62 protein-coding genes and 1 tRNA gene (1 of these 63 running past the window's edge) are annotated in these 42,699 nt (G+C 36.4%); 48 read left to right on the forward strand and 15 right to left on the reverse strand.

The window, feature by feature from the left end; all coding sequences use genetic code 11:
* From AB1467_06730 to AB1467_06825, 20 genes are all read left to right on the forward strand, one after another.
* A protein-coding gene (locus AB1467_06730; protein MEW6295947.1) for a hypothetical protein crosses the window boundary here: on the forward strand, positions 1-801 show its 3' portion. Its footprint begins 1,491 nt before the window's first position; only the last 801 of its 2,292 coding nucleotides appear in the window; the start codon falls outside the window, past its left edge; its stop codon occupies positions 799-801.
* A gap of 2 nt (positions 802-803) precedes the next feature.
* Positions 804-1,097: a hypothetical protein gene (locus AB1467_06735; protein MEW6295948.1), complete on the forward strand. Its 294-nt coding sequence runs from the start codon at positions 804-806 to the stop codon at positions 1,095-1,097.
* Between the two features lie 5 nt (positions 1,098-1,102).
* Positions 1,103-2,650 carry a hypothetical protein gene (locus AB1467_06740; protein ID MEW6295949.1) on the forward strand — a complete coding sequence of 516 codons (1,548 nt, stop codon included), beginning with the start codon at positions 1,103-1,105 and terminating at the stop codon, positions 2,648-2,650.
* The gene (locus AB1467_06745) at positions 2,647-2,877 is read left to right on the forward strand and encodes a hypothetical protein (protein ID MEW6295950.1); all 231 of its coding nucleotides are present in this window, start codon (positions 2,647-2,649) and stop codon (positions 2,875-2,877) included. Before AB1467_06740 ends, AB1467_06745 begins: the two co-directional genes overlap by 4 nt.
* Before the next feature lie 13 nt (positions 2,878-2,890).
* Positions 2,891-3,286: a hypothetical protein gene (locus tag AB1467_06750; GenBank protein ID MEW6295951.1), complete on the forward strand. Its 396-nt coding sequence runs from the start codon at positions 2,891-2,893 to the stop codon at positions 3,284-3,286.
* 5 nt (positions 3,287-3,291) lie between these two features.
* Positions 3,292-4,557 (forward strand): hypothetical protein, encoded by a 1,266-nt coding sequence (locus tag AB1467_06755; protein ID MEW6295952.1) that lies wholly within the window; start codon positions 3,292-3,294, stop codon positions 4,555-4,557.
* A gap of 115 nt (positions 4,558-4,672) precedes the next feature.
* Positions 4,673-5,038, forward strand: a complete 366-nt coding sequence (locus tag AB1467_06760; GenBank protein ID MEW6295953.1) for a hypothetical protein — start codon at positions 4,673-4,675, stop codon at positions 5,036-5,038.
* A 169-nt stretch (positions 5,039-5,207) separates the two neighbouring features.
* Positions 5,208-5,618, forward strand: coding sequence for a hypothetical protein (locus AB1467_06765; protein ID MEW6295954.1), 411 nt, complete (start codon positions 5,208-5,210; stop codon positions 5,616-5,618).
* Positions 5,611-6,918 (forward strand): HK97 family phage prohead protease, encoded by a 1,308-nt coding sequence (locus AB1467_06770; protein ID MEW6295955.1) that lies wholly within the window; start codon positions 5,611-5,613, stop codon positions 6,916-6,918. The genes AB1467_06765 and AB1467_06770 overlap by 8 nt, the downstream gene beginning before the upstream one ends.
* Positions 6,918-8,054 carry a hypothetical protein gene (locus tag AB1467_06775; protein MEW6295956.1) on the forward strand — a complete coding sequence of 379 codons (1,137 nt, stop codon included), beginning with the start codon at positions 6,918-6,920 and terminating at the stop codon, positions 8,052-8,054. The genes AB1467_06770 and AB1467_06775 overlap by 1 nt, the downstream gene beginning before the upstream one ends.
* 44 nt (positions 8,055-8,098) lie before the next feature.
* Positions 8,099-8,335 (forward strand): hypothetical protein, encoded by a 237-nt coding sequence (locus AB1467_06780; GenBank protein MEW6295957.1) that lies wholly within the window; start codon positions 8,099-8,101, stop codon positions 8,333-8,335.
* On the forward strand, positions 8,335-8,601 hold the full coding sequence (locus tag AB1467_06785; protein MEW6295958.1) for a hypothetical protein: 267 nt from the start codon (positions 8,335-8,337) through the stop codon (positions 8,599-8,601). The genes AB1467_06780 and AB1467_06785 overlap by 1 nt, the downstream gene beginning before the upstream one ends.
* Before the next feature lie 7 nt (positions 8,602-8,608).
* The gene (locus AB1467_06790) at positions 8,609-8,929 is read left to right on the forward strand and encodes a hypothetical protein (GenBank protein MEW6295959.1); all 321 of its coding nucleotides are present in this window, start codon (positions 8,609-8,611) and stop codon (positions 8,927-8,929) included.
* Between the two features lie 23 nt (positions 8,930-8,952).
* Positions 8,953-9,798 (forward strand): hypothetical protein, encoded by an 846-nt coding sequence (locus AB1467_06795; protein MEW6295960.1) that lies wholly within the window; start codon positions 8,953-8,955, stop codon positions 9,796-9,798.
* A 43-nt stretch (positions 9,799-9,841) separates the two neighbouring features.
* Positions 9,842-10,270: a hypothetical protein gene (locus AB1467_06800; GenBank protein MEW6295961.1), complete on the forward strand. Its 429-nt coding sequence runs from the start codon at positions 9,842-9,844 to the stop codon at positions 10,268-10,270.
* Positions 10,271-10,291: 21 nt separating this feature from the next.
* Positions 10,292-10,453, forward strand: a complete 162-nt coding sequence (locus AB1467_06805; protein MEW6295962.1) for a hypothetical protein — start codon at positions 10,292-10,294, stop codon at positions 10,451-10,453.
* On the forward strand, positions 10,454-11,401 hold the full coding sequence (locus tag AB1467_06810; GenBank protein MEW6295963.1) for a phage tail tube protein: 948 nt from the start codon (positions 10,454-10,456) through the stop codon (positions 11,399-11,401). It abuts the gene before it with no gap.
* A gap of 24 nt (positions 11,402-11,425) precedes the next feature.
* Positions 11,426-11,788: a hypothetical protein gene (locus AB1467_06815; protein ID MEW6295964.1), complete on the forward strand. Its 363-nt coding sequence runs from the start codon at positions 11,426-11,428 to the stop codon at positions 11,786-11,788.
* 8 nt (positions 11,789-11,796) lie between these two features.
* On the forward strand, positions 11,797-11,946 hold the full coding sequence (locus AB1467_06820; protein ID MEW6295965.1) for a hypothetical protein: 150 nt from the start codon (positions 11,797-11,799) through the stop codon (positions 11,944-11,946).
* On the forward strand, positions 11,946-13,394 hold the full coding sequence (locus tag AB1467_06825; protein ID MEW6295966.1) for a hypothetical protein: 1,449 nt from the start codon (positions 11,946-11,948) through the stop codon (positions 13,392-13,394). The genes AB1467_06820 and AB1467_06825 overlap by 1 nt, the downstream gene beginning before the upstream one ends.
* 2 nt (positions 13,395-13,396) lie before the next feature.
* Here AB1467_06825 and AB1467_06830 read toward each other — a convergent pair whose 3' ends face one another.
* Entirely contained in the window at positions 13,397-13,813 is a 417-nt protein-coding gene (locus tag AB1467_06830; protein ID MEW6295967.1) for a hypothetical protein, read from the reverse strand.
* An 81-nt stretch (positions 13,814-13,894) separates the two neighbouring features.
* On the opposite strand from AB1467_06830, the gene AB1467_06835 reads away from it, so the two are divergent.
* The 9 genes from AB1467_06835 (at position 13,895) to AB1467_06875 (ending at position 18,421) form a co-directional block, all read left to right on the forward strand.
* Positions 13,895-14,332, forward strand: coding sequence for a hypothetical protein (locus AB1467_06835; GenBank protein ID MEW6295968.1), 438 nt, complete (start codon positions 13,895-13,897; stop codon positions 14,330-14,332).
* Positions 14,333-14,380: 48 nt separating this feature from the next.
* A complete protein-coding gene (locus AB1467_06840; GenBank protein MEW6295969.1) occupies positions 14,381-15,775 on the forward strand; it encodes a hypothetical protein in 1,395 nt (464 codons plus the stop codon).
* Complete coding sequence (locus tag AB1467_06845; protein ID MEW6295970.1) at positions 15,741-16,232, forward strand: hypothetical protein; 492 nt, start codon at positions 15,741-15,743, stop codon at positions 16,230-16,232. The genes AB1467_06840 and AB1467_06845 overlap by 35 nt, the downstream gene beginning before the upstream one ends.
* A gap of 27 nt (positions 16,233-16,259) precedes the next feature.
* Positions 16,260-16,535 (forward strand): hypothetical protein, encoded by a 276-nt coding sequence (locus tag AB1467_06850; protein ID MEW6295971.1) that lies wholly within the window; start codon positions 16,260-16,262, stop codon positions 16,533-16,535.
* A 50-nt stretch (positions 16,536-16,585) separates the two neighbouring features.
* Positions 16,586-17,437, forward strand: a complete 852-nt coding sequence (locus tag AB1467_06855; protein MEW6295972.1) for a hypothetical protein — start codon at positions 16,586-16,588, stop codon at positions 17,435-17,437.
* Positions 17,438-17,451: 14 nt separating this feature from the next.
* The gene (locus AB1467_06860; protein ID MEW6295973.1) at positions 17,452-17,589 is read left to right on the forward strand and encodes a hypothetical protein; all 138 of its coding nucleotides are present in this window, start codon (positions 17,452-17,454) and stop codon (positions 17,587-17,589) included.
* Between the two features lie 94 nt (positions 17,590-17,683).
* Positions 17,684-17,905: a hypothetical protein gene (locus AB1467_06865; protein ID MEW6295974.1), complete on the forward strand. Its 222-nt coding sequence runs from the start codon at positions 17,684-17,686 to the stop codon at positions 17,903-17,905.
* 18 nt (positions 17,906-17,923) lie between these two features.
* Complete coding sequence (locus AB1467_06870; GenBank protein MEW6295975.1) at positions 17,924-18,091, forward strand: hypothetical protein; 168 nt, start codon at positions 17,924-17,926, stop codon at positions 18,089-18,091.
* A 141-nt stretch (positions 18,092-18,232) separates the two neighbouring features.
* Complete coding sequence (locus AB1467_06875) at positions 18,233-18,421, forward strand: hypothetical protein (protein ID MEW6295976.1); 189 nt, start codon at positions 18,233-18,235, stop codon at positions 18,419-18,421.
* Between the two features lie 34 nt (positions 18,422-18,455).
* Here AB1467_06875 and AB1467_06880 read toward each other — a convergent pair whose 3' ends face one another.
* On the reverse strand, positions 18,456-19,289 hold the full coding sequence (locus AB1467_06880; protein MEW6295977.1) for a site-specific integrase: 834 nt from the start codon (positions 19,287-19,289) through the stop codon (positions 18,456-18,458).
* 357 nt (positions 19,290-19,646) lie between these two features.
* On the opposite strand from AB1467_06880, the gene AB1467_06885 reads away from it, so the two are divergent.
* The gene (locus AB1467_06885; GenBank protein ID MEW6295978.1) at positions 19,647-19,823 is read left to right on the forward strand and encodes a hypothetical protein; all 177 of its coding nucleotides are present in this window, start codon (positions 19,647-19,649) and stop codon (positions 19,821-19,823) included.
* Positions 19,824-19,923: 100 nt separating this feature from the next.
* Here AB1467_06885 and AB1467_06890 read toward each other — a convergent pair.
* A tRNA-Arg gene (locus AB1467_06890) sits at positions 19,924-20,214 on the reverse strand.
* Between the two features lie 240 nt (positions 20,215-20,454).
* On the opposite strand from AB1467_06890, the gene AB1467_06895 reads away from it, so the two are divergent.
* Positions 20,455-20,679, forward strand: coding sequence for a hypothetical protein (locus AB1467_06895; protein ID MEW6295979.1), 225 nt, complete (start codon positions 20,455-20,457; stop codon positions 20,677-20,679).
* A gap of 23 nt (positions 20,680-20,702) precedes the next feature.
* Here AB1467_06895 and AB1467_06900 read toward each other — a convergent pair whose 3' ends face one another.
* A complete protein-coding gene (locus AB1467_06900) occupies positions 20,703-21,239 on the reverse strand; it encodes a hypothetical protein (protein ID MEW6295980.1) in 537 nt (178 codons plus the stop codon).
* A gap of 109 nt (positions 21,240-21,348) precedes the next feature.
* Between AB1467_06900 and AB1467_06905 the strand changes: the two genes are divergently transcribed.
* Positions 21,349-22,338 carry a hypothetical protein gene (locus tag AB1467_06905; GenBank protein MEW6295981.1) on the forward strand — a complete coding sequence of 330 codons (990 nt, stop codon included), beginning with the start codon at positions 21,349-21,351 and terminating at the stop codon, positions 22,336-22,338.
* A 45-nt stretch (positions 22,339-22,383) separates the two neighbouring features.
* Entirely contained in the window at positions 22,384-22,686 is a 303-nt protein-coding gene (locus AB1467_06910) for a hypothetical protein (protein ID MEW6295982.1), read from the forward strand.
* Positions 22,687-22,825: 139 nt separating this feature from the next.
* Here AB1467_06910 and AB1467_06915 read toward each other — a convergent pair whose 3' ends face one another.
* Positions 22,826-23,113: an NYN domain-containing protein gene (locus AB1467_06915; GenBank protein ID MEW6295983.1), complete on the reverse strand. Its 288-nt coding sequence runs from the start codon at positions 23,111-23,113 to the stop codon at positions 22,826-22,828.
* Between the two features lie 244 nt (positions 23,114-23,357).
* A complete protein-coding gene (locus tag AB1467_06920; protein MEW6295984.1) occupies positions 23,358-23,615 on the reverse strand; it encodes a 50S ribosomal protein L35ae in 258 nt (85 codons plus the stop codon).
* Positions 23,616-23,692: 77 nt separating this feature from the next.
* Between AB1467_06920 and rnhB the strand changes: the two genes are divergently transcribed.
* The gene (gene rnhB / locus AB1467_06925; protein MEW6295985.1) at positions 23,693-24,397 is read left to right on the forward strand and encodes a ribonuclease HII; all 705 of its coding nucleotides are present in this window, start codon (positions 23,693-23,695) and stop codon (positions 24,395-24,397) included.
* Entirely contained in the window at positions 24,394-24,852 is a 459-nt protein-coding gene (locus tag AB1467_06930) for an Hsp20/alpha crystallin family protein (GenBank protein MEW6295986.1), read from the forward strand. Before rnhB ends, AB1467_06930 begins: the two co-directional genes overlap by 4 nt.
* Here the strand turns inward: AB1467_06930 and AB1467_06935 are convergent.
* The 4 genes from AB1467_06935 to AB1467_06950 all read right to left on the reverse strand — a co-directional run bounded on the left by AB1467_06935 (position 24,847) and on the right by AB1467_06950 (position 27,676).
* Positions 24,847-25,389: an arginine decarboxylase, pyruvoyl-dependent gene (locus AB1467_06935; protein ID MEW6295987.1), complete on the reverse strand. Its 543-nt coding sequence runs from the start codon at positions 25,387-25,389 to the stop codon at positions 24,847-24,849. The two genes, AB1467_06930 and AB1467_06935, sit on opposite strands and share 6 nt — an antisense overlap.
* 93 nt (positions 25,390-25,482) lie before the next feature.
* A complete protein-coding gene (scpB, locus tag AB1467_06940; protein MEW6295988.1) occupies positions 25,483-26,112 on the reverse strand; it encodes an SMC-Scp complex subunit ScpB in 630 nt (209 codons plus the stop codon).
* 10 nt (positions 26,113-26,122) lie between these two features.
* Positions 26,123-26,851, reverse strand: a complete 729-nt coding sequence (locus AB1467_06945) for an FAD-binding oxidoreductase (GenBank protein MEW6295989.1) — start codon at positions 26,849-26,851, stop codon at positions 26,123-26,125.
* 69 nt (positions 26,852-26,920) lie between these two features.
* Positions 26,921-27,676 (reverse strand): FAD-binding oxidoreductase, encoded by a 756-nt coding sequence (locus AB1467_06950; protein MEW6295990.1) that lies wholly within the window; start codon positions 27,674-27,676, stop codon positions 26,921-26,923.
* Positions 27,677-27,853: 177 nt separating this feature from the next.
* Between AB1467_06950 and AB1467_06955 the strand changes: the two genes are divergently transcribed.
* From AB1467_06955 to AB1467_06995, 9 genes are all read left to right on the forward strand, one after another.
* The gene (locus AB1467_06955) at positions 27,854-28,387 is read left to right on the forward strand and encodes a pyruvate ferredoxin oxidoreductase subunit gamma (protein ID MEW6295991.1); all 534 of its coding nucleotides are present in this window, start codon (positions 27,854-27,856) and stop codon (positions 28,385-28,387) included.
* 111 nt (positions 28,388-28,498) lie between these two features.
* Positions 28,499-28,813: a hypothetical protein gene (locus tag AB1467_06960; protein ID MEW6295992.1), complete on the forward strand. Its 315-nt coding sequence runs from the start codon at positions 28,499-28,501 to the stop codon at positions 28,811-28,813.
* Positions 28,814-28,875: 62 nt separating this feature from the next.
* Positions 28,876-29,220, forward strand: coding sequence for a hypothetical protein (locus tag AB1467_06965; GenBank protein ID MEW6295993.1), 345 nt, complete (start codon positions 28,876-28,878; stop codon positions 29,218-29,220).
* A gap of 10 nt (positions 29,221-29,230) precedes the next feature.
* Complete coding sequence (locus tag AB1467_06970; protein ID MEW6295994.1) at positions 29,231-29,479, forward strand: 4Fe-4S binding protein; 249 nt, start codon at positions 29,231-29,233, stop codon at positions 29,477-29,479.
* Entirely contained in the window at positions 29,476-30,600 is a 1,125-nt protein-coding gene (locus AB1467_06975; GenBank protein ID MEW6295995.1) for a transketolase C-terminal domain-containing protein, read from the forward strand. The genes AB1467_06970 and AB1467_06975 overlap by 4 nt, the downstream gene beginning before the upstream one ends.
* Positions 30,597-31,481 (forward strand): thiamine pyrophosphate-dependent enzyme, encoded by an 885-nt coding sequence (locus AB1467_06980; protein ID MEW6295996.1) that lies wholly within the window; start codon positions 30,597-30,599, stop codon positions 31,479-31,481. The genes AB1467_06975 and AB1467_06980 overlap by 4 nt, the downstream gene beginning before the upstream one ends.
* 71 nt (positions 31,482-31,552) lie before the next feature.
* Entirely contained in the window at positions 31,553-34,045 is a 2,493-nt protein-coding gene (locus AB1467_06985) for a DNA methyltransferase (GenBank protein MEW6295997.1), read from the forward strand.
* 4 nt (positions 34,046-34,049) lie between these two features.
* A complete protein-coding gene (locus tag AB1467_06990) occupies positions 34,050-34,244 on the forward strand; it encodes a hypothetical protein (GenBank protein MEW6295998.1) in 195 nt (64 codons plus the stop codon).
* 56 nt (positions 34,245-34,300) lie between these two features.
* Positions 34,301-35,761: a radical SAM protein gene (locus AB1467_06995; protein ID MEW6295999.1), complete on the forward strand. Its 1,461-nt coding sequence runs from the start codon at positions 34,301-34,303 to the stop codon at positions 35,759-35,761.
* A 2-nt stretch (positions 35,762-35,763) separates the two neighbouring features.
* Here AB1467_06995 and AB1467_07000 read toward each other — a convergent pair whose 3' ends face one another.
* The 3 genes from AB1467_07000 to AB1467_07010 all read right to left on the reverse strand — a co-directional run bounded on the left by AB1467_07000 (position 35,764) and on the right by AB1467_07010 (position 38,472).
* A complete protein-coding gene (locus AB1467_07000; protein ID MEW6296000.1) occupies positions 35,764-36,114 on the reverse strand; it encodes a hypothetical protein in 351 nt (116 codons plus the stop codon).
* A 47-nt stretch (positions 36,115-36,161) separates the two neighbouring features.
* The gene (locus tag AB1467_07005; protein ID MEW6296001.1) at positions 36,162-37,667 is read right to left on the reverse strand and encodes a leucyl aminopeptidase; all 1,506 of its coding nucleotides are present in this window, start codon (positions 37,665-37,667) and stop codon (positions 36,162-36,164) included.
* 73 nt (positions 37,668-37,740) lie between these two features.
* Positions 37,741-38,472 (reverse strand): segregation/condensation protein A, encoded by a 732-nt coding sequence (locus AB1467_07010; GenBank protein MEW6296002.1) that lies wholly within the window; start codon positions 38,470-38,472, stop codon positions 37,741-37,743.
* Between the two features lie 56 nt (positions 38,473-38,528).
* Here AB1467_07010 and AB1467_07015 point away from each other — a divergent pair, with 56 nt between their 5' ends.
* On the forward strand, positions 38,529-39,059 hold the full coding sequence (locus AB1467_07015) for a hypothetical protein (GenBank protein ID MEW6296003.1): 531 nt from the start codon (positions 38,529-38,531) through the stop codon (positions 39,057-39,059).
* Between the two features lie 88 nt (positions 39,060-39,147).
* Positions 39,148-39,861, forward strand: a complete 714-nt coding sequence (locus AB1467_07020) for an ATPase domain-containing protein (GenBank protein ID MEW6296004.1) — start codon at positions 39,148-39,150, stop codon at positions 39,859-39,861.
* 9 nt (positions 39,862-39,870) lie between these two features.
* On the opposite strand, the gene AB1467_07025 is transcribed toward AB1467_07020, so the two are convergent.
* Positions 39,871-40,107, reverse strand: a complete 237-nt coding sequence (locus AB1467_07025; protein ID MEW6296005.1) for a hypothetical protein — start codon at positions 40,105-40,107, stop codon at positions 39,871-39,873.
* A 72-nt stretch (positions 40,108-40,179) separates the two neighbouring features.
* On the opposite strand from AB1467_07025, the gene AB1467_07030 reads away from it, so the two are divergent.
* Together AB1467_07030 and AB1467_07035 are read left to right on the forward strand one after the other, a co-directional pair.
* Positions 40,180-41,109, forward strand: a complete 930-nt coding sequence (locus AB1467_07030; GenBank protein ID MEW6296006.1) for an NAD-dependent epimerase/dehydratase family protein — start codon at positions 40,180-40,182, stop codon at positions 41,107-41,109.
* Positions 41,110-41,194: 85 nt separating this feature from the next.
* Positions 41,195-42,502 carry an ATP-binding protein gene (locus AB1467_07035; protein ID MEW6296007.1) on the forward strand — a complete coding sequence of 436 codons (1,308 nt, stop codon included), beginning with the start codon at positions 41,195-41,197 and terminating at the stop codon, positions 42,500-42,502.
* A gap of 98 nt (positions 42,503-42,600) precedes the next feature.
* On the opposite strand, the gene AB1467_07040 is transcribed toward AB1467_07035, so the two are convergent.
* A complete protein-coding gene (locus tag AB1467_07040) occupies positions 42,601-42,699 on the reverse strand; it encodes a DUF2080 family transposase-associated protein (protein MEW6296008.1) in 99 nt (32 codons plus the stop codon).

Genomic DNA, 42,699 nt, shown 5'->3' on the forward strand with positions numbered 1-42,699 from the left:
TCGGAATCAACTCAAAGATTTCAAGGAGAACCAAGCAGTATAAGAATGGCATTAGAAGAAATAGAAAAGTTTACAGGAGAAAAAAAAATTCAAGGAAGAGAAAAAGAATTAGAAGAAAAACTATTAAGAGAATTAGAAGAATTCACTGTAGAATTAGATTACAAGAAAAAACCATCAAAAGAACAACTAAAGAAAACAATAAAAAAGTTAAGTGAAAGATTATCAAAAAAATTAGTGAATGCAAGCGAAAGAGAACTGAAAAAAATTTACGAGGAAAGCATTAAAGACATAGAAAAACAATTAGGAACAACAATTGGTTTCAGTGAAGTAGACGAAAACGCTTTAAACGTAATAAAAAAACAGGAAGTCTTCACTGAAGCATACTCTAACATGAATTCAAGCATATCAAAAAAATTAAACGAAATAATAAGTGAAGCTTACGCTAAACCAGAAGAATTCACTATAAAAAAAATTATGGACAAAATGAAGGAAACAATAAGCGAAGAAGACTACAAATTAGAAAGAATAGCAAGAACAGAAACAAACCACGTAAGCAATATTGCCAGAATGAATTCTTACATGAAAGCAGACCCAAAAGGAGAATTCAAATACAAATGGATTGGACCAGATGATTACAGAACAACAGAATTATGCAAAGAATTAAAACAAAAAACAAGTAATGGAGTAACACTAAAAGAATTAAAAGAATTAATTAAAAGCACTTCAAACAAGTACGGTTTCGAGGCAAGAGATTTTACTCCGCATGTCAATTGTAGACATAGCTATATTCGCAAGGTATGAGAATGATTGAAAGAAGAGACATTATTAGGCTTTACACTAATTACAAGAGTTACGAAGAAAACATTAGCATTACAACAACTAAAAACATTGAAATAGATTTAGGAAGAAAAGGAAGAGGAATAATATTAAGAACAGACGCAACAATAACAGTAAAATTCAATGGAACAGGCAATGACGCAATAACAGTAACAACAACAGATTCCCCGTACATAATGAATGCAAGCGATTACTTTGGAATTCAATCAATTATTTTGACTCCATCAACTTCAGCAAACATAAAGTTATTGGTATGGTGAAATAAATGGCTTCAATGGGAATAGGAAGAGAAAAATTCAATCATACTGAACTAAAAGACATGCCTGATTCTACTGGAATAAACACAGACCACGATCAAAGATATGGTGGAACTGGATGGGATACAACAACAAAACTAAAAAACGCTCAAGACCACATAGCCAATACTTCAAACCCGCACACAACTACTTTTAATAAATGTTATGATGCAGAGCCAGGCGCTACAAGAACAATAACTGTTGATGATGGAAACATTCATTACGATTTAAATGCGTCATACGGAAGCTCTATTGTATTTGGATTAGATTTAAATCCATCAATAGGAGAACCAAGTTACACGCATTCAATTTTCAGGATTAGAGACGAAACAGACAATAATATTTTTGTGGTTCAGCGGTCAAGATTAACAGCAATTCCGCCAATCGAACACTCAAAAGTCATGACGGTAAATTGGTATCCAGGAGCAGATAATACTTATGACTTAGGAGGAACTGATCCAGTTTCAAAAATTACTTATAGATGGAAAGACTTGTATTTAGCAGGAACAATTAAAGGAACTGCCTCACCAATTGAAAATATTTCAATAAATGCAGCAAGCGGAGACATAAAATTATTGGGTTTGCTTAAAGATGCTGATTCAGGTGGAAATGAACTAACAGTGGCAAACGCTAAAGCAGCTTATAATCATTCTCAAACAATAACAGGAAACCCTCATAACTTAGATACTGATGACGTTCCAGAAGGAATAACAAACTTGTATCTTACAAATGAAAGAATTGATGACAGAACAGCAGCATTAATTCAAAACGGAACAGGATTAACTTGGACTTATGATGACATATTAAATACTTTAACTGGAAATGTTTCCTTGACTCCATTTAACACAAATAATTTAAGTGAAGGAACAACTAATTTTTATTATACTGAAACAAGATTTAATTCAAGTTTTTCAGAAAAAACAACTGATAACTTAACACAAGGAACTACAAACAAATATTATTCAACTACTTTGTTTAATACAGATTTTGCTTCAAAAACATTGGATGATTTAGCAAACGGAATAACTTATATTAGAATAAAAAAAGCACAAAAAGAAGTATTGCATCCAGAATTCGCAGGAGCAGTTTTAACAGGAACAAGTACTACTGGTTCAATGACTTCTGATGCAGACATAACAAACAACCATAATTATTATCAGTGGAGTGGTGGAGCAGCAGACGATACTTATTCTATTGAAGTAATGTTTACTTTGCCTCAAGACTTTAATGGATGGCAAGCAAACGCAATAATAATTAATTTTAAGACTCAAACAATAACTGTAACAGATAATAGCTTGGATTTCTATATCTACAAGAATGGAACACTGATTACTTCTTCAACTGGAAAAGTTTCTTCTGTAGCTGATACTTGGACTACAACAACAATTACTTCTACTTCAATGGGAGCATGGACGGCAGGAGATGATTTAAGAATTAAATGCACTCTTAAAAGTGATTCAAGTGCAACAAAAGCATATTTAGGAGAAATTGAATTACAATTCAATGCAGGAGCGTGATTAAATTGCCTATAACTGAAGAACAATTAAATGAAGCATTAGAAAGAATAAAAGTAGTAAGCGATAAAGCAAAAAGAATAGAAAAATTAATTAATATAACAAGAACAAAATTCTACGAAAGCTTTACTACTTTAATTGAATTAACTACAATACAAAAACAAGCATTACTAACAGAATACAATTCATTAAAAACAGAACTATTAGATGCAGTAAATAATTTATTGTAGGAGGAAGAAAAAAATGGTTGAATACATTTATCCAATATTAGATGCAAATTGGGACATTCATTGGCTGAGGCCGAGAATATACTATGAGTGCGGTTTCTTTCCTGACTGGATTACCTTGGCTTATCCTAACACAGCAATCGGGTTCAATTCTGCTTTGACTGCAAACCAGAAGCTGTCACTTGACAACGCAATGAAAAAAACAGATATTGGATTAGAACCAATAAACATTAAACACAAACTTTCTGCTACAATTAATCCAGAAAAACTAACTCAATTAATTCAAACAATAATAGGAAAAAAAATATTATATCATTGTATTGACGGAAAAGTGGACTTAATTTTTTTAGAGAATGTTACTGCCAAAAACCTTAGTGACATTGAAATAGCGTTAGGCAAAATTTGGAAGTAATGATAATGTCTGCCATCAAACAATGCGGTGCTGACGCCCTAAATTATGGGCTAAGTGTAGCTGGAATTCTCACTTACACTCCAACGCAAGGCTCAACAGGAATAGTGAGATTTAATCTCGCAGACTATGATGGCACTGTGGCAGTATACTTGGAAATTAATGAAGATATTACTTACAATGCACCGCTTGATAGTGGTCCTGACGGTTACGCTCGATTATATGATAAAACAAATTCTGTAGCTGTTACTGGCTCAGAAATACATTTTTTCAGTAATGGCAGGAAAAGAAGCGGAGACATTTCTTCTTATTTTTCAGGTAAGGGGGATGTTGATGTTTACTTACAAATCAAGTGCGGAAATAGTGATACGACAATTGTTGGTTGGGGCTGGAGATTAATTGTTACTCAATCGGGAATTATTTCAAAAACTGTAATTTACATTCCAATTTCAGGGAACCTTGCAATCACTGGAACAACTTATGCTGAAGACAGCAGACCTAAAAGGTGGGCGCATAACGCAACAAATTACGATGGAACTATTGCGGTTTATTTTGCCGCAACTTTAACAAAATATACAGCTAACACAATGTACGCAAAACTTTACGATAATACGGCAGCAGCAGACATCACTGGAGGAGAACTAACTTCAACTTCTGCAACAGAAGAATTCAAGGTAAGCGGAAACATAGCAAGCAACTTGACTAACGGAAACGAATTGACTGTTTATGAAAAAGTAGATTCTGGCACTGGAATTATCAGGAACGCGTTCCTGATAATAAAACAGACAGGAATCAATAATGGCACTGGAAAATTTCAGACAGTAATGCAGATAACAAACAATTACAGGACAAATACAATTACAAGTTATGACACTGGACCAGTAAATAATCAATATAATCCTTCTGACTGGAATAATGCAACAATTAACTTTAAAGGAGAGTATGTAATTAAGAGAACAAGTTATTCTGGCACTCCATCAGGGCAAGCTCACCTTACAGATGATGGCACAGAAATTTCAGGTTCTGAACTTACTACTACTTCGTCTACTTATGAAAGAAAAACAACAGGCAGTTTAACAACCCCCGCTTCTGCATCTAAAATTAATGATGGAATTAAATTAACTGGCAGTGGCACGCTAATGACAGTCTACATTACTTCTTCAAGAGTAATTTTAACAATAACAAATTTAGGAGCAATAGCAGGCCCGACATTAAATCAATTAATGCGTCACGGAAAATACTTTGATGGTGGAGAAAAACCAATGACATTTTAAAAGAAGGAAAAAAAATGAATGGAGAAGAATTAATTTTAGTATTCATTTTATTTATTATTATTTGGTATTTAGGCTTTATAACTGGAAGAAATTGCCAAAAAGAGTGTGATAAAAAATGATTGAAAGACATGAAACTGGAAGAATTCAGTGCAATGCATTAGGAGAAGCAACAATAATTTTAGAAGAAATCACAGGAAAAATAATTAAAATAAAAATCGAGTACGGGACAACAGAACCAGAAACAAGCATTACAATCACTACATCAGAAGAAGAAAAAATTGAATACTATCAAAACAACGAAGACTTCATTGACTATCCAAGAAATCCAATTAATGCAGGAAAATTCTTTAAGTTAAGATTCGGAGAAGAAACCAGCATGCAAACAGAACACTATTACAATAACGGTGATTTAACAATAAAAATAGAGAATGCAGGAGAAAACAAGACACTAAACAACATTACAATCATAACAGAACAATAAAATTTATATTTCGCTCACGCTCTAAATTAAATTAATTTGATCTTTATCATTAGAGTAAAATCTAATGATAAGCTTTAAAAAAAGGAAAGCGGGTGGGAATAACAGGTTCAGCCTACCCGCTTATCCTGTTAGTCCTACCCAATTTTTTCTTTCAAAAAAGGAACCTTAAATGCCAGACACAGAACAACAATTAAACCTAATTATAGACGAATGGATGAACGAATTAGCAGACTATATTTTTTCTAAATCACAAGAAAACATAATAAAAAACGGTTCAATTGACACTGGATTCATGTTACAGCAAGCAAACATTCAAAGAGAACTATTAGAAAAGAAAATTGTTTATTCAGCGCCTTACGCTGTCTTCATTGAATTCGGAACAAGCCCTCATCCAATGTATTCTAAATGGTTAGAGAAATGGGTTGAAAGAAAATTAAGCAAAACAGAAAAAGAAATAGCAAGTACTGCGTTTGCAATAGCAAAAAAAATAGAAAAAGAAGGAATGAAAGAAAAACCTTTTTTGAGGCCAGCAATAGACGAAGCAATCACTCACTTTAAAAGTCAAGATTCATATGACTGAACAATATCCATTAACAGAAATATTAAACGAAGACGAAAGAATTTTCACTGCATACGGTTCAGTAGACATAACAGACAATCAAGGAGAAAGAATTCCAATACAAGAATTCAAGCCAATAATGCCAATCATATTCAAGAGAGGAGCAGACATAATGAACTCGCATTCAAACAAAAAAGTAGGAAAATGGGTAAACTACGAATTCACAGAAAAAAACGACAAGCCAGCAATTCTTTTAACAGGAATAATTGGAAAAGACTACAAATTAGAAGACGAAACATGGGAAAAAATCAAAACAGGAAAATATCAAGGAGTATCATTCGGAGGAGCAAGCCTAAAACAAGACTTAGGCTTCTATAAAGGAAAACCAGAACTGATCCTAAGAGACTTGGAAGGCTATGAATTCAGCGTAGTAGAAAAGCCAGCTAACCCAGAAGCAGTATTTGAATCAATTAATTATATAGCAAAAAGCGATTTAGAAATAAAAAAGCCTTTTGCAGGATACACTGACTTTGATGACTGTGTATCAAAAAACAAGAATAAAGGCAATCCTAAAGCCTATTGTGCAACAATAATGAGGCAAGTAGAAGGTGAAAAAATGAACAAATTTGATGACGCTTATTATTCTTTTGATAAGAATGATAGACCACCAAAAAACTGGTGGGATAAATGCATTGAAAGAGCTGAATCATGGGCATCAGACCCAGCCAAAGTATGCGGAGCATTATGGCATGATCCAGGGAGATGGGCTCACGGTTCAGGTCCAGCAATGCAAGAATCATACGGAAAATCAATGGAGGTAAAAAATATGGAAGAAAAAAAACAGGAAGAAAAACCTGAAGTTTACCAGCAAATTCTTTCTTTGTTACAGGAAATTCTCGCCAAGGTTTCAGCTAAACCAGAAGAAGAAGTGAAAGCACAAGAAGAAAAAGAACCTGAAGAAGAAAAAGAAGAGAAAGAAACAGCAAAACAAGCACCAGAAAAAGTAACTTTACCCAAGACAGTAGACGAAGAAATTACATCAAAAAAAGTGCCAGAAGAAAAAGACGAAGTAAAAATAACAGAAAAACAATTAAAAGAAATCAAGAAATCTTTAATGGAAGAAATCAAGAAAGAATTAGGGACAGCGACAACGCCAAGACCTGACGCAGGATTACCTGAAAAAGAAGAATCAAACGACTTAATGCAAATATTTAAGTCAGAAAAAGTTCCTTCTTGGGCGCAATTAAACACAAAAGTAAGAGAGCAAAGAAGGAAAGTCTTTGAACAAGGAATAGCAAATGCAATGGGAGGTGCATTTTAATGGGATACAGAGACTACATTAAAACAATCGAAGACCTTGAACGCTTATACTATTCTCCAATGGGAGCAAAATACATTCAAAAAGTAGATGCCCCAGTAATAACAAGCACTACAGGAGTATATAATGCAGTTTACGGTAAAATGGTGTGGACGCAAGTAAACCAAGAAGCAAACGCATTTGGTGTCCTATCCAAGTTCGTGTGGGATAAAGACGGATGGAGAGCAGTAACAGCAAGAGCAGCTTCTACAGGAGGAGGCGTAGCAGAAAACGCTGCATTACCAGACACAATCAAGCCAACCTTTGCAGAATTAAGCACTAAACCGAAAACAATAGCCCACAACTTTGATGTAAGCGAAGTACAAGAATTCGAGGCAGCAATTTCAGATAATGATGCCTTTGGTGCAATGGACGAAATGAGAGCATTAATGGGAGTACACCACAAAGAAATGATGAACGTAATGCTTTTCACAGATAATGACACTCTGGCAGGCAATAACCTTGAATCATTGGATAGAATAATGGGAAGTTATTCAGAGATTGCAGGATGTCTTCAGACAGCAGGAGACTTAGACATTTACGGGCAAGACAGGGATGCAGCAGCTTCATGGACTGACGCTTACGTGAACCATAACAGTAACACGGACAGAGACTTAACGGACACAATTTTGAGGACGGCATTCCAGAACATTAGAACTAATGGAGGCAATACAACAGTAATTTTAACTAAAGAAGACACTTATGCTTCAATTCAAGGACTATACGAAACACAAGTAAGATATAATCCAATAGGAGAAGCAACAGCTAAAATAGGAGTGAATGGAATTCAAACAAAAGAAGGAATTGGAATAGGAATTGACGTAGCAACACTTTATGGTGTTCCTTTGATTGTCTCGAAAGATTGTACAGCAGACACTATAGGAAGAATTTTCTTTTTGGATACCAGTGACCCAGAAGGATACGGTAAACCAAGATTAGGACTAAAAATAGCAAAGCCAACTCAGTATTTTGAAGCAGGAATGAATGCAGGAGACCCATTCGGGATCAACAGGTTAGGCACTGAAGGAATGTACAGGACAATGGGCGAACTACTCTGTCACAGGTTTGCAGGCCAAGGAAAAATTAGAGACCTCAAGTAAATTGGTCTCTAATTCAATTAACTTTTCAAAGGAGGTAATAAGAAATGGTTAAAATCACAAGATTAGCCGATAAAGGGGGTCCTTTAGGCAATACTTATCAGTGTCCTTCAGGAAACAGTTATACATTTCATTTAGGGGAAACACTAAACATTTTACCAGAAGAAGATGTGGAATTCTTCAGGAAAAGAGAGGACTTCGAGGTTGAATCAATAGGAAAAAAAATAGAGAAAACAGCAAAAAAATTAAAGGAAGCAATAACTGAAGAGGAAGGTGAGAAGTAATGGCTTTTGCTTATACAGTTTCAGGAAGAAGCGTTTACGGCAACAAAAGAATTGCTTGGGGAACATTCACTAACGGATTAGCAGACACAGGAGGAGACATTGTTACAGGACTAAAAATAGTGGAATTCATTTCATTACAATTAAAAGGAATAGCAGTTGACGCAAACGCTCCAGTAGTCAATGAAACCCTGCCATTGTCAGGCGGAAACGTTACAATAGTAACAACAGCAGATGCAGATGGCTATTGGTGGGCTTTCGGAGTGTGAAATCTCAATGGCCAGACCAATTAATAAAAAAGTATTAGACGCAGTTATAACAACAGGAGCAAGCGTCTCAATTGAATCAATGGGGCACCCTTACGTGAACATGGCGATAATTGCTTCTTCTGTTACAACTGGAGCAACAATTAAATTTCAAGGTTCAAGTGATGGAACAAACTGGTACGATATTCTTTCAGCTTCAATTACAGCTAACGGTACAACAGAAAACCAAGACGTAGGAGCACACAAATACCTGCGAGCAAATGTTACAGCAAGAACGGACGGAACCTACACGGTTTACATTGTAGCAACAGGATTTGCAGGCGTTCAATAAATTTTAAGAGTAAGTGAGTGATAATGGCAATAACAACTCATTACACGACACCATTAAAAGTACAAAACTTGCTTCAATTAAAGGACGCTTTCAGTGCATCCACTAATCCAACACAAAGCCAAGTAATTAATTTGATTCACCAAAAAGAAAACGAAATCGATTACGTTCTACATCACTCTTACAAGCTAACACAAGAAACAGAAGAATTGAGAGACATCAAGTTTTCTTATGACAGCTATTTAGGCACTTACATTGGATTAGACCACAGAAACATTCAACAATTAACTGCAAGCGAAGGAGATTCACTTCAATTATGGACTGGAACAGCATGGGAGGAATGGCTTGGAGTAAAAACAGAAGGAAGAAACAACGATTACTGGTTGGACTACAATAAAGGAATACTGTACTTGAAAGCTCATTATTCTTTGAAGCCATTAGGAGTAAAAATAACTTATCGTTATAATGGAGGCTTTGAAACACAATTAAATGGAGCACTGACAGCAGTAGCAACAACAATTACAGTAGATTCAACTAAAGGTTTTCCTATAAGAGGATGGATTAGAATAAACGACGAAGAAATTCTTTACACAAGAAAAACTTCAACTACTTTCACTGGATGTACAAGAGGAGCATACAATACGACAGCATCAACGCATTCAGACAATGATTACGTTTATTCTTGCTCGCAAGACATAGAAGAAGCATGCACGAAAATGGTGGCAGCAGAATTACTTGCAGCAGAAGACAGGGGAGTTCTAACTCCAGCAGGAACAACCAACCTGCCTTTAAGCAATAAAATAGAGCAATGGAAGAAAGACGCAGAAGAAATTTTGAGTAGAAGAGCGGAATTTTTTATTCCAGCAAGATAAAATTTTAATTAAAAAATAAAAAAAGTGAGTGGGTGAAAAAGAAATGGCAACAGATTATTTAGAGACAGTTTTATCAGTTCTTGAAACTAACTGGAATAATTCAAATACTGATTCAATTACACCTGATTTTTTTAGGAGCGATGAAAGAAAAACAATTGGAGGACTAACCTCCAATAAAACTCAAGTTAGCGTATACGATCCATCAAACGAAACAGAAAACCCCATAAGTTTAGGATACAATTACGTTGACAGAATTCAGCCCGTTTCAATTGATTTAAGAACAACTCATTCAAGAAGCCATGCAGTCAATGCAGTAGAAGAAATAAAAAGAATAATTCACTTGAAAAGAAAAACTGCAACGGGGTGGGATATAATGAAATGGAATGGAGGCAGATTCGTTGAAAACTATCCTGGTTACTGGCATTACGTTGTAGAAATACAATTAATCAAGTACGGAGAATTATTAACGTAAAAAAAAGAGGTGAACAAAAAAATGGTTTTAATTAAACACGTAAAAGGTGGAGTAAGCCTTCCAAAATATGATATTCATTTTCCTAAAGGAGAAGCAGTTGAAATAACTGACTCCAAGTTAGCTGAAAGAATTCTTAGAAATAAAGACTTTCAGGAAATAAAAACTAAAAAGGAGGCGAAATAAATGGTAAACTATGGAGGACTAAAAAACGCTTATGTTTTAATAGGAAAAGAAACAACTTACGGGACGCCAGTAGCTTGCACTAAAGACATAGGAATAGTTACAGGCACTACTACAGCTGGAACAAACGAAATAATTAAATCAAGAGGATTTTCAAGCAGAGACTTAGACCAAATACAAATAGGCAATTTTAGATTCAGATTAGATTTTGAAGGAGAATACCAGAACGGAAGACTGATAGAATACGCTTTAGGTTCAGTGGGTCATTCAGGGGTAGCAGATCCTTACACTCATACTTTCAGCCTTGCAGATACTTTGCCATCTTTTACAGTAGAAGTAGGCTTGGATGAAACAACTGATGACGTTGAAACTTACGCTGGAGTAAAAGTAAACGAACTAACAATTGCTTTAAGCTTGGGCGGGGTAGTAACAATAAGAGCTTCTGGCTTAGCTAAAACAGTGGCAACAAGCACAATAGCTTCAACAGCAATAACAGACAATTTGCCCACAATGGGTTACGGTTTAGCATCATTAACAGTAGGAGCTGATACTATAGCTCAGCCAAGAGCATTCGAGTGGACTATAACACACAATTTGAGTTCAATAGACAAGTTCGGTTCATTTCTTCCAGACAATTACTTAGAGGAAGGCAGAGATTATACGAGCAGGCTCACAATGGCTTTCACTGACATAAAAGAAAGAAGCAGGTTCTTGACTGGAACTAACACTGGAACAGCTCCAGCTACAGCAGACTTTGATGGATTCACTACAGTATTAAATGTAGTTAATGCAGCAATAACAAGACAAATTCAAATAACGATGACTGACTGCCATTACACTGAATGTTCAAGGCCTATCGCAGTAGCAGGGCTCATAGTTCAAGACTTTACAGTTGAACACAGAACGGTTTCAATTGTAACAAAAGATGATATTCCAAGTGCTTCCTGGTAAAAAAATTAATTGGAGGTAATGTAAGTGAGTATTAAAATAGAAATTGAATTAAACGAAAAAAAAGAATTAATTGAATTAAAGGAGCCAACACACAAAGAAAGAAAAGACTGGCTGAAAAAAGTAATAGAACTCAGTAAAATCGAAGACAGCGAAAAAGCATTTGATGAACTCATAGCATTCAGAGAACATTTTTTAATGGAACACTTAATTTTCGGCAACCCAGAAATTAAATCATTAGATGACTTGCCAGCAAAAACAGTGGATAACATATTTGAAAAATTAGAAGGTGAGATGGATTTTCGGATGGGTTTGCAGAAAGTCTTGAGTGGAGTTCCTTTATCGGCAAGCCAGAAAACCTTAAAAACAGAGAGTTTGACATCGAAATAGCTGACTGGATGCTGAAAGAAATTTTTTCAGAGAAATTCGGCTGGAAGCCAAAAGAAATAGATGAATTAACAGCAAAAGAAGTAGAATATTATTCAAGAATAATTGCTGGAAGAAATAAGAGAATAGAGTACGAGTCAAGCAAAGGAGGAAAAAAGTAATGCCTGAAATGGAATTAATTGTAAAGCTTAGGGCAGACATCCAGAAATTCATGCAAGACATTAAAGACTTGCCTAAGAAAACACAAGAAGCAATAAAAGTACAGTTTGATATGGGGGCAGACGCTAAAATAGGGAAAGATTTAGTGAAAACAAATAAAGATTTATTAGGCGGACTAAAAGGAATGATAGTACAATTAGCTGCTGCTGGAGGAGCAATTGCTTTGTTTGCTAAAGCAAGCCCGAGATTTGCTGCTGCCTTAGACAGACTCATTAAAGTTTTCTTGTTGTTTTTCAGGCCATTAGGAGACTTGCTTGGAAGCATAGTAAATAAAGTGACTTTGGGTTTAAGGGAAATTCAAAAAGGAAGAAAAGAAGCAGTAGAAGAACTTAGACCAGAAAAAACTAAAGCAGCAGAAATAGCTGGAGGAGCAGGGGGGGCAGTAGTTGGAGGAGTTGCTGGAGGTTTAGCTGGAGCAAAACTTGGAACTGTATTGGGCTTGCCTGGAGGACCTGCTGGAGCTTTACTTGGAGGAGCAATTGGAGCAGGATTAGGTTTCTTTTTCGGTCCACAAATTTTGGCAGGATTAGAAGACATGATTTCAGGAGCTAAACAAACAATAGACAATTTTATTGGAGAATTTGCTCCAAAACTTGCAGGATTTTTTCAGCCTTTTATTGATAAAATAAAAGAAGTAACTGGATTTATCTCAACTAATTTTATTATTCCAATTACTTCAAAAATAAGTGAACTTTTCAGTGTTTTCACTGGAATCTTTTCAGACATTTATAATGCTGTTTCTGAATGGATGGGAAAAGCATGGACTTTTATTAATGATAATTTTATTCAGCCTATTTTAAGTGGTTTAATTGACTTGGGTTCAGCTGTATTAGAGACGGCAACAGCGTGGGCTAACTACATTTATGATGAATTCATTTCCCCAGTATTAGAAAGGTTCAAGGAATGGTATGAAGAAATAACAGAAAAAATAATTAAGCCCGTAGTTGATTGGATGCAAAAAAATGTTATTGATCCTTTGGTTGAAGCATGGAATAGTTTAGCTGAGACAGTTAAAGGAATTTGGGATGGGATCAAAACAAAAATAGAAGAAATTTATAATTCAGTCAAACCAATGATTGATTTCATTAAGGGTGGAATTGAAGCTGGAGGAAAAATTGTTGGGGGAGCATTAACTGGAGCAGCAGAAGTTGTTAGAACAATTAAGCCTCCGAAAAAACAGGTTGGCAGTGAATTCGTTCCTTTTGAAGGCTTGTACTGGCTGCACAGAGGAGAAAAAATTGTTCCTACCACGAGAACTTCTTCTGGTAATATTATTAATGTTACTTTCAGTCCTGTCATTCACGCAAACATTACTTCTGAATTTGATGAAGACGCTTTACTGGATAAAATGAACAGAAAGCTTGTTGATGAACTGAGGCGATTCAGGTGAAATTAACTAATGTTTTCAAGCATTGTTCCTTCTTTTGTAACAATCTTGATATCAGTAAGTTTTGCATCAAAAGCGCTGGCACCAGAAACCTCGCTTCTGCAACGAGAAATATGAATTCTCGCAATAGAATTAGAAGAAATTATTTTATTAGTAATTTTTTCTCCACTGTTTTTGTCAAAGAAATGCTCAGAACTACACTTATAAAGCTCGCTATTAAAAGAAACTTCAATATTAGTCCAATCAAAGTCGTTAAGGTTTTGAATGTAAAGCATTCCATCAGGAGTTATTTCAAAATACCCTTTAAATTCAGTTTTTTCTATTACTGGTTTTTCACTCGATTCAATAACATTACCAGGCATTTTTTCGGTTTTTGTTGTGCACCCAATAAAGAAGAGAATACTAATAATGCCTACAATCAACAAAGCTTTTTTAATTATGTTAATTCACCTGGCCGAACAAACACTGTAATGTATAATAACTTTTTTAAAGGAGGATGCTAAATGGCTGGAACAGTAACAATTAAAGATGGAACAACAGTAAAATACAAGTTCCCTGTAGTAACTAATTTTGACCACAACTACGAAAAAGTAATTAATCAGTACGAAGCAGAAGGAATACTAAATCCGCCTCTTAATGATACTAAGACTGTCATTCATGTTATTACTGTTGATTTCGATTTAGTGGACAAAGGAACTTATGATCCAGGCCAAGACCCTGGCTCAACTGGCTCTATCTGGAAGCAACAATCATTATTACAGCAATTAAAGAATCAATCTACTGCAAACTATTATACTTTAATTGAAGACGATGACACCGAAAATACAACAGGATATTATGGGCTAATCAAAAAAATTATTATTAACAGAAAGCAGCCAAGCCAATTAAAGAAAACAGGCTCTCTGCTATTCATTGAATCAGATGATATAATGAAATTGTGAGGTTAAAAAATGGCTTATTCAATGAAAATTAATTCGGTTGCAGTTTCAATGCCGTTATCTTTACAGATTTCTTCTAATTTAACGCAGTACGCTGGCTCTTTTAATGGTTCTTTCAGAGATGCAACAGGAACTTTCGGCATAAATAACGGCTACGAAATAGAGGTTTATGAAGATTTAACTAAAAAGTTTGGGGGCTACATTCAAAAATGGAAAAGAGAAGCAGGAACAGTTTACTGTAATGGATTGGATTACACTTCAATTTTAACTAAAGTTTATGTTAATGAAGTTTATTATAATACTGCAATCCATTCAATTGTATTAGACTTAATTACTAAATATGCTTCAAATATTACAACAACAAACGTTTATACTACTACGACTACCCCAACAGAAATAAGATTCAGAAATGTACAATTATTCAAAGCACTAAAAGATTTAAGTAAATATGATAACTGTGATTTCTATGTAGACCAAAACAAAGACTTACATTTCAATAAACTTGGAACAACAGACAGCGGAATAGATTTAGTTTATGGAACAAACATTATAAACGATCGTTACGACAAATTAGACGACAAATTAATTAATAAAGTTAAAATCACTGGAGGAAGAGAAGATTACATTAAAACCGAAACAGCAACAGGAAACGGAAGCACAACAGAATTCACTTTGACTTACAGGCCAATAAATGTTAGGGTTTTGGCTGGGGGAATAGAAAAAATAGGATTCAAAGAAGGAATGAAAAGCGCAAGCGAATACGATTACACAACAAACAAAGAAAACAAGAAAATAGTATTTAATACAGCCCCTGGAAACGGAGTGTCATTATCTTTTGAATATACTTATTCTTCTCCAGTTATTGTGCAATCGCAGGAGGATGAATCAATTTCTTCATATAAAAACGTGTATGAAAAAGTGATTTATGATGAAACAATAAACAAGAAAAGTGAAGCTCAAGATTTGGCTGCTCAAATTCTGGCAAAATACAAGGACCCAATTCAGACAGGAACAGTGAACACAAGACTTAATTTAAGTCCTGCTGTAGGCCAGACAGTTGATGTAAGCAATCCAAAAAAAGGAATTAGTGGTACTTTCATTATTGTTGGATTAAAGCATAACATTTTTTCTGGTAGAATTACAGTTTACGAGTTAGCTTCATTACAAGACAGTGTAGTAGAATTTTTGTCTCAGTTAGCCCAGAGAGTTGAAGCTTTAGAGGAAGGACAAAGAGGAGATGTTGATATTATCAGTTATTTAAGGCAGTTTACAGATGAAGCAAAAGGAAATGATGATCCTGCAAATAATCTTTCAATTAGAACGAGAACAGTGAATACAACTAATACATGGTATTTTGCTAAACCTCACCTGTTCAGCGAACCGATACTTTTCGGAGGAGGCAGTGGAGTTTATGGATCAAACCTTGTTACAAACCCGAGCAATTAGCAAAGGAGAATGCGAGATTTTTGTAAGGCAAAAAGGAGAGAAAGAATTCAAGAAAATAAGACACACAAAAAACATGACAGTAAATTTAGGAGTGAATTTAATCAGAGACAATGTTTTTAAGAGCCAAACAAATTATGTTCAATGGGGGGCAGTAAGCGATAATGCGAGCACTCCGACAGCATCAGACACAAGCTTAGGGGGAAACGAAAAAAGAAAAAGTTTTCAAGCAGGATATCCTGATACAACAACAAACTATCAGGCTTTAGTGGAATATTATATTGATGCGACTGACTGGGCTACAGCTACTCCAAGCGCAATGACTTCAGTGAAAAAAGCAGGATTGTATTATGCGAGTTCTGGCAGTTACCTTTACTGCGCTGCAAGCTTTACTTCAATCACTGTGAATTCTTCTACTGAAATGCTCGTAAGATGGACTGTGAGTTTCGCAGACGCATAAAGCGGTAGGAGGAGCAGGAAAAAACAATTGTTAAAAGTGTGTCCTTTCAAGTACAAGCGAAAGAATCCTGAAACAGGATATTTCAGTAAAAGTGTTGATGGAAGAAAAGATGATGGAGCAAGATTATGTAATTTCGGTAAAGGCGAATGGTGTAGTTCGTGCATGCATTATAATCAGTGGAAGATGACTCAACTGAAATGGAATCAAGAATTTAATAGAATGAAAAAAGAAGGGAAAGCGCCTTGGCTTTGGAGGAAAGTCAATCCTGGCTTAATAATTCAACCTATAGCGAGAGTGATTTAAGGAAGTTTTTTATTTCACTCACAATCAATTAAAATTAAGGAGAATAAAAAATGGCAGGAGAAGAAATAGCAAACAACGGTTACGCTTTTGCGTGCCGAATAGACAATATTAAGGAATCTGCGAAAGGAAATTTTGTTGTTTCTGGTTGTGCTGTGAGCGCTCAAACTCCTGCAACAATGGCAGTGAATATAGCATCAGGGACTATTAGGATTGGAAGAAGCAATGTTGTTGTTTCTTCAACAAGCAAAACAGTTAATGCTTCTCACGCTACTTTGGACAGGTATGATATTATTTCTGTTGGTTCTGACGCTGTAGTGGATTACACTGCTGGAACTGCTGCAACAAATCCTTACCCTCCTGACCTGGCAGCAGACCATATTTTGCTGGCTGTAATTTTTGTTGAGAAAGCGAGCACTACAGTTGATGCTGCTGATGTCGCTGACTCAAGAATTATAGGGGAAAGTTCTACAATTACTTTAATGCATTCAGGAACAGGAAGCACTACATCAACAACAGAAATAGTATTAGACTCGTACACTTTCACTGCAGGAGAATTTACAGCAAACGAATATGTGTTAGTAGAATTGGATTTAGCGCACCAAGGCGGAGCAAACAATTCTTTCATTACTTTAAGGGTTAATACATTAGATTTGAGCACTCAAGGAAATTTTGGCAGCATGGCCTACGGAAGATTTATTGCTTATCAATTATTGTATAATAACGCTCAAGCAGGAATAGAAGGCTTGTTCAGCAAAGGAGCGAACTGGGAGGATTTAAGAACTGCAGGAGGCACGATGAGCGCTAACTGGATTACTACAGCGTGGACTATAAGTTTAAGAGGCTATACTACAAGCCCTCAAACTTATTACTGGAGATGGAAAGTTTATAGGATGAGGCATTAGTGAAGGAGAAAAAAATGTCATTTAAAGAATTTATTTGTAGTATTTTTGATTGCACTGAAGAATTGAACACCAAAATCCAGAAACAGCAAGTCCAACTTAAAGCAAACCAGAAACAACGCAAACAAGGAAACCCAAAACGCTTTAAAAGATAAAATTAAGATTAAGAGGCTAAAAAAATGAATTGCACAAAAATCTTGAATACAAAAATGAATTTCAGTTATAATATTCCTTTCAAGGAGAAAAAATATGAAGAAAAACGGAAGCAAGACGTTCGTAAGAATAACTAACAAAGACATCTTCAATGAAATCAAGGCAATAAAAGAGTTACTGCAAGAAACTATTAAATGCAACGACGAAGACCACCTTAAAATGATTGGAAAAATGGGAAGAGTGCAGTTAATGGCAGGAGGAGCCATAGCGATAGCGGCAGCAGTCGCAACATGGTTTATAAGTTACATAATGAAATGAAAGGGAGGAATAAAATTTATGTCGACGGAAGTAACAACTAATGTAACATTGGAAGGAGCAGGCGTTATTTGTCTTGCTTTAGGAATAAGTTTAATTGAAAAAGGAAATTATTCTTGGGGCATTGCAGTAGCAGTGCTTGGAGCAGGATTCATGGCGCTAAAATACAAGTTGAGAGGCGATTACTGAAATTTCCTTGATTTTTTTTGACTTCTTTTTTTTGGCAGGAGGTCTCTCTCATGCCAGTTTTCGTTGAGTTCACAAGTTTTGCTTTATTGAATGGACTGAATCATGCTTTTACTGAAAATAGAAGGGGAGGTGAAAAAGCAAATGAAATTTAGGTGGATGGGAGCAATATCAGGAGCAATAATGGGCTTCTTCGTTGGATTCGTACTGCAAGGCCTCGTTAATGCTGCAGGAGTTTCAGCCATCAGCGGAATAGCTTCAGCTTACATTCTGCCAGTGACTTTTTTGGCAGGTTTTGCGGCAGGAGCAGTAGGACTCTTCGGAGAAAAGTAACGCAGAAGAATTTGGAGTAGATGGAATTCAATTTTTAAAGCAATTTCTTTAGCGGGCTGTATTGTTGTAAGTCTTTTGAGAATTCTTTGACTTGCGAGTGCCTGTAATTTTCAATGTAATGCATGGTAGAGTCAATTTTCTTGTGTCCCATTAATTCTTTTACTTTTGTAGGGTCGCCAAACAAGTCTATGGCCAGGTAAGCGAAAGAGTACCTGAAAGAATGTAAGGTGTACTGGTATAATTTTCTTTTGATTGCTTTCTGATGCCATGCTTCACTTTCAGCATATGATAAATTGAATTCTGGGTTTCTTGCAGTGATTTCACGGAATTTTCTTCTCGTCCAGCCTGGAGTCCAGCATTTTTCTGTCTTGTTTTTTTGGGTGCGGCTTGCACTAAAGAAAATGAACCCATCCGCTGCCTTGATCTCCTTTTCATATAACTGAAGGTAGTTGAGCAATTCAATCCATAGAGCATCATCTACTTTGAATTCTTGTAGGTTTTCTCCTTTTTCTCTGTGAATTATTACTGTTTGTTTTCCAATGTTTAAGTCTTTTAAGTTTAGTTTGTAAGTTTCTCCTTGCCTGTTACCCCACCAAAGACTCCACAAGCAATAGAATTTGAATCTGTATTCTTCAGGTTTGAATAGAGAGAAGAATTCTTTGAGTTCTGGGGAGGTGAAGCCTCTTGTGAGTTTACCGTATTTTGCTTTCTTGGAGCGAGGGTATTTTTCTTTTCTGACTTCGGAGGCTATTTTAGTCCATTCCGTTAAATCGTTTTTGTTGGCGTTCAAGTACAGTGATTGTTTGATTGACTTGGTTTTTTGTGCGTTCAACGGGAATTCTATTAGGACGTTGAATTTGCTTTTCAATTATTGCCACCAGCTCTCTGATTGAGTTTTCCGTGAAATAAACCTATTAAATGTATTGTTTCGTTTTTTAACGAAAGAATTAGCCTTGTGCCTCGCTCTCAGAGAGCAGGAGGACTTAACACGCAGGGCTAATGATTGCGTCAAAAAAATTAAGGGGAAAAAGAATAAATTTGTTTTCTGGAGAGCATATCTCCCTTGAAGTCTTAAAGGCAGTTCAGGGGAGTTGTCCTGTTCGGAAAACATTAAATAATTCATAGCCTAAATACTTATATATAACAAAATTTAATTAAACATACGCATACTAAACGAAACATTTATAAATACGTAAGGTATAATCTATATGGAGATCAAAAAATTATGACAGAAAAAAAAACAACAATGAACGTATACCCTACAGACAAAAAATTATTCAAAGACCTAACCTTCGGATTAATTCACTTAGATGACAGCGAAGCAGACGCATTCCACAAGCTCCTGGAAGACTACAACAAACTCAAAAAAGAAAGAAAACCCATTCAATTCAAAAAAGTATAAGGCAGGCCAAAAAAATGAACGAAAACAAGTTCACGGCAAGCAGTATAGGTCAAAACGCTAATTTTAAAGCCAAAAAGGCTTCCCTGCAAGAAAATGGGTACGGGCCCGGTGGGATTTGAACCCACGACCTACAGCTCTCCCCCTTCTTTTCTTTCCAAAAGAAAAGAAGTGGTAAGCTATCCCAAGAAAAGAAAGACAAGTTGCCCAAAAAAGAAAAACAATTAATTATTTATCAAAAGTTTTTTCTTTCTTTGGCAAGAATGCAAACCCTTTTTCTTTTGGACAGCCTGCTCCTTTTTCTCTTTGGATAGACTGTAGACCTTTTCAAGCTTTGCTTGAAATAGGCTTAGGTTAGAAGGCTGTTGCCCTATCCAGGCTAGGCTACGGGCCCTTCAAATAATAACTTGTGCTTTATTGAATTAAAAAGCTTTTTGCAATATTCTATTTTTTTGTTATGAAAAAAAAGCAAAAGCAAAAAGAATTGGTTGCAAGGCTTTTGAGGGAGCCTGTGAGAAACATAGAATTTGATAATGATTCTATTTTTTGAGAATTCGACGGAAGAAAGATCAAGGACAGGATTGTATTAAAGAGATAACCCCATGTAGGGGAATGGTCAAGGAAGAAAAACAGGGTGTTCATTGACAGGGACTTATGCAGGCAGAGGTCAATAAAGGCAATAAGCCTGCATGAGGCAATAGAGAAGTATTTGCATGAAAGATACTGCCTTAGAGTCCAAGAGGAAGCGCATAAGATTGCAGAGAAGAAGGAAAGGACTTTCCTTAAGGAAAAAGGCGGGAATTGGCGCTCGCATCAATTGATTGTTTACTGGCTCTGGCACAAGAAAGGAGAAAAATAAAATTTGAATTTAATTCTAATTTTCTATTTTTTCACGCAGAAGACTTTGTTGAAGGAGTTCTTTTCCTTGAATTTTCCTTCGCTTAAATCCAGCAGCCAGGCAGAAAGCTTAGGGTCATTGAATTCCTTTGACAGGAATTTCAACCTGCATTTCTTGTGGAATACCTTTGTCTTTGGGCGCTGGTAGAATGAGAGTGCATCAAAAGGAAGTACAAAAATAAATTCGTCAACCTGCTTTGCGTACCTGAGCTTGGATTTCATTTTCCCCTGCGAAGGCCTTGTGAGGACCTCAAAACCTATGAGCCTGCCTTTCTCTGTCTCAACCAAGAAATCGAATTTGCCCTGAGAAGAAAAATTTTCATTTCGTTTAGAGCTTATGAGCACGCTCTGTTCAGGCGAAATCCTCTTTAAAAGAAGAGTCCTATTCACGTGCAATTTATTGAGTTCATGAAAGGTGTACAAATGCATTGAATTAGTCTTATTGTTGCCATTAATTTTGATTTCCTCAAAAGAAACTATCCTCAACCACCAAATCGCTGTTACATTAAATAATTCAGGCAAAGAAATATTTAAGTATTAGGGTTCCTAATTAAATAAGTTTAAAAAGCACGAAAACGTTATAATAATAGCCTTTAAAATAAGCAGAAAAAAGAATTCGGGTGATATAAAAATGAACAAAGCCTTCCTATGCTATTCTTCGATTGCATTCGCTTTAGCCTTAATTCTGGCTAATGCAGGCGCAGCAAACATTATTGCGCCAACAGAAGTTCCCTCCTTCACCAACTGGAGTTTTTCAGTTGAATTGAATTCAACTGACTCCTTCACCAAAACAGAAATATACTTGGATGAAGCAGGCATTCCAATCGTGACAGCATTCAATAATTCATCCACAATATACAATCCTGCTGGTTCAGTTCTCAAGGCATTTGCCCTGGACAATGACCCTAACAGCAATGCAGGCCTCACATTATATGTTTCAGTTATTGGACTCAATGAAGGAGCACACAACCTGAAAATTCTCACTTACAATGGAAGCAATTTAAATGAAGAAAAAAGCCTTGCATTGAACTCAATTCAAGTCCTCTCAAAAGAATTTCAGGGGGAAATGGAAAACAAGATTTCAAGCATTAATTCAGAATTAGACAGCAAAAGCAAGGCAATAGATGAACTGAAAACCACAACAGAAAGCTCCTTGCAGCAGAAAACCCAGGAAATAAACTCCCTGAACAATTCAGTCACAGAGGTTGCCTCAAGCGTTGAGAGCACGAAAACAGAACTGCAGCAGAAGATTAGCACTGAAACAGCGTCCTTGGAAGAAGACATAAGCAAAATAGAAAGCAAAAACAAGCAGCAGGACACGGCAATAGCAGGAAAAGAAGACAAGGTTGAATTGCAGGGCAATCCCTTGGTTGGAATGATTGTAATGGGAAAAAGATATGCCTGGATTGCAGGAGTGCTTGTAGTAATAATAATTGCATTGTTTGCCTTCATTAAATTCAGCGAAAAAAGAGGCCTGAAAGACGAGCTGAAGATATACGATGAAAGCTTCAAGCCCCCAAAGCCTCCTAAAAGGCCTTTTGAAGGCAGACTGCAGACAACAGTAGAAGAAGAAAAAGAATTAGACATAAAAGCAGGGGACATTATATTAAAGCCAAGGTAAAAAGGAGAAAACACTTAAAAATTCTTTCATTCCTTTTTTTTACTTATGGAATTAAAGAAGAGGATTGACGAGGCAAGAAAGAATTGTGTTAAATGCCTTACATACAAGAGGATGGGCAGGTTCGACCCTTACAGGGAGACAGTCCTTAAAGCATTGAACGAATTATATGACGGCTATGCAATAGAGTACGCGCAGCTCAGGAGGGCAAAAGGCTCAGACAAGACCTTTGACCCCGCACTCGAAAAAGCAAAGGAAAGAAGAGACTATTTACTGGACGCAATAAAATCCTGCGACGGCTGCCCAAAAGAAATAGACCTAGTCAACAGGATAATGAAAGAATTCAAGTAATTAGGAATTAAATTTATTCAATCCTGATTTTTGTGCATTTTTCAAAATTAATCAAAAGGTTTAAAAGCAATTCAATTATAATATTTATTTAATATGTTCCCCAGTCTTGCTCTAGGGCTTGCCCCTAGGCGACACTGGGTTAATTCTTATTTTTTAAGCAAATATCAGAAATAAAGTCATCCAAACATATTGAAGAATCACAAACTTTTTTCAAGAAATTGGAACTGCTGACTCTAAAATAGGCATTCACCACTTTTTTGCCTAATTTTTGAACTCTTTTTATTGTTGGCACGAAATCTCCATCGCCACTTACAATAATTGCAGTATCATAGATGTTTTCATAGGCAAACGAAAGCATGTCAGTAGCCAGATAACATGAAATCCAGGTATTTTTCTCAACTCTGAGAAAAAGCTTTGCTGCTTCCAATAAACTTTTTCATTATAGCCTCTATCCAAAGAAGCATTATAATAATACACGCCGATAAGCAATCCGTCATTTTTAAGAATTTTTATTAGTTTGTTAAAATCTATTTCACTGTCACGCAAATTAAAAGTGTCTATAATGCTGTGATAGAAATTGCTTCCATCAATAAATATAATTATTCGTTCAGTTTTTTCCATTATAAAAAACCACTCTCTCTCAAAATATCTCAAACAATAAAAAAATTCCATTACTCAATTCGAATTTTTGTTCCTATTGCAATGCCTGGAAGGCCCTTTGTAAGGCGGGCTATTACTGCGCCGTTGTCCCCGTGCACTCTGGTTACTTTTCCTGCAATTATTTTTCCAGAGGAAGTCTTCCACTTGGCTTTCTTTCCAATCAGAGAAGAAGCCTTTGCCCTTGAGTCAATGCCTTCAACGTAAATTATTATCTGGTTCGGCCTTTGAGTCTTCCGGCCTCCCCTGAAATTCTTTATTATTCCGTGCATTTTGAATCAACCCAAAAAAATTGCAAAAAAAATTTAGGCAGAGAAACATTAATAAAATAAACCCATAATTCATTTTATTGGCAGAATTGCAGAATTACGAGGGAAAAAAAATGCTTGTGGCAGGAATAGACGAGGCAGGCAGAGGGCCCTGCCTTGGCCCAATGGTGCTAGCTGTGGCATGCATAGAAAAGAAATTCGAAGACCAATTAAGGGAGATTGGAGTAAAAGACTCCAAACTGCTTACAGCAAAACAGAGAAAGGAATGCCTGAAAAAACTGAAGGCATTAGTAAAGGAATTCAATTCAGTTCACATTGCGCCGGAAGAAATTGACAGGCTGAGGGACAGGAAGTCATTGAATGAAATAGAGGCAATGAGGATTGGTTTTTTATTGAACAACCTGAAAGAGAAGCCTGAGGTTGTATACGTTGATGCCCCTGACCTAATAGAAGAAAATTTTGCAAAAAGAATAAAAAAATATATTTCATTTAATTGCATTATAAAAGCAGAGCATAAAGCAGACTTCAATTACCCTATTGTAGGGGCAGCATCAATCATAGCAAAAGTTGAAAGGGACAAAGAAATAGAGAAACTCGCCAAAATCCACGGAAACATTGGCTCAGGATACAGCCACGACGAAAAAACAATTTCCTTCCTCAAGAAATGGATGAAAGAAAAAAAAAGCCTTCCAGCATTCTCAAGGAAATCCTGGGACACAAGCAGCAGGATAAGCAGCGAATTATTCCAGAAGAAATTGCTTCAATATTGTGAGGCAGTAAAATGAATGAACCGCAAAAAAAAATGATTAAATTGTACTTCGACTTCGAGAAAATGGAGTCACTGCTGGAAAAAATGGTTGACTCAATGGCAGAAGAAGGAGAGAAAGATGCAGTAATGGGATTCACTATCTCCTTTGATAATAACAATAACCCTTTAATACAGAAATTTGATTCAAGCAGCAAAGAGAAAAGGCCTGAATTAAACCAGTGTCTTTACGAGCCATTATCAACCCTTGATGAAACAGAAAGAGAATTCTTTATTACATTAGGATTCAATGCAGCAATCGAGAGCAGGAACCTGAAAATAGACTTGAACGAAAAAAACCTTATTGTGACAGTAATAAGCGAAGAATTAAAGTACAGCAAAAAATTCCCCTTCGAAAAACCAGTTGAACCAAAAAGCCTCAAGATGAATTTGAATAACGGAATACTGGAAATGAAAGTAGAAAAAAAGCTATAATATGAAAACTGCTGCTGCTATTACTGTAACCCATTTCCCTGACTTGGGTATTACAGCGCTTTGGGTTATGTTCATTGTTCGAACAATTTTTCCGCTGATCTTCCACTGCTCTTTCTTTGCGTCGTATTCAGCATTCTCGTCGAATTCAATTCCCAATGTTGAGGCAAGCATTGAGGCAGCAATATCTTCAGCGTAATCGCCTGCAACCTGGTCTGTCTGGCCGAAGGAGTGGTGTTCAGAAAGATAACCGTAATTGTTCCTGTCCTTGGGGACAGCACAGCCAATGCTTGCAGCAATCAGCCTTGAAGGCTCATTGGAGCAGTTCTCGCTTAAAACACAGAAAGTAATTGCCCCAGCCTTTAATTCATTCACTCCCTGCGTTCTAGGAATAATCTTGCAGTTAGGAGACAGGATTGAGGATACCTTCACTAAATTGCATTTCTCTATGCCTGCATTCCTCAAGGCTAACTCGAAAGAAGTCAGTTTTTCTTTATGAATTCCAACGCCCTTAGTGAAAAAAAGCTTTTTTGGAACCATCTTTCAATCGATTTTCTCCCACACAAAAAACAAATAAACAAATATTCCGCGATAAAAATAAAAATGTAATTATCAGGAAAAAAATTGGAAAAATTATTGAGTGCTTTCTTCTCTTTCGAGGTTTTCTTTGAGCATTACAGAGTCTTCGCCGAAGTATTCAAGGAACTTCTTTGTAGTGCGAACTATATATGTAACGCCTTTCTTTTCTTTGGAGATAAGGCCTTTCTCTTCCAAGAGCTTGATTTCCTCGTAAGCCTTGGTTGACCTGAACTTAATTACCTGGGACTGCTTGACAGGCTGCCTGTACGCAATGTAAGCCAAGGTCTTCATTACTGCCTTGCTGTATTGTACTGTTCCGGCCAAATGCATTACGCTCTGCTCGAAGTCTTTTCTTATCTTCATCTTGAAGCCGTCTGCCTCCCTTACTATTTCAATTGCAGAATCCCTGAGATTGTATTCTTCAATTAGCCCTGAAAGGATTCCTTCAAGGAGAGCCAAATTCTTGTTGTTCACAACCTTGGAGATTTCTTCAATTGAAACAGGCTTTGGGGACATGAAGAGTGTAGCCTCAATCAATTTCCTCATTTTTTCAATCTTGGAAATGTTTTCAGGCTTGCGCATTAACTCCTTCAGTGCGCCTTTTTCCTCTGCTTCTTTTCCTGCTTTTTCTTCAGTGCCTTCTGCTCTTTCAGGCATTTGCTGCATTTCTTCTTCTAATTCCATTTTTTTGCCTTCAGTATTTTTCGAAGTGAATCCTGTTTTCCTTGAATCCTTCCTTTTTTAATTCTTCAATTACAATAGGAACAATCTGCGGGTTGCCGCAAACATAAGCCTCAATAATATTCCTGGGATTCCTGAAATTAAACTTCCTTATTTCATCCTGCACAAAACCCTTGCATCCAGTCCACTCGCATTTTAGGTCGCTCATTACAGGCACAAAAGAAAAATTATTTGAGAACTTGTCATGCAATTCCTGTAATTCTTTCATGTAAAAGCACCTGAAGGGATTCCTTACACCCAAAAACAGATAGTAAGGTTTTGTGATGCCTTCAAGCGAAAGAGTCCTTATCATTGAAATCATTGGAGCAATTCCTGTGCCCATTGCAATAAATGCTGCCTCAACAAAATCCTCATTTAAGATGAATTCTCCGAAAGGGCCTCTCACTTTAAGGAAGTCATTAACCTTAAGTTTTTCTTTAATGAAATTCGTTAAGCCTTTTCCGGGCATTATTCCAATGCATAATTCAATGAATCCTTCCTGGAGAGGGCTTGAGGCAACAGAAAAAGCACTCCACTTCAATTCATTTTTTCCTTGAAACTTAAATTGAGGGGAAGCAATAGTAACATACTGCCCTGCCTTGAAATCAAATTCCTTGGGCCTCTCAATCCTTATGATTCTCGCAAATATCTCTCCAGCATCAACGCAGTCCTGAATCGAGAGAACCCTTCCATCAAAATCCATAAACATTACACCAATAAAACAAATAATAATTTGAATATAAAAGATTATTGGAGAAAAACAATTGAAAACTCAACTGTAAACAAGATTAAAGCAGTAACTGGAGGAGTAATGAAAGCGCTTGTCTTGTATCTCTGAATGAATCCTGTCTTCCTTGAATCCTTCTTTCTTCAATTCTTCAATTACAATAGGAACAATCTGCGGGTTGCCGCAAACATAAGCCTCAATAATATTCCTGGGATTCCTGAAATTAAAGCCTTTTATTTCGTCCTGCAGGAAGCCATTGCATTTACCAAAATAGAATTCCATTTCGCTCCTCACAGGAATAAAAGAAAAATTATTGCATAAGCCTCGGCTTAATTCCTCCAATTCCTTCTCGTAAAAGCAGTCAGCATGATTTTTTGAGCCAAAAAAGAGATAGAAAGGCTTTGTTATTCCCTTAATGCAGAGAGTCCTGACCATTGAAATCATTGGAGCAATTCCTGAGCCCATTGCAATAAATGCTGCCTCAACAAAATCCTCGTTCAAGGTGAAGTCTCCAAAAGGCCCCCTCACTTTAAGGAAGTCATTAACCTTCAAATATTCTTTAATTGAGCCATCAACACACAATTCAATAAATCCTTTTTGCAGAGGGCTTGAAGCAACAGAAAAAGCACTCCACTTCAATTCATTTTTTCCTTGAAGCTTGAATTTAGGGAATGCGACCATTACAAACTGGCCTGCTTTGAAATCAAAACTTTGGGGTGCCTCAATTTTAATGATCCGAGCAAAAACCTCTCCTGCATCAATGCAGTCCTGAATTGAAAGAATCCTTCCATTAAACTCCATGAATACCACTAAAAAAAAGCATTTTCAATTATATTTAAGGGTTATCCTGCAAAAAAATATTCATTAGGCGTTTGACGTAATTGGTTAAGACAATTTGGCAAGTTTTTTAAATGTTCAGGCATCTTAATTGTTATTCAAAAAAGAATTCAAAGCAGAATTCGGGTGAATTATAAAGATATGATTGAAGTAAGGTTTCATGGAAGGGCAGGGCAGGGGATTGTAACTGCAGCTGAATTACTTGCATTTGCTGCAAGCTATGAAGGAAAATTCACTCAAGCCTTCCCTTTCTTCGGATCAGAGAAGAGAGGGCCTCCTGTAACAAGCTATTGCAGGATAGATGAAGCCCCAATCAAACTGCATGAAGAGATTGCAGAGCCAGACATTGTTGTAGTAACAGACAAAACCATTCTCCCTTCAGTGAACGTTGAATCAGGCCTCAAAGAAAAAGGCATAATTATAATCAATTCCTCTGATGGAGCAAAAAAATTATTCAAAACAAAAAATGTTTTCTCAGTTGACGGCACAGCAATAGCAGTAAAATACTTTTCCAGGCCAATCACCAACACTGTGCTTTTGGGGGCTCTCTCAAAAGTCACAGAAATAGTGAAAATTGAATCCATTGAAAGGGCAATCCAAGAAAGATTCAAAGGCGAAATAGCAGAAAAAAACATTAAAGCAATCCAAGAATGCTACAAAAAGGTGAAGAAATAGCCCTTTTTAAAAAAGTGCTATGGCCCCAAAATTATGGAGATAAAAAAATGAAAATTAAAAAAGGTGGTATAAATTCCTGTCTTTATTAAAAGGCGGTTAAGCAAAAAAGCAATGGAGAGAGCATTGGAAGGAAGCCACCCCATAATTAAACATGATGGGTATACTGGAAAATATTATAAAAAGACTACAAGAAAAGACTTGCTTCAAAGCTTAGGAAATAGAACCAAAGTGACAAAAGTTTATGATGAAGAAGGCTACAGGGAATCAGCAACCCTAAGGAGATTCAATAAACCGCATGGCGTAAACGGCGGAGATAAGCCAATAAAAATAGTAACAAAATTGTACGGCGAAAAAGGAAAATTTAGGGACAAGCGCGTCATAAAACCTCAAGTTCCAGCCAAAAAAATGAAAAAAGAAATAGAGTGAGAAAATGAAGAAATTAAAGCCTTTTAGATTAAAAAGAGAAATCAAAAAAGAAAAGACAATTTATGAGAGAAAGAAAAATGGAATTTCCTAAAGAAAAAATGGAAAGATTGCTAGCTGAAATAGCAAAAAAATACTCTAAAAAAAGCTATGAAGACTATGATACGTTTAAAGATTTGTTAGCTCTGTATAAAAATAAAAAAATAATTTTAAATGTTGAGGAACTTAAAGAAGGAATAAATTTGATTAAAAACTTAAGAAGTGATTACGCTAAATTGCATAAAGTAGGGGAAGCAACACTTGACGCAGAACTGTACGAAAAATCTGAATGGCTTTTAATTGAACTGAATCAAACACTGCGGGAAGCATTAAAATTTTTGAATCAATATAAAAACCCGCAAAGAAAATGATGGTGAAGAAATGAAACTTCCTTACTCAAAGCCTGGAACCTCAATTGCGAACAAGACAGGAGAATGGAGCTATTTCAGGCCAGTTATTGACACAAAGAAGTGCGTGAAATGCGGGATATGCATTCAATTCTGCCCTGAAGGAATAATGGGAGTGAAAGGAGAAGTTCCAGACATTGATTATGATTACTGCAAGGGCTGCGCTTTATGTGCAGTGGAATGCCCGCAGAAAGCAATTAGAATGGAGCTAAAAAAAAAATGATTAAAACAATTGAAGGCTCAAGAGCCATAGCAGAACAAGCAGTATACTGCGAGCCAGAGGTCGTAGCATGTTATCCTATCACTCCTTCAACGCATATAGCAGAAGAATTGGCGAAGTATTATGCCAATGGAGCAATAAAAAAGTTTATTGCAGTGGAAGCAGAATTCTCTGCGATTTCAGCTTTAATTGGGGCAAGCGCTGCAGGGGCAAGGACTTTTTCTACAACCTCAGGGCAAGGCCTGTTATTAATGCATGAACCATTGCTTGCTGCTTCAGGAATGAGGCTTCCAATAGTAATGGTTGTAGCAAACAGGGCTGTAAGCTCTCCGTTGAATATATGGAATGACGAGCAGGACACTATAACCCAGAGGGATGCAGGATGGATTCAATTGTACGCAAAAAACAACCAGGAGGCTGTTGATTTAGTGCCCATTGCATTCAAGGTTGCAGAGCAGGCAATGCTTCCAGCAATGGTCTGCCTGGACGGATTCATTCTAACGCATGCAGTAGAACAGATTGACATAATAGGAAAAGAGGACGTAAAGAAGTTTTTGCCTGAATTCAATCCTGAAATAAAATTGGACCCGGAAAACCCTGTGAGCTTGGGCGTATATGCAGGGCCAGCACACTACCAAGACTTCAGGAAAGACTTAGAGGAAGGAATGCAGGAAGCAAAAAAGATTATTTCAAAGGAAGGAGAGAATTTCGGTGAGCTTTTCGGGAAGCATTACAATTTAATTCTTGCCCACAAATGCGAGGACGCAGAAAGAATAATTGTGGGCATTGGAAGCCTTGTGGACAATGCAATAGAGGTTGCAAACGAATTAAGAGAGAAAGGAGAAAAGGTTGGGGTTTTTCATGTTAGGACATTCAGGCCTTTCCCAAGAGAAGAAATAAGAAAGGAATTAGAAGGAAAAATCGTTGGAGTAATTGAGAGAGACATAAGCTTGGGGGCAAGCCCTCCAATTTATTCCGAAGTAAGCGAGGCAATGCAGGGCACACAAACAATAATCTCAAGCTTTGTAGGAGGCCTTGGAGGAAAGACAATCACAAGGCCAATCATAAGGAATGCATTCGAAAAATTAAAGCAAAAAAATCCTGTAAGGGAATGGATATCATGACTAAAAGCACTAATGCGCATTACTATGCTCCAGGCCATTCAGGCTGCCCTGGCTGCGGTCCAAGCAACTGCATGATTCAAGTAACAGACGCAATAGGAAAAGACGCAATAATAGTAAACGCAACAGGCTGCATTGAAATAAATTCTTCTTTATATCCTAACAGCGCCTGGAGGCTTCCTTATATTCATGTGCTATTTGAGAATACAGCAAGCGTTGCAGCAGGGGTTTCAGCAGCACTCAAAGCAAAAGGAAACAACCACACAAAGGTTGTGGTGACAGCGGGGGACGGAGCAACATACGACATAGGCTTTGGGGCAGTAAGCGGAATGTTCGAAAGAAACGATGATGTATTATACATCTGCTATGACAATGAATTGTACGCCAATACAGGAGTGCAGAGATCAGGAGCAACACCTTACGGCGCAGCAACAACAACATCCTTTGTGGGAAAAGAAGTTAGAGGAAAGCAGACCCAAAAAAAGCCTATTGTTGAAATTGCCGCAATGCACAGGATACCTTACGCTGCAAGCGCAAGCATTGCTTATCCTCAAGACCTGAAAATGAAAATAGAAAAAGCATTAAAGCATGAAGGAGCAAAATTCATTACAGTTAATTCTCCTTGCTGCTTGGGGGCAGGATTTGACGGAAGCATTTCAATCAAAGTAGCAAGGCTTGCAGTGCAGTCAAGGCTCTGGTTCCTTTTTGAGTACGAGAACGACGAATTCAAATTAAACTTCAATCCAGAACAGAAGCTTCCAGTAAAAGAATACCTTTCATTACAGAAAAGGTTCGCTCACTTGAACGAAAAAGAAATTGCATTAATACAAAAACAGGCAGATTTGAATTATGGAAGAATAAAGAAGCTGTGCGGAATAAAATAAGATTTTCAAAGGCATTTTACTTACGCAAATGATTTAAAACTGATTTGCTATTCAATTTATAAGGGAATTAATTGAGGAAACAAGAGGAAGAAATTAATTACATAGATCATGCTATTTTTCCTGAACCTCACACTCCAATGTACTTAATGCACAAATACTGGGCAAGAAAACCACATAATGTTGTTTCAGAGTATATTAAAAACTACTCCAAAGAGGGGGAAATTGTTTTAGACCCTTTCTGCGGTTCTGGCGTAACAGCAATTGAAGCCATAAAGTTAGGCAGAAAAGTAATTGCAATAGACTTAAACCCTGTTTCTGCTTTCATGACAAAATGTACTTTAATGCCTGTTAACTTAAAAGAGTTTGAAGAAGCATTCAAAGAAATAGAGAAAAATGCTAAACACAAAATAAATGAACTGTACGAAACTAAGTGCCCAAAGTGCAAAGGAAAAGCATTTTTGACTCAATCTGTCTGGGCAAAGAATAAAAAAGAAGACAAAGAAGAAAACTTAAAAAAAATCTGGTATTATTGTTCTCTTTGCGGTAAAAGAAGTGAGAAAAAAATAGAAAATTCTGATTTAAAAAATATAGAAGAAATTAACAATAAAAAAATAAAAGAATGGTATCCTACTACGAGATTGGCATATAACGGTAATGAGTTTAAAGAAGGAACCCATGAACCAGATGTAAATTCTATTGACAAATTATTTACCAAACGAAATCTTTATGGATTAGCAATAATTTTTAATGAAATAGAAAAAATCAAAGAATATAAAATTCAAGAGTTAATGAAACTTGTATTTACTTCTTCTTTAGAGCAAGCAAGCAAATTAAATTCCATTGATATGCGTCCTGGACGGGAATGGATGACAAGAGGCTGGACAATCCACAGGTATTGGATTCCAATTGGTTACTTAGAAAGAAATGTGTGGAATTGTTTTGAGGAAAGATATAATAAAATAAAAAGAGGTAAAAAAGAAGCTGACCAGTTAATCCATAATTACAAAGAAGCAAAAAAATTTTCTGATTTGAATGATAACTCAACTATTTTAATTAAAATGTATAACGCATTAGAGCTTTCTGAAATAATCCCTGTTAATTCTATTGATTACATTTTTACTGATCCCCCTTACGGTGGCTCAATTCAATATTTTGAGTTAAGCACTTTGTGGGCTTCATGGCTGAATCTTGAATTAAACTATAAGGACGAAATAACAGTCAATAAACAACAAGAAAAAAACTTTGAATATTACCACAAAATGCTCAGTGCAGCCTTCAAGCAAATGTATTCAGTTTTAAAGCCAGGAAAATATTTGACAGTAACCTTCCACAGCACTGATATAAAAGTGTGGAATTCAATCATTAGAGCAGTTGTTACAGCTGGCTTTGACTTAGAGAAAATTGTTTATCAGGCCCCAGCAATGCCTTCAGCTAAAGGACAACTTCAACCATACGGGTCTGCTGTTGGTGATTATTATATTAGATTCAAGAAACCCTTAAGAGACAATAATATAACAGAAAAACAAATGGATGTGGAGAGATACGAAAGAGAAGTTGTGTGGGCTGCAAGAAGAATTATTGAAAGAAGAGGTGAACCAACAATATACCAACACATACTAAATGGAATAATGGTTGATTTGAAAGGTGGAAGATATGCTCCTGTAAATGCAAGAAATGTAGAAGATATTCTAAAAGACCATGTTGGAGAACTCTTTGAATTAATTGACATAAAAAATGAAAAAGGAAAAACAATAGGAAAAAAATGGTGGCTGAAAGACAGAGACTTCTCAAATTTTACAACGCCGGCTTTAAGCGACAGAATAGAAAGATCAATCTTAAGTGTTTTAGGGAAAAAAATTAAAGCATCTTTCGATGAAATAGTTCAAGCAGTATTCATTGACTACCCTAACGCTTTAACCCCAGATTCCCAAAGCATAAAAGAAATATTGAAAGAATACGCCGATCCAACAAAAGATGGAAAATGGAGATTAAAGCCGGGCTTAAGCGAAAAAGAACAAGAAAGCATTCACTCAAAAATGATTTACCTGCTTGCCATGCTTGGAAAAAAAGCGAGGTACACAGTATTAATAGGACAAAATGAACAAAGCAAAAAATACAATAACATTCCATTAAGCCGGGTTTCAGATAAACCCCAAACATGGCAGATATTCCCCCAAGAGCCAGTAGCATTAGACAGAATAAAACAAATAGATGTAATGTGGCTTGAAGATTCAAGAATAGCCTATGAATTTGAAGTAGAAAACACTACGGGAATTTCAGAGGCAATAATCAGGGGCTCAAATATATGGGAAAGCCACCAAACAAAAAGATTCATTATAATACCAAAAGAAAGGGAAAATTTCTTGTACAAAAAACTGCAAGAGCCAATACTTAAAGAAACACTGAAAAAAGTGGAATGGAGTTTTATTAGATACAATGACTTAGAAAAACTTTTTGAGAAAAGCAAGAAAAAATTTGACCCAGAAGAATTAGAAAAAATAGCAAGACCTCCTAAAATATCGGAAGAAAAACAAAAACAATCTAAATTAAATATTTTTATGTGAGAATATGGGCGGAAATTTAACATATGAAAATCTAGCTTTAAGAGAACAAAAGCAAAGCATAAAATCACCCGAAGAAAAATTAATAATGCAAGCGGGCAAATTTCCTAATTGTAAAGGCTTATATCCTGACTGCCCCGAAAAGCCAGATAAAAATGATAAAATGTGCAGAACTTGCCCGGTACTCGACAAAGAAGATTAAATGAATTTGAGTTTGCACCAAAACCAATTTAAAAGCCTTCAAGCAGAAATTCTTATATGAAAATTTTAATGCTCAACCCTCCTTTCATGGAAAGGTTCTCGCGCTCAAGCAGGAGCCCAGCAGTAAGCAAGGGTGGCTGCTTCTACTACCCTATATGGCTGGCTTATGCCACAGGCGTTCTAGAGAAGGAAGGACATGAAGTTAAATTGGTTGATGCAATAGCTGCAAGGAAAACACTCAAGGAAACAATTGAGATTGCAAGAGAATTTAAGCCGAAACTAATTGTTGTGGATACTGTAACAGCATCTTTCTATAACGACCTGAAAGTAATTGAAGCACTCAAAAAAGAATTGCCTGAAGCATTCACTGCAATGGTTGGAACGCATGTGAGCGCACTGCCAGAAGAGGCATTCAAAAAGAGCAAAAAAGTGGACGCAGCGGTAAGAGGGGAATACGATTTCACTTTAAGGGACCTGGCAAAAGCAATAGAAAAGAAAAAAAATTTGGGGGCAGTGAAAGGAATTTCCTTCAGGGAGAAGAAAGAGAAAGGAAAAATTATACATAATGAATCAAGGCCTTTTATTTCAGGAAAGGAATTGGACGAAATGCCTTTTGTCTGTGAAGTGTACAAAAAGCACTTGAACATTAAGGATTACTTTTATCCGTCTGTTCTTTACCCTCAGGTTACAATTGTTACAGGAAGGGGCTGCCCTAATTATTGTACATTTTGCGTTCTCCCGCAGCTAATGAACGGGCATTCCTACAGGTCAAGGTCAATAGAAAACGTTTTTGAGGAAATAAAATGGATTAAGGAAGAATTGCCTGGAGTAAAGGACATAATGATTGAAGACGACACTTTCACTGCAGACAGGGAAAGAATAAGGAAACTATGCAGTAAAATAATTGACTCAGGAATTAAAGTAACATTCACGTGCAATGCAAGGGCTGACGTGGATTTGGAGACCTTAAAATTAATGAAGAAGGCAGGATGCAGGCTCATGTGCGTGGGCTTTGAGAGCGCAGACCAAAAAATACTGAACAACATACGAAAAGGGACTGTAATTGACAGGATAAGGCAGTTCATGAAGGACACAAAAAAGGCAGGGATTTTAGTTCACGGCTGCTTTATTTTGGGAAACAGGGGAGAGAACATTGAAAGCATTAAGACAACAATTGATTTTGCTAAAGAGATTGAGCCTGACACAGTGCAGTTCTTTCCTTTAATGGTTTACCCTGGAACAGAGGCATTCAATTGGGCTGAAAAGCACGGCCACCTTAAGACAAGGGACTGGAGTAAATGGCTCAAAGAAGACGGAACGCATAACACAGTGCTTTCAACTCCAGAGCTGAGCTCAGAGAAATTAGTGAGAGAATGCAACAGGGCCAGAAGGGAATTCTATTTAAGGCCGAAATTCATTGCAAAGAAAATAAGGCAGTTAATATTCAATCCTAAAAACATTCCCCGCTTCCTGAAGTCAGGAATGGTCTTCATGAAATACCTCGCAAGAGGAGAATAATTTTAAGGCCTTCTGCGGAGAATTAGCTTTCTTTTAGGGCGTAATTTTTGTACTTGTCTTCTTGGTTTTGTTTTAATTCCAAAACCCTGTTTTTTTAATTTCATGAAAGCATCAAAATTCTCTTCAGCAATTCTGAGCGCCGCCCCAGCATCAGTCGTATTCTTTAAAGCTAATTCAGAAAATATTAGACGTGCCTTATTTGGTTTTACACCCAAAATAAACAAAGCACAGGCCAAGGTTGCAATTTTGGGTTTTTTAATTCCTTTTTTCTTTAACTTCTGTTTTGCCCTGTCAATACAGGCTTTTTCAGAAATAATTTCGGCTTCTTGAGGATTTCGACTATACAAAGGCATTTAATTCTCACTATTTGAATTATGTTTTTCCTTATTATTAAACCTTTTTATTTTGCGTTGAAGTCTTTCAGGAAGTCAATTAAGGCTCTCACTCCAGTTCCTGTCGCGCCCTTGGAAATATAGGTTTTTGCCTTGTCTGGCTCTGAAGCAAAAGCTGTTGCTCCAATGTCCAAGTGCATCCAGTCAGTTTTCTCAACGAAAAAACTGAGGAATGCTGCTCCAAGAATTGTGCCTGCCTCGCCTTTGTAAGAAGAAATGTTTTTTACATCTGCAAGATCGCTTTTCATGAAGTCCTTGTATTCTTGAATCAATGGAAGCATCCAGAATCTTTCTCCAGTCCTTTCACCTGAAGCAATCAGCTTGCAAGCCAATTCTTCATTATTTCCGAGCAATGCAGTAAAGTATCTTCCTAAAGCCACTCTTGCAGAGCCTGTTAAGGTTGCAATATCTATTAGGGCTTTGGGCTTGAAGGTTTCAGCGAAAGCAATCGCGTCAGCCAAAATAAGCCTTCCTTCAGCGTCAGTGTTAAGGATTTCAATTGTCTTTCCATTGAATGCCTTTACTATGTCCCCGGGCTTTGAGGCATTAGGTCCAGGCATGTTCTCTGTTAATGGAAGGAAGCCTAAAATTCTTAATGGAAGCTTTAAATGAGAAGCAGCTTGGATTACAGCGAAAACAATTGCTGCCCCAGACATGTCGTCCTTCATGTCAGTCATGTAATCCTCAGGCTTAATGTTCAGGCCACCTGAATCAAAGGTAATGCCTTTTCCTATGAGGGCAACAGAATTCCTTGCATTGGAATTATAATCCAATACAACAAGAACAGGCTTTTGAGTTGAGCCTTTAGCAACAGAAAGAAAGGCATTCATTCCCTTCTGCTTCAATTCCTTTTCTTTCAAGACCTTGCATTTAACCTTTAATTTTTTTGCTTGAGCAGAAAGCTCTTTAGCCAGTTCCTCTGGGGCCTTGACATTCGAAGGCCTGTTGATGAGAGAGCGAGCGTAATTCACTGCATGACAGGCTGCCTGAGACTCATTCACTGCACTTGAAACCTTGCTTAAATCTTTTTTGTCGCAGAGAACAACAAATTTTTCTATTTTTTTTATTTTGTCCAGTTCCTGTGTCTTGAATTCAATGAACTGGTAAAGAGAAAGAAGGACTCCTTCAGTTACAGCAGAAGCTGCTTCCCCTTCAGGGATTTTCGCCTGAATTGAATTCAAAGCAAAAGAGAAATCATTCAGGCTGTTATTTCTTGCAACAGTTGAAGCAAGAGCCGAAGCCCTTCTTAAGGTTTCAGAATAAAATTCTTCTTTTTTCCCCAATCCAACCAAAATAATTTTTTTTGCCTTGATTCGGCCTAAAGTGGAAATTAGCGCGTGCTGGCCTATCTCTCCATTAAATTCTTTTTTCTGCATAAGTGAAGAAATTTCATTGCTAAGCTTTTCGTCCAATTCTTTTATCTGACCTTCAGGCTTCGCGGCCTCAAAAAATCCTATTGCAAGACCTTCAGTGCTGCATTCAATTAACTCTTTTGCTTCAACCTCAACCCTCATTTCAAAAGACCTCCTAAAATATTAAGTGAATTGAATTTAAATATTATTCTTTTCAAGCACGGCTTGAAATATTTCAATCCACTTTAGCGGAATTGAAATCCTTTAAAATACTGATTACTATTTCCCCGAACCATTCTTCCTGGAGCAATAACACTTTTCCTGCGTTTGCAAGGAAAAGCAAAGGAATGACGGTGTCAACCGTTTCCTCTGGCTTGTTGCCTTGCAGTAGAGAAGAGAAAATTATTAGGCCTGAAGAATCAGCGTTCTGCAGTATTCTGGCATACAATTCATTTATCCTTTCATCCAAGTTCTCCTGCGAGAAAGGAATAATGAATTCAAGGAGCTTCTTCTCCCTTAATTTTATTTCCTTTCTCTTGGAGTGCTCTATGATGGACTGGATGGCTTCAACTAATTCATCCAGTGAAATCTTTCCTTCCCTTAGATTGCGGGGCATTTTTAATTCAGGAATAAATTCCTCGAAGAATTTCTGCATTTCCTTTTTTTGTTCTTCTTCCTCAATGCTGCTCAGCCTCAAAAGTTTTGACTTTGCACGCAAGAGAATTGCAAGAGCAAGGATTGCATTCGCAGGGATCCTGAGGTTGTTCTCCTGCATTGAATTAATCTTCTGTAAGTACCTGTCTGCAAGCATTATTAAGTCCAAGGACCATGGGTCCATGCGCTCTGAATCAATTAAATCCAGTAGAATGCTCTTCCATTCAGGCTCATGGATAAGCAAAAGCATGTCCTCATGGTTCAAGGAATAATTCTTGTGGTTGGAATCAACCAATTCTGCACTGGAATTCATTGCAATAAAAAGAAAGGAGAAAGAATTATATAATCCTTTGCGTTTAAATTAATTAAGTGAACGAAATGGACAACATAAAAAAACTTGAAAGAACAATTGAAACAAATGAAAAAATAATTGAAGTACTTGAAAGGCCTGACATAAGAAAACAGATAAGAAAAGGACAATTCCCTGAAGAACTGAAAGTCTTTCTTCCAATATATGAAAAATATTATAAAAAGTATCATTATGTAACTGCAGTTGCGGGGGGAATATATACAGTCCTTCTAGTTGAGTTAGCATTACATTATTTAGCAAGAAAGACTAAACTTCCCCCAGTTCAAAGAATAGTAACAGATAGTGCTTTGGCTATGGGTGGAGCAAAAATTTCAGGTTATTTACTCAAAAAAATATTGAAAAAATTAGAAGAAAAAAAGGTTAATAAATATAAATTTGTAGAGCAGAAAATAAGAGAATTGAAAATAAAGAATGAAAGAGCAAGAATGCAGCTTGAAAGAATGAAGTTTCACAGGGATCTAAAGCAAAGAAAAAGAATTAATTTAATGGAATTGAAAAGAATTAAAGGCAAAAAAATTCATGCGAGATAAAAAAAGCTGTTTTTGGGCTTGAAAATGATTTGGTCTCCTAAAGAGAAAGATTTATTAATACTGTTTTCTTTTATTTAGCGGTGATTGAATGAAGAGGGTGCCAGTAGGAATTGAAGGACTAGACCAGTTAATTCAAGGCGGAGTGCCTAAAGGTTCTTCCACCTTAATCTCAGGGGGCTCAGGGACAGGAAAAACCATTTTTGCAACTCAATTCCTTTACAATGGGGCAATAAAGTTTGGAGAGCCAGGGCTTTATGTAACATTGGAGACCAATTTGAAGAACATTACCTGGGACATGGAGAACTTCAACTGGGACATTAAAAGACTGCAGGACAAGAACCTGTTTAAAATCTATAAATTGAATTTAGCAGAAAAAGATGTAGAAAATGTAGAGCAGGAAGTAATGGAGGAACTGGACATTATAGCAGAATACGTGGAAAAAATGGGAGCGCAAAGGCTTGTGATAGATTCTACTACCTCTCTTGCAATGTGGATCAAGGGAGCAGCAGCAATGAGGAAAACCTTGTTCGCTTTCTCTGACGGCTTAAAGAAGCTGGACTGCACTACCTTTATGACCTCAGAAACAAAAGCTGACAAGATAAGCTTGAGCGCTTTCGGGGTAGAAGAATTTGTTGTAGATGGAGTAATAGTATTATTCTTGCATCCGCCGCACAGGTCAATCTTCGTAAGGAAAATGAGAGGCACAAACCAGTCAATGAGCCCTCACCCGTTCGAGATAACAGACTCAGGCATTATAGTAAGAGGAAAAGAGGAGATGCCCTGGGAAGGCATCCACCCCTAATTTATTTTTTTATTTTCTTCTTATTACGTACAAAACTACAAATGCAATTACAAACAGATTCAATGCAATTAAAGTTCCAGTGAACCTGCTGCCTGCGCTCAGTCCTACAGAGCCTGTAACAAGGCCTGAAGGGCTTGAAACACTGATGTCCGAAGCAGGAATGCCTCCAGAAACAAATAATTGTAGTACAACAAAGTAGAACAATTGAATTATCACCAAAGCCAATACAAACAATATTCTTTTCATGAAATAATTAGTGCAGGATTATGTTTAAATAATGCATTGCATTTCAATTAAAATGAAGGTGAGGAAGAAAAAATGAGGGTGCTTGTAACTGGAGGGGCAGGATTCATTGGAAGCCATACTGCAGACCTTTTAATTGAAGAAAATTATGATACAGTAATTGCAGACAATTTGAGCACAGGAAGAAAAGAGAATATCAATCCAAAAGCAAAATTCTATAAATCAAACATAACTAATTTCAGGGCATTGAAGAAGGTTTTTGGGAGGGAAAGAATTGATTCTGTAATTCATTTGGCAGCGCAAATAAATGTAAGAAACTCATTAGCAGACCCTTTCTTTGACGCAAAAACCAATATTTTAGGTTCACTGAATGTGCTTGAATGCTGCAGGAAATTCAAAATAAAGAAAATTGTTTACTCCAGTTCAGGAGGAGCAGTATACGGTGAACCAAAAAGAATTCCGGTGAAAGAAAACCATCCAATAAAACCTCTTTCACCTTACGCTGTATCAAAGTACTGCGTTGAACAATACCTGCAGGAATACCATCACAATTACGGATTAGAATTCGCTGTGCTCCGCTACGGCAATGTCTTCGGCCCAAGGCAGGACCCAAGAGGAGAAGCAGGGGTAACAGCAATATTCATTGAAAGAATGCTTGCAAATGAAAGGCCTAAAATTTTTGGTTCAGGCGAACAGACAAGAGACTTTGTTTTCGTGAAAGACGTGGCCAAAGCGAATTTGCTTGCACTGCAAAAGAAGACAAAAAGCAGGACTTACAATATTGGGACAAGAAAAGAAAAGAGCGTTAATGAAATCTTCAGGGAATTAAAGAAAATGCTTAAATTTAAAGGAAACGCAGTGAAAGAAAAATCAGTGCCTGGAGAAATAAAGAGGATCGCACTGGACTGCAGCCTTGCGAAAAAAGAATTGAGATGGAAGCCAGAAACTCCTTTTAAGAAAGGCCTGAAGGAAACAATTGAATGGCACAGGAAAAAGAATTACTGACAGGAAAAAGCTATTTAATAAGATGATCATACACTATACAGAAAGATTTTTATATATTATTGTACACTATACTGTATGATTTGATATGATAAGAAGAGAACTTATAAATATAATAGCAGGATATAATTTCTGGGGGAAGGAGCAGGAAACTGGCATAAGTCGAGAGACCTTAAAAAAAGCGAGCAAATTTGTTAGGAAAGGTACTGCTTTATCTATTGTCGGCATAAGAAAGTGTGGTAAAACTTATTTAACAAAACAAATTCTTGCTGAAAAAATAAGCGAAGGCAAAAAAAAAGAGCAAACAGTGTACATTAATTTTGAAGACCCTTCTTTTGAGCCTTATTTAAGCACCAGTTTACTTGATGACACATATGAAACATACAGGTATTATTTGAATAAGGATAAGACAGCATTCATTGTTCTTGATGAAATTCAAAATATTGAAAAATGGGAGAAATGGGTGAGAACAATGTTAGAAAAAAAAGAGGACATACAATTAATAATAACGGGGTCTTCTTCTAAATTGTTGTCTTCAGAGATCGCAAGCCTGCTCACTGGCAGAACCATTACTGTTTCATTGTATCCTCTCTCATTTAAAGAATTCATAATATTCAAAGGCTTTAAAGAATTTTTAACGGAGCAAAAGGCCCTTGTTTTTTTGGAAGAATTTATTGAATTCGGCGGTTTCCCAATGGTTGTTTTAGCAGAGAACCAAGAATTTAAAACTATTTATTTAAAGGAAATATTTGGAGGAATATTAACTAGAGACATAGTAAAAAGATATGAAATAAGACAAGAACATGAACTAAGGTCTTTGGCTGTATTATTAATTAATAATTTTTCTTCTTTTGTCAGCGTAAACAAATTGAGAAATATAATGTACAATGTAACAAAAATAAAATTATCCCCAACAACAATAAACAATTACTTAAAATATTTTTCTGACCCTTTTTTGTTTTTCTTTATTCCAATATTTTCTTATAAAATAAAAGACCCCCTGCAGTACCCGAAAAAAGTATACTGCATTGACACTGGAATTATAAATAAAGTATCACAAAAATTTTCTCAGGATAAAGGAAAATTATACGAAAATATTGTTGGGGTGGAACTTGTAAAAAGGTTTGGAAAAGAAAATATTTTTTACTGGAAGTCAAAACAGCAAGAGGAAATAGACTTCCTTGTAAAGCAGCAAAAGCCAGAAACATTAATACAGGTCTGCTATGATCTTAAACCAGAGAACAAAAAAAGAGAACTTAAACCATTGCTCAAAGCATCAAAAGAACTGAAATGCAACAAATTGCTCGTAATAACAAGAAATTATAAAAAAACAGAAATGTACAAAAGAAAAAAAATAAATTTTGTGCCATTGTGGGAATGGCTTCTTCAAGATTAAACCTTCCATCAAGAAAACAGATAAAAATATGCGCTTTTTATTATAAAACGTAAAATTTCTCTTCAAAAGCGGCTTTGGGACATAATTTTAGTGTGTTTTTAGGTTAGGATAACGATGTAGGCTCTTTTTCCAATATATTTTTTGGGAACGTCTGCTTTTGCTGATGTTCCGAATGGCGTTATGGTTCTTTCTAGTAT

It is taken from the genome of Candidatus Diapherotrites archaeon (assembly GCA_040755695.1).
Taxonomy (GTDB): Archaea; Iainarchaeota; Iainarchaeia; order Iainarchaeales; family 1-14-0-10-31-34; genus JBFMAK01.

Bases quoted from the DNA above. Each gene is read 5' to 3' on its own strand.
- AB1467_06735 (MEW6295948.1), top strand. From the start codon at position 804: ATGATTGAAAGAAGAGACATTATTAGGCTTTACACTAATTACAAGAGT.
- AB1467_06740 (MEW6295949.1), top strand. From the start codon at position 1,103: ATGGCTTCAATGGGAATAGGAAGAGAAAAATTCAATCATACTGAACTA.
- AB1467_06750 (MEW6295951.1), top strand. From the start codon at position 2,891: ATGGTTGAATACATTTATCCAATATTAGATGCAAATTGGGACATTCAT.
- AB1467_06755 (MEW6295952.1), top strand. From the start codon at position 3,292: ATGTCTGCCATCAAACAATGCGGTGCTGACGCCCTAAATTATGGGCTA.
- AB1467_06760 (MEW6295953.1), top strand. From the start codon at position 4,673: ATGATTGAAAGACATGAAACTGGAAGAATTCAGTGCAATGCATTAGGA.
- AB1467_06765 (MEW6295954.1), top strand. From the start codon at position 5,208: ATGCCAGACACAGAACAACAATTAAACCTAATTATAGACGAATGGATG.
- AB1467_06770 (MEW6295955.1), top strand. From the start codon at position 5,611: ATGACTGAACAATATCCATTAACAGAAATATTAAACGAAGACGAAAGA.
- AB1467_06775 (MEW6295956.1), top strand. From the start codon at position 6,918: ATGGGATACAGAGACTACATTAAAACAATCGAAGACCTTGAACGCTTA.
- AB1467_06780 (MEW6295957.1), top strand. From the start codon at position 8,099: ATGGTTAAAATCACAAGATTAGCCGATAAAGGGGGTCCTTTAGGCAAT.
- AB1467_06785 (MEW6295958.1), top strand. From the start codon at position 8,335: ATGGCTTTTGCTTATACAGTTTCAGGAAGAAGCGTTTACGGCAACAAA.
- AB1467_06790 (MEW6295959.1), top strand. From the start codon at position 8,609: ATGGCCAGACCAATTAATAAAAAAGTATTAGACGCAGTTATAACAACA.
- AB1467_06795 (MEW6295960.1), top strand. From the start codon at position 8,953: ATGGCAATAACAACTCATTACACGACACCATTAAAAGTACAAAACTTG.
- AB1467_06800 (MEW6295961.1), top strand. From the start codon at position 9,842: ATGGCAACAGATTATTTAGAGACAGTTTTATCAGTTCTTGAAACTAAC.
- AB1467_06805 (MEW6295962.1), top strand. From the start codon at position 10,292: ATGGTTTTAATTAAACACGTAAAAGGTGGAGTAAGCCTTCCAAAATAT.
- AB1467_06810 (MEW6295963.1), top strand. From the start codon at position 10,454: ATGGTAAACTATGGAGGACTAAAAAACGCTTATGTTTTAATAGGAAAA.
- AB1467_06820 (MEW6295965.1), top strand. From the start codon at position 11,797: ATGCTGAAAGAAATTTTTTCAGAGAAATTCGGCTGGAAGCCAAAAGAA.
- AB1467_06825 (MEW6295966.1), top strand. From the start codon at position 11,946: ATGCCTGAAATGGAATTAATTGTAAAGCTTAGGGCAGACATCCAGAAA.
- AB1467_06835 (MEW6295968.1), top strand. From the start codon at position 13,895: ATGGCTGGAACAGTAACAATTAAAGATGGAACAACAGTAAAATACAAG.
- AB1467_06840 (MEW6295969.1), top strand. From the start codon at position 14,381: ATGCCGTTATCTTTACAGATTTCTTCTAATTTAACGCAGTACGCTGGC.
- AB1467_06845 (MEW6295970.1), top strand. From the start codon at position 15,741: ATGGATCAAACCTTGTTACAAACCCGAGCAATTAGCAAAGGAGAATGC.
- AB1467_06855 (MEW6295972.1), top strand. From the start codon at position 16,586: ATGGCAGGAGAAGAAATAGCAAACAACGGTTACGCTTTTGCGTGCCGA.
- AB1467_06860 (MEW6295973.1), top strand. From the start codon at position 17,452: ATGTCATTTAAAGAATTTATTTGTAGTATTTTTGATTGCACTGAAGAA.
- AB1467_06865 (MEW6295974.1), top strand. From the start codon at position 17,684: ATGAAGAAAAACGGAAGCAAGACGTTCGTAAGAATAACTAACAAAGAC.
- AB1467_06870 (MEW6295975.1), top strand. From the start codon at position 17,924: ATGTCGACGGAAGTAACAACTAATGTAACATTGGAAGGAGCAGGCGTT.
- AB1467_06875 (MEW6295976.1), top strand. From the start codon at position 18,233: ATGAAATTTAGGTGGATGGGAGCAATATCAGGAGCAATAATGGGCTTC.
- AB1467_06885 (MEW6295978.1), top strand. From the start codon at position 19,647: ATGACAGAAAAAAAAACAACAATGAACGTATACCCTACAGACAAAAAA.
- AB1467_06905 (MEW6295981.1), top strand. From the start codon at position 21,349: ATGAACAAAGCCTTCCTATGCTATTCTTCGATTGCATTCGCTTTAGCC.
- AB1467_06910 (MEW6295982.1), top strand. From the start codon at position 22,384: ATGGAATTAAAGAAGAGGATTGACGAGGCAAGAAAGAATTGTGTTAAA.
- AB1467_06920 (MEW6295984.1), bottom strand. From the start codon at position 23,615: ATGCACGGAATAATAAAGAATTTCAGGGGAGGCCGGAAGACTCAAAGG.
- AB1467_06930 (MEW6295986.1), top strand. From the start codon at position 24,394: ATGAATGAACCGCAAAAAAAAATGATTAAATTGTACTTCGACTTCGAG.
- AB1467_06935 (MEW6295987.1), bottom strand. From the start codon at position 25,389: ATGGTTCCAAAAAAGCTTTTTTTCACTAAGGGCGTTGGAATTCATAAA.
- scpB (MEW6295988.1), bottom strand. From the start codon at position 26,112: ATGGAATTAGAAGAAGAAATGCAGCAAATGCCTGAAAGAGCAGAAGGC.
- AB1467_06945 (MEW6295989.1), bottom strand. From the start codon at position 26,851: ATGGATTTTGATGGAAGGGTTCTCTCGATTCAGGACTGCGTTGATGCT.
- AB1467_06950 (MEW6295990.1), bottom strand. From the start codon at position 27,676: ATGGAGTTTAATGGAAGGATTCTTTCAATTCAGGACTGCATTGATGCA.
- AB1467_06955 (MEW6295991.1), top strand. From the start codon at position 27,854: ATGATTGAAGTAAGGTTTCATGGAAGGGCAGGGCAGGGGATTGTAACT.
- AB1467_06960 (MEW6295992.1), top strand. From the start codon at position 28,499: ATGGAGAGAGCATTGGAAGGAAGCCACCCCATAATTAAACATGATGGG.
- AB1467_06965 (MEW6295993.1), top strand. From the start codon at position 28,876: ATGAGAGAAAGAAAAATGGAATTTCCTAAAGAAAAAATGGAAAGATTG.
- AB1467_06970 (MEW6295994.1), top strand. From the start codon at position 29,231: ATGAAACTTCCTTACTCAAAGCCTGGAACCTCAATTGCGAACAAGACA.
- AB1467_06975 (MEW6295995.1), top strand. From the start codon at position 29,476: ATGATTAAAACAATTGAAGGCTCAAGAGCCATAGCAGAACAAGCAGTA.
- AB1467_06980 (MEW6295996.1), top strand. From the start codon at position 30,597: ATGACTAAAAGCACTAATGCGCATTACTATGCTCCAGGCCATTCAGGC.
- AB1467_06990 (MEW6295998.1), top strand. From the start codon at position 34,050: ATGGGCGGAAATTTAACATATGAAAATCTAGCTTTAAGAGAACAAAAG.
- AB1467_06995 (MEW6295999.1), top strand. From the start codon at position 34,301: ATGAAAATTTTAATGCTCAACCCTCCTTTCATGGAAAGGTTCTCGCGC.
- AB1467_07000 (MEW6296000.1), bottom strand. From the start codon at position 36,114: ATGCCTTTGTATAGTCGAAATCCTCAAGAAGCCGAAATTATTTCTGAA.
- AB1467_07005 (MEW6296001.1), bottom strand. From the start codon at position 37,667: ATGAGGGTTGAGGTTGAAGCAAAAGAGTTAATTGAATGCAGCACTGAA.
- AB1467_07010 (MEW6296002.1), bottom strand. From the start codon at position 38,472: ATGAATTCCAGTGCAGAATTGGTTGATTCCAACCACAAGAATTATTCC.
- AB1467_07020 (MEW6296004.1), top strand. From the start codon at position 39,148: ATGAAGAGGGTGCCAGTAGGAATTGAAGGACTAGACCAGTTAATTCAA.
- AB1467_07025 (MEW6296005.1), bottom strand. From the start codon at position 40,107: ATGAAAAGAATATTGTTTGTATTGGCTTTGGTGATAATTCAATTGTTC.
- AB1467_07030 (MEW6296006.1), top strand. From the start codon at position 40,180: ATGAGGGTGCTTGTAACTGGAGGGGCAGGATTCATTGGAAGCCATACT.
- AB1467_07035 (MEW6296007.1), top strand. From the start codon at position 41,195: ATGATAAGAAGAGAACTTATAAATATAATAGCAGGATATAATTTCTGG.